Source organism: Corynebacterium sp. MSK004, assembly GCF_030232515.1.
GTDB lineage: Bacteria > Actinomycetota > Actinomycetes > Mycobacteriales > Mycobacteriaceae > Corynebacterium > Corynebacterium hesseae.
This window is the reverse complement of record NZ_JASPKB010000003.1, coordinates 169,746-224,672: the sequence shown is the minus strand read 5'-3', so window position 1 is coordinate 224,672 and position 54,927 is coordinate 169,746. Positions and strand designations below refer to the sequence as shown.

General features: G+C 60.1%; 60 protein-coding genes and 1 pseudogene (1 of these 61 cut by a window edge). 23 read left to right on the top strand and 38 right to left on the bottom strand.

From position 1 onward, the window contains the following. Nucleotides 1–509: the start of an aminotransferase class V-fold PLP-dependent enzyme gene (locus QP999_RS05220; protein ID WP_284847821.1), read on the bottom strand. Its footprint begins 703 nt before the window's first position; 509 of the gene's 1,212 nt are visible here — the first part of the coding sequence; the start codon lies at nucleotides 507–509; the stop codon falls past the left edge of the window. A gap of 196 nt (nucleotides 510–705) precedes the next feature. On the opposite strand from QP999_RS05220, the gene wzm reads away from it, so the two are divergent. Continuing rightward, the gene (wzm, locus tag QP999_RS05215; RefSeq protein WP_070533525.1) at nucleotides 706–1,557 is read left to right on the top strand and encodes a galactan export ABC transporter permease subunit Wzm/RfbD; all 852 of its coding nucleotides are present in this window, start codon (nucleotides 706–708) and stop codon (nucleotides 1,555–1,557) included. Between the two features lie 12 nt (nucleotides 1,558–1,569). Next, entirely contained in the window at nucleotides 1,570–2,367 is a 798-nt protein-coding gene (wzt, locus tag QP999_RS05210; protein WP_070520246.1) for a galactan export ABC transporter ATP-binding subunit Wzt/RfbE, read from the top strand. Here wzt and QP999_RS05205 read toward each other — a convergent pair. Together QP999_RS05205 and QP999_RS05200 are read right to left on the bottom strand one after the other, a co-directional pair. Beyond that, nucleotides 2,364–3,254 carry a Fic family protein gene (locus QP999_RS05205; RefSeq protein ID WP_250223957.1) on the bottom strand — a complete coding sequence of 297 codons (891 nt, stop codon included), beginning with the start codon at nucleotides 3,252–3,254 and terminating at the stop codon, nucleotides 2,364–2,366. The genes wzt and QP999_RS05205 overlap by 4 nt on opposite strands. A 63-nt stretch (nucleotides 3,255–3,317) precedes the next feature. Continuing rightward, a complete protein-coding gene (locus QP999_RS05200) occupies nucleotides 3,318–3,923 on the bottom strand; it encodes a GNAT family N-acetyltransferase (RefSeq protein WP_070533439.1) in 606 nt (201 codons plus the stop codon). Nucleotides 3,924–4,109: 186 nt separating this feature from the next. Between QP999_RS05200 and QP999_RS05195 the strand changes: the two genes are divergently transcribed. From QP999_RS05195 to glfT1, 3 genes are read left to right on the top strand one after another with little or no spacing between them, the layout of a single operon-like run. Further along, nucleotides 4,110–4,496: a hypothetical protein gene (locus QP999_RS05195; RefSeq protein ID WP_230307919.1), complete on the top strand. Its 387-nt coding sequence runs from the start codon at nucleotides 4,110–4,112 to the stop codon at nucleotides 4,494–4,496. Between the two features lie 46 nt (nucleotides 4,497–4,542). After that, nucleotides 4,543–5,103, top strand: coding sequence for a hypothetical protein (locus tag QP999_RS05190; protein ID WP_284847820.1), 561 nt, complete (start codon nucleotides 4,543–4,545; stop codon nucleotides 5,101–5,103). Between the two features lie 60 nt (nucleotides 5,104–5,163). Next, nucleotides 5,164–6,069: a galactofuranosyltransferase GlfT1 gene (gene glfT1, locus QP999_RS05185; protein ID WP_070561659.1), complete on the top strand. Its 906-nt coding sequence runs from the start codon at nucleotides 5,164–5,166 to the stop codon at nucleotides 6,067–6,069. Here glfT1 and QP999_RS05180 read toward each other — a convergent pair. From QP999_RS05180 to QP999_RS05165, 4 genes are read right to left on the bottom strand one after another with little or no spacing between them, the layout of a single operon-like run. After that, a complete protein-coding gene (locus tag QP999_RS05180) occupies nucleotides 6,066–6,521 on the bottom strand; it encodes a GtrA family protein (RefSeq protein ID WP_239248773.1) in 456 nt (151 codons plus the stop codon). The two genes, glfT1 and QP999_RS05180, sit on opposite strands and share 4 nt — an antisense overlap. A gap of 2 nt (nucleotides 6,522–6,523) precedes the next feature. Next, a complete protein-coding gene (locus tag QP999_RS05175) occupies nucleotides 6,524–6,913 on the bottom strand; it encodes a GtrA family protein (RefSeq protein WP_070520260.1) in 390 nt (129 codons plus the stop codon). A 32-nt stretch (nucleotides 6,914–6,945) separates the two neighbouring features. Then, on the bottom strand, nucleotides 6,946–7,812 hold the full coding sequence (locus QP999_RS05170) for a plasmid pRiA4b ORF-3 family protein (RefSeq protein WP_284847819.1): 867 nt from the start codon (nucleotides 7,810–7,812) through the stop codon (nucleotides 6,946–6,948). 20 nt (nucleotides 7,813–7,832) lie between these two features. Next, complete coding sequence (locus QP999_RS05165; RefSeq protein WP_070520265.1) at nucleotides 7,833–8,255, bottom strand: hypothetical protein; 423 nt, start codon at nucleotides 8,253–8,255, stop codon at nucleotides 7,833–7,835. A gap of 36 nt (nucleotides 8,256–8,291) precedes the next feature. Between QP999_RS05165 and QP999_RS05160 the strand changes: the two genes are divergently transcribed. The 5 genes from QP999_RS05160 to QP999_RS05140 all read left to right on the top strand — a co-directional run bounded on the left by QP999_RS05160 (nucleotide 8,292) and on the right by QP999_RS05140 (nucleotide 16,262). Next, nucleotides 8,292–8,570, top strand: a complete 279-nt coding sequence (locus QP999_RS05160) for a hypothetical protein (RefSeq protein ID WP_070520269.1) — start codon at nucleotides 8,292–8,294, stop codon at nucleotides 8,568–8,570. 148 nt (nucleotides 8,571–8,718) lie between these two features. After that, complete coding sequence (dprE1, locus tag QP999_RS05155; RefSeq protein ID WP_070561667.1) at nucleotides 8,719–10,122, top strand: decaprenylphosphoryl-beta-D-ribose oxidase; 1,404 nt, start codon at nucleotides 8,719–8,721, stop codon at nucleotides 10,120–10,122. 14 nt (nucleotides 10,123–10,136) lie between these two features. Beyond that, nucleotides 10,137–10,895, top strand: a complete 759-nt coding sequence (dprE2, locus tag QP999_RS05150; RefSeq protein WP_284847818.1) for a decaprenylphospho-beta-D-erythro-pentofuranosid-2-ulose 2-reductase — start codon at nucleotides 10,137–10,139, stop codon at nucleotides 10,893–10,895. A gap of 38 nt (nucleotides 10,896–10,933) precedes the next feature. Continuing rightward, the gene (locus QP999_RS05145) at nucleotides 10,934–12,886 is read left to right on the top strand and encodes a galactan 5-O-arabinofuranosyltransferase (protein ID WP_284847817.1); all 1,953 of its coding nucleotides are present in this window, start codon (nucleotides 10,934–10,936) and stop codon (nucleotides 12,884–12,886) included. 31 nt (nucleotides 12,887–12,917) lie between these two features. After that, entirely contained in the window at nucleotides 12,918–16,262 is a 3,345-nt protein-coding gene (locus QP999_RS05140) for an arabinosyltransferase domain-containing protein (RefSeq protein WP_070596266.1), read from the top strand. Between the two features lie 2 nt (nucleotides 16,263–16,264). Here QP999_RS05140 and QP999_RS05135 read toward each other — a convergent pair whose 3' ends face one another. Then, nucleotides 16,265–17,095: an alpha/beta hydrolase gene (locus QP999_RS05135; protein WP_144014647.1), complete on the bottom strand. Its 831-nt coding sequence runs from the start codon at nucleotides 17,093–17,095 to the stop codon at nucleotides 16,265–16,267. Nucleotides 17,096–17,109: 14 nt separating this feature from the next. Beyond that, nucleotides 17,110–19,026, bottom strand: coding sequence for a M13 family metallopeptidase (locus tag QP999_RS05130; RefSeq protein ID WP_284847816.1), 1,917 nt, complete (start codon nucleotides 19,024–19,026; stop codon nucleotides 17,110–17,112). 42 nt (nucleotides 19,027–19,068) lie between these two features. Between QP999_RS05130 and QP999_RS05125 the strand changes: the two genes are divergently transcribed. Beyond that, the gene (locus tag QP999_RS05125) at nucleotides 19,069–19,560 is read left to right on the top strand and encodes a hypothetical protein (protein ID WP_070520291.1); all 492 of its coding nucleotides are present in this window, start codon (nucleotides 19,069–19,071) and stop codon (nucleotides 19,558–19,560) included. Beyond that, nucleotides 19,557–20,399 (top strand): PrsW family intramembrane metalloprotease, encoded by an 843-nt coding sequence (locus QP999_RS05120; protein WP_070520294.1) that lies wholly within the window; start codon nucleotides 19,557–19,559, stop codon nucleotides 20,397–20,399. The genes QP999_RS05125 and QP999_RS05120 overlap by 4 nt, the downstream gene beginning before the upstream one ends. Before the next feature lies 1 nt (nucleotide 20,400). Here the strand turns inward: QP999_RS05120 and QP999_RS05115 are convergent, their stop codons facing one another. Further along, entirely contained in the window at nucleotides 20,401–21,003 is a 603-nt protein-coding gene (locus tag QP999_RS05115) for a zinc metalloprotease (protein WP_284847815.1), read from the bottom strand. A 101-nt stretch (nucleotides 21,004–21,104) separates the two neighbouring features. Beyond that, nucleotides 21,105–21,878 (bottom strand): hypothetical protein, encoded by a 774-nt coding sequence (locus tag QP999_RS05110; RefSeq protein WP_502870653.1) that lies wholly within the window; start codon nucleotides 21,876–21,878, stop codon nucleotides 21,105–21,107. A 265-nt stretch (nucleotides 21,879–22,143) separates the two neighbouring features. On the opposite strand from QP999_RS05110, the gene QP999_RS05105 reads away from it, so the two are divergent. Beyond that, nucleotides 22,144–23,463: an HNH endonuclease signature motif containing protein gene (locus QP999_RS05105; RefSeq protein WP_284847813.1), complete on the top strand. Its 1,320-nt coding sequence runs from the start codon at nucleotides 22,144–22,146 to the stop codon at nucleotides 23,461–23,463. 47 nt (nucleotides 23,464–23,510) lie between these two features. Here QP999_RS05105 and QP999_RS05100 read toward each other — a convergent pair whose 3' ends face one another. From QP999_RS05100 to QP999_RS05075, 6 genes are all read right to left on the bottom strand, one after another. After that, a complete protein-coding gene (locus QP999_RS05100) occupies nucleotides 23,511–23,810 on the bottom strand; it encodes an MGMT family protein (protein ID WP_070533466.1) in 300 nt (99 codons plus the stop codon). After that, nucleotides 23,782–24,486 carry a VOC family protein gene (locus tag QP999_RS05095; RefSeq protein WP_284847812.1) on the bottom strand — a complete coding sequence of 235 codons (705 nt, stop codon included), beginning with the start codon at nucleotides 24,484–24,486 and terminating at the stop codon, nucleotides 23,782–23,784. The genes QP999_RS05100 and QP999_RS05095 overlap by 29 nt, the downstream gene beginning before the upstream one ends. Then, on the bottom strand, nucleotides 24,486–24,764 hold the full coding sequence (locus QP999_RS05090) for an RNA-binding S4 domain-containing protein (protein WP_046648682.1): 279 nt from the start codon (nucleotides 24,762–24,764) through the stop codon (nucleotides 24,486–24,488). The genes QP999_RS05095 and QP999_RS05090 overlap by 1 nt, the downstream gene beginning before the upstream one ends. Nucleotides 24,765–24,783: 19 nt before the next feature. Then, nucleotides 24,784–25,431, bottom strand: coding sequence for a LysE family translocator (locus QP999_RS05085; protein WP_070708104.1), 648 nt, complete (start codon nucleotides 25,429–25,431; stop codon nucleotides 24,784–24,786). Nucleotides 25,432–25,511: 80 nt separating this feature from the next. Then, nucleotides 25,512–26,204, bottom strand: coding sequence for an SDR family oxidoreductase (locus tag QP999_RS05080; RefSeq protein ID WP_284847811.1), 693 nt, complete (start codon nucleotides 26,202–26,204; stop codon nucleotides 25,512–25,514). Nucleotides 26,205–26,209: 5 nt separating this feature from the next. Continuing rightward, entirely contained in the window at nucleotides 26,210–26,746 is a 537-nt protein-coding gene (locus tag QP999_RS05075) for an NADPH-dependent FMN reductase (protein WP_284847810.1), read from the bottom strand. Nucleotides 26,747–26,829: 83 nt separating this feature from the next. On the opposite strand from QP999_RS05075, the gene QP999_RS05070 reads away from it, so the two are divergent. The 3 genes from QP999_RS05070 to QP999_RS05060 are packed head-to-tail and all read left to right on the top strand — an operon-like array spanning nucleotide 26,830 to nucleotide 30,798. Next, nucleotides 26,830–27,972, top strand: a complete 1,143-nt coding sequence (locus QP999_RS05070) for a Fic family protein (protein WP_070520323.1) — start codon at nucleotides 26,830–26,832, stop codon at nucleotides 27,970–27,972. A gap of 23 nt (nucleotides 27,973–27,995) precedes the next feature. Next, complete coding sequence (locus QP999_RS05065; RefSeq protein WP_232770716.1) at nucleotides 27,996–28,610, top strand: sugar O-acetyltransferase; 615 nt, start codon at nucleotides 27,996–27,998, stop codon at nucleotides 28,608–28,610. After that, the gene (locus QP999_RS05060; protein WP_284847809.1) at nucleotides 28,603–30,798 is read left to right on the top strand and encodes an ATP-dependent RNA helicase; all 2,196 of its coding nucleotides are present in this window, start codon (nucleotides 28,603–28,605) and stop codon (nucleotides 30,796–30,798) included. Before QP999_RS05065 ends, QP999_RS05060 begins: the two co-directional genes overlap by 8 nt. Here the strand turns inward: QP999_RS05060 and QP999_RS05055 are convergent. Then, nucleotides 30,795–31,565: a TSUP family transporter gene (locus QP999_RS05055; protein WP_284847847.1), complete on the bottom strand. Its 771-nt coding sequence runs from the start codon at nucleotides 31,563–31,565 to the stop codon at nucleotides 30,795–30,797. The genes QP999_RS05060 and QP999_RS05055 overlap by 4 nt on opposite strands. 22 nt (nucleotides 31,566–31,587) lie before the next feature. Between QP999_RS05055 and QP999_RS05050 the strand changes: the two genes are divergently transcribed. Beyond that, on the top strand, nucleotides 31,588–32,640 hold the full coding sequence (locus QP999_RS05050; RefSeq protein ID WP_369816023.1) for an AbrB family transcriptional regulator: 1,053 nt from the start codon (nucleotides 31,588–31,590) through the stop codon (nucleotides 32,638–32,640). On the opposite strand, the gene QP999_RS05045 is transcribed toward QP999_RS05050, so the two are convergent. The 3 genes from QP999_RS05045 to QP999_RS05035 all read right to left on the bottom strand — a co-directional run bounded on the left by QP999_RS05045 (nucleotide 32,620) and on the right by QP999_RS05035 (nucleotide 36,278). Next, entirely contained in the window at nucleotides 32,620–33,870 is a 1,251-nt protein-coding gene (locus QP999_RS05045; protein WP_070533481.1) for an ATP-binding protein, read from the bottom strand. The genes QP999_RS05050 and QP999_RS05045 overlap by 21 nt on opposite strands. Nucleotides 33,871–33,976: 106 nt before the next feature. Then, complete coding sequence (locus QP999_RS05040) at nucleotides 33,977–35,638, bottom strand: DUF885 domain-containing protein (protein ID WP_144268834.1); 1,662 nt, start codon at nucleotides 35,636–35,638, stop codon at nucleotides 33,977–33,979. Between the two features lie 70 nt (nucleotides 35,639–35,708). Then, on the bottom strand, nucleotides 35,709–36,278 hold the full coding sequence (locus tag QP999_RS05035; RefSeq protein ID WP_284847808.1) for an LOG family protein: 570 nt from the start codon (nucleotides 36,276–36,278) through the stop codon (nucleotides 35,709–35,711). Nucleotides 36,279–36,376: 98 nt separating this feature from the next. Here QP999_RS05035 and QP999_RS05030 point away from each other — a divergent pair, with 98 nt between their 5' ends. Beyond that, a complete protein-coding gene (locus tag QP999_RS05030) occupies nucleotides 36,377–37,453 on the top strand; it encodes an ROK family protein (RefSeq protein ID WP_284847807.1) in 1,077 nt (358 codons plus the stop codon). Here the strand turns inward: QP999_RS05030 and QP999_RS05025 are convergent. The 6 genes from QP999_RS05025 to amn form a co-directional block, all read right to left on the bottom strand. Further along, nucleotides 37,450–38,028 carry an HAD-IA family hydrolase gene (locus QP999_RS05025; RefSeq protein ID WP_070533490.1) on the bottom strand — a complete coding sequence of 193 codons (579 nt, stop codon included), beginning with the start codon at nucleotides 38,026–38,028 and terminating at the stop codon, nucleotides 37,450–37,452. The two genes, QP999_RS05030 and QP999_RS05025, sit on opposite strands and share 4 nt — an antisense overlap. Next, nucleotides 37,961–38,356, bottom strand: coding sequence for a hypothetical protein (locus QP999_RS05020; protein WP_070525025.1), 396 nt, complete (start codon nucleotides 38,354–38,356; stop codon nucleotides 37,961–37,963). Before QP999_RS05020 ends, QP999_RS05025 begins: the two co-directional genes overlap by 68 nt. 63 nt (nucleotides 38,357–38,419) lie before the next feature. Next, entirely contained in the window at nucleotides 38,420–38,902 is a 483-nt protein-coding gene (locus QP999_RS05015) for a ferritin (protein WP_070520355.1), read from the bottom strand. A 112-nt stretch (nucleotides 38,903–39,014) separates the two neighbouring features. After that, a complete protein-coding gene (locus tag QP999_RS05010; protein ID WP_284847806.1) occupies nucleotides 39,015–40,463 on the bottom strand; it encodes a SulP family inorganic anion transporter in 1,449 nt (482 codons plus the stop codon). Then, nucleotides 40,463–40,978 (bottom strand): phosphoribosyltransferase, encoded by a 516-nt coding sequence (locus QP999_RS05005; RefSeq protein WP_070520361.1) that lies wholly within the window; start codon nucleotides 40,976–40,978, stop codon nucleotides 40,463–40,465. Before QP999_RS05005 ends, QP999_RS05010 begins: the two co-directional genes overlap by 1 nt. Nucleotides 40,979–41,031: 53 nt before the next feature. Then, nucleotides 41,032–42,435 (bottom strand): AMP nucleosidase, encoded by a 1,404-nt coding sequence (gene amn / locus QP999_RS05000; RefSeq protein WP_070520364.1) that lies wholly within the window; start codon nucleotides 42,433–42,435, stop codon nucleotides 41,032–41,034. A 168-nt stretch (nucleotides 42,436–42,603) separates the two neighbouring features. Between amn and QP999_RS04995 the strand changes: the two genes are divergently transcribed. Further along, complete coding sequence (locus QP999_RS04995; protein ID WP_284847805.1) at nucleotides 42,604–43,353, top strand: esterase/lipase family protein; 750 nt, start codon at nucleotides 42,604–42,606, stop codon at nucleotides 43,351–43,353. On the opposite strand, the gene QP999_RS04990 is transcribed toward QP999_RS04995, so the two are convergent. From QP999_RS04990 to bioB, 3 genes are read right to left on the bottom strand one after another with little or no spacing between them, the layout of a single operon-like run. Further along, nucleotides 43,350–44,273: a Sir2 family NAD-dependent protein deacetylase gene (locus QP999_RS04990; protein WP_070520370.1), complete on the bottom strand. Its 924-nt coding sequence runs from the start codon at nucleotides 44,271–44,273 to the stop codon at nucleotides 43,350–43,352. The two genes, QP999_RS04995 and QP999_RS04990, sit on opposite strands and share 4 nt — an antisense overlap. A gap of 11 nt (nucleotides 44,274–44,284) precedes the next feature. Continuing rightward, complete coding sequence (bsaP, locus tag QP999_RS04985; protein WP_070520374.1) at nucleotides 44,285–44,539, bottom strand: biotin synthase auxiliary protein BsaP; 255 nt, start codon at nucleotides 44,537–44,539, stop codon at nucleotides 44,285–44,287. Then, nucleotides 44,539–45,519, bottom strand: a complete 981-nt coding sequence (gene bioB / locus QP999_RS04980) for a biotin synthase BioB (RefSeq protein WP_070745377.1) — start codon at nucleotides 45,517–45,519, stop codon at nucleotides 44,539–44,541. Before bioB ends, bsaP begins: the two co-directional genes overlap by 1 nt. 78 nt (nucleotides 45,520–45,597) lie before the next feature. On the opposite strand from bioB, the gene QP999_RS04975 reads away from it, so the two are divergent. Both QP999_RS04975 and QP999_RS04970 read left to right on the top strand, forming a co-directional pair. Then, complete coding sequence (locus tag QP999_RS04975; protein WP_284847804.1) at nucleotides 45,598–46,920, top strand: M20/M25/M40 family metallo-hydrolase; 1,323 nt, start codon at nucleotides 45,598–45,600, stop codon at nucleotides 46,918–46,920. A gap of 35 nt (nucleotides 46,921–46,955) precedes the next feature. Further along, a complete protein-coding gene (locus tag QP999_RS04970; protein ID WP_369821999.1) occupies nucleotides 46,956–47,456 on the top strand; it encodes a hypothetical protein in 501 nt (166 codons plus the stop codon). Between the two features lie 4 nt (nucleotides 47,457–47,460). On the opposite strand, the gene QP999_RS04965 is transcribed toward QP999_RS04970, so the two are convergent. Continuing rightward, a complete protein-coding gene (locus QP999_RS04965) occupies nucleotides 47,461–47,757 on the bottom strand; it encodes a CHY zinc finger protein (protein WP_083299197.1) in 297 nt (98 codons plus the stop codon). Continuing rightward, nucleotides 47,757–48,584 carry an esterase/lipase family protein gene (locus QP999_RS04960; RefSeq protein ID WP_070533500.1) on the bottom strand — a complete coding sequence of 276 codons (828 nt, stop codon included), beginning with the start codon at nucleotides 48,582–48,584 and terminating at the stop codon, nucleotides 47,757–47,759. Before QP999_RS04960 ends, QP999_RS04965 begins: the two co-directional genes overlap by 1 nt. Nucleotides 48,585–48,688: 104 nt before the next feature. On the opposite strand from QP999_RS04960, the gene QP999_RS04955 reads away from it, so the two are divergent. Continuing rightward, entirely contained in the window at nucleotides 48,689–49,207 is a 519-nt protein-coding gene (locus QP999_RS04955) for a hypothetical protein (RefSeq protein ID WP_070533502.1), read from the top strand. A 2-nt stretch (nucleotides 49,208–49,209) separates the two neighbouring features. Here QP999_RS04955 and QP999_RS04950 read toward each other — a convergent pair whose 3' ends face one another. The 4 genes from QP999_RS04950 to QP999_RS04935 form a co-directional block, all read right to left on the bottom strand. Further along, complete coding sequence (locus tag QP999_RS04950) at nucleotides 49,210–49,623, bottom strand: hypothetical protein (protein ID WP_284847803.1); 414 nt, start codon at nucleotides 49,621–49,623, stop codon at nucleotides 49,210–49,212. Between the two features lie 48 nt (nucleotides 49,624–49,671). Beyond that, nucleotides 49,672–50,388 carry an ASCH domain-containing protein gene (locus tag QP999_RS04945; RefSeq protein ID WP_143334509.1) on the bottom strand — a complete coding sequence of 239 codons (717 nt, stop codon included), beginning with the start codon at nucleotides 50,386–50,388 and terminating at the stop codon, nucleotides 49,672–49,674. Between the two features lie 449 nt (nucleotides 50,389–50,837). After that, complete coding sequence (locus tag QP999_RS04940; protein WP_143335494.1) at nucleotides 50,838–51,269, bottom strand: MepB family protein; 432 nt, start codon at nucleotides 51,267–51,269, stop codon at nucleotides 50,838–50,840. Between the two features lie 133 nt (nucleotides 51,270–51,402). Then, a complete protein-coding gene (locus tag QP999_RS04935; RefSeq protein ID WP_143335493.1) occupies nucleotides 51,403–51,915 on the bottom strand; it encodes a GyrI-like domain-containing protein in 513 nt (170 codons plus the stop codon). Between the two features lie 392 nt (nucleotides 51,916–52,307). On the opposite strand from QP999_RS04935, the pseudogene QP999_RS04930 reads away from it, so the two are divergent. Next, nucleotides 52,308–52,394 (top strand): annotated as a pseudogene (locus QP999_RS04930) (exonuclease domain-containing protein); the annotation flags it as partial. 117 nt (nucleotides 52,395–52,511) lie between these two features. On the opposite strand, the gene QP999_RS04925 reads toward QP999_RS04930, so the two are convergent. Together QP999_RS04925 and QP999_RS04920 are read right to left on the bottom strand one after the other, a co-directional pair. After that, entirely contained in the window at nucleotides 52,512–53,993 is a 1,482-nt protein-coding gene (locus tag QP999_RS04925) for a multicopper oxidase family protein (RefSeq protein ID WP_144676043.1), read from the bottom strand. A gap of 71 nt (nucleotides 53,994–54,064) precedes the next feature. Then, nucleotides 54,065–54,640 (bottom strand): CueP family metal-binding protein, encoded by a 576-nt coding sequence (locus tag QP999_RS04920; RefSeq protein ID WP_284847846.1) that lies wholly within the window; start codon nucleotides 54,638–54,640, stop codon nucleotides 54,065–54,067. Nucleotides 54,641–54,927: the final 287 nt, after the last annotated feature.

Below are 54,927 nucleotides of genomic sequence, written 5' to 3'. Positions count from 1 at the left end.
GCGACGAATCGCGTCGAGCCATCAACCAGATCGGCGTACTGGAAGGCTGGGAGTTCGCCCGTACCCAAATCCGGCTGCGCCCACCGAATATCAGCGCCCACGTGCTCAAACGCGCGTGTCATCTCCGGCGAATCAAAGCGGGAGAGCACCACCGAAGACTGGCGGCGCAGCAGCGGGCGCAGTGCAACGCCCAAGGACTGGTAGAGCACCGGCAGGGATGGGCCCAGGATGACCCGTTCCGCCGTGGCACCTGTGAGATCCGCCACCGCCCGGCGCGCAGAGGCATACATGTCTGCCGCGTTAAGCTCCCCCGGATCGTTGTGCGCCGAGTGCGCACCCACGGCGTCCTCCAGCGGCTTCACCGTGGCGGACATGCGGAAAGAACGGGCGACGCCAGAGGCCACGCGCTCCGCAATCTGCGGCGCGGCATGCGCGTTCAGGTAGGTCCAACCATCGGACAGACCAGTGTAAAGACCTCGCACGCTGGCGACGTCATACTGTTCCGTCATGCTTCAACCCTTCCTCCTGCTGCGGATGAACGCCCCCTACTCTATACGCCCCACCTGAATCTTTCCTAACCCTCGGTTTTCCCAGCTCGCCCGTGTTTTCCCAGGTTACGGGCGTGTGTGTAGGTGTTTGTGGGACGTGCGCGCTAGGGTGAAGGGCGTGCAAGACAAGAAAAACCTGCGTGACGACGTCGCCCGCATGACCTCCGCGCCTGCACCCGGCGAGGAGCCGGCCTCGCGTTCCATGACCATGTCGGCGGCCTTCGCCGATCTCCTGCAAGGCGCTCGCCAGCGCGAGCTGTGGTTCAAGCTGGGCATCCAAGACATCAAGCAGCGCTACCGCCGCTCGGTGCTGGGTCCGTTCTGGATCACCATCGCGACCGGTGTCATGGCCGCGGCGCTTGGCCTGCTGTACTCCATGCTCTTCCAGATCCCCGTGGCGGAGTTCCTGCCCCACGTGACCGTGGGCCTGATTATGTGGAACTTCATTTCGGGCGCCATCAAAGAAGGCTCGACGGTCTTCATCGACAACGAGGGCTTAATCAAACAGCTGCCCGCGCCACTGTCGGTGCACGTCTACCGCCTGGTCTGGCGGCAAACCCTCTTCTTGGGCCACAACCTCATCATCTGGCTGTTGCTCATTCTTATCTTCCCGCGCCACTTGGGCTGGGAGTTCTTCCTGTTCATCCCTGCGCTAGGACTCTTCCTGGTCAACGGCGTGTGGGTTGCCATGTTCTTCGGCATCATTGCCACCCGCTTCCGTGACGTTGCCCCGCTGCTGGAGGCTCTAACCCAGCTGCTCTTCTACGTCACGCCGATCGTGTGGATGACCAACACCCTGAAGGATCAGGGTGGTGCCGTGGCCAGCCGCGCACGCATCGCTGAGATCAACCCGCTGTATCACTACATGGAGATCATCCGCGCCCCCATGATTGGCGAGCCCGTCGCCGGTTATCACTGGCTCATCGTCATCGCCTGCACCGTCGCCGGCCTGCTCATCGCCGGCCTGGCCATGCGCCAGTGGCGCTTCCGCGTCTCCTACTGGGTCTAGAAAGGATCGTCCATGGTTTCCATTGATACGTATAACGCTTGCGTGGACTTTCCCATCTTTGATGCCAAGTCCCGCTCTCTCAAGAAGGCGATGCTCTCCACGGCCGGTGGCTCCATTGGCAAGAATGACCAGAACGTGGTCATGGTGGAAGCGCTCAAGGACATCAACCTCCACCTGCGTGAGGGCGATCGCGTCGGCCTCGTTGGCCACAACGGCGCGGGCAAAACAACCTTGCTGCGCCTGCTCTCCGGTATCTACGAGCCCACCCGCGGCGCCGCCAACGTGCGCGGGCGCGTGGCTCCCGTCTTTGACCTCGGCGTGGGCATGGACCCGGAGGTTTCCGGCTACGACAACATCATCATTCGCGGCCTCTTCTTGGGCCAGACCATCAAGCAGATGAAGGCCAAGATGGATGAGATTGCGGAATTCTCTGAGCTGGGTGATTACCTCTCCATGCCGTTGCGCACCTATTCCACCGGTATGCGCGTGCGCCTAGCACTGGGCGTGGTGACCTCCATTGAGCCGGAGATCCTGCTTCTCGACGAAGGCATCGGCGCCGTCGACGCCGCCTTCATGGCCAAGGCCCGCGTCCGTCTTCAGGACCTGGTGAAGCGCTCCGGCATCCTGGTCTTTGCCTCCCACTCCAACGACTTCCTGGCGCAGCTGTGTGATACCGCCCTGTGGATCGACCACGGCCAGATTCGCTCGGTGGGCGAGGTCTCCGAGGTCGTCGGCGAGTACGAAGGCCCTGAGGTGGGCCAGTACGTGCGGGATTTGCGCAAGCGCTTCGACAACGAGGAGAACGCCTAGCCACGGCCTTTGTTGTCACTGCCATACTGCGCATCAATCATCCACGTTCCGCGCTGCCGGAAGGCCGGGATGGTACCCCGCGCCGCCTTATTGGCGGCCGCGGAACCAGAAACGCCATTAGCCTTTGCCCATTCCGATAGGCGAATCACCTTCGGCGCGGTCATGAGCGTTATGCGCTTGTGTAGGGACTCGATGAGTTGCCGCGCGATGAGCGTGCTCAGCGCAGAGAAGTCCCCACTAACTGGGTAGCCACGGAACACAGGGTAATAGTGGCGCTCTTTTCCCTTGTTCGGAATGATGATGGGCGGTGCCCCTAGCTCCAAGAGCTGTTGATTGATAATGACGCGCCCGATGCGCCCATTGCCGTCTGAAAAAGGATGAATGGTTTCAAATTCCGCATGAAACCGCGCGATTCGGTCAACAAAGAAGCTAGTGTCCTCGTAGTATTCGGCAATGGCTGTGTCCACCAGCCTGTCCACGTATTCAGGGTTGGCTCCCATATGAGCGCCCACGCGAACCCACTCCCCCCTTCGACGAAAGCGTCCCGCCCAGTCGTCATTGATGCCGCGAAGCAATATGCCATGCAGTCGCAGAATGAGGTTTGCATCGAGCTTACCGACGCCCCGAATAAGTTCCTCAGTCACGTCCGCCAGGTTTTTGGCCTCAAAGACTTCCCGTAAATCGTGCGCTCTGGCGGTGAACCCCGCCAAGATGTTCTCGGTGTCCTCCAAAGTCAGCGTGGAATTCTCAATGGCGTTCGAGTTATACACCGACTCCGCCACCTCTGCGCGTGCTATCTCCGCAATGGCCTCGGAGTTGTCCTCCCGCAACGCTGCATATTGGTCAAGAAGAGCGTCAATTTTTGAGATGGTCCGCGCGTTAAGCATGCCAATATTGTACAAGTATCCGTGAAAACGAGTCGATACTCTCCTATTTTCACGAATGATTCGTCATACTGCGAAGTTTGCTCCCAAAAGCTCGCGCAGTTCCTCACTCATCCCGGCCACAATCACTTCCGGCCCCGGCTGGTAATCTTCTTTGCTCAGCACGGCCTTATTGCCTTCGATGGTGTACCCCAGCTTGCGTGATACAGCCTGGGACGCCTCATTGCCCGGCTCCCATTCGGAGCGCAACGTGCGCGCACCCAAGTAATCAAAACAAAAGACCGCAGCGGCGTGGCGAACCTGCGTACCTATCCCGCGGCCCTGAAGGCGGTGGTAGATCCACGAGCCAGTTTCGACCTCATGGTTATCGGGAAAACTCTTCGCCCGCAGATCCACAGAACCAATGACTTCACCATCAAGGTGCACACCGAAGTCCAGCGACCATTCTTCCGGGGACATCTGCGCACGGTGCGCCCACCGGAAACTCGGATCAGGCTTCTGCTTCAACCACGGAAACGTGTAATCCGGTAGCGGCTCACCAAAAATCTCGGCGGCAGTGACACCATGAATCGCAGCGATGTCGTTATCACGCAGCACCCGCAGGGTCAGGTCACCCACGTGGATGGAAACTCGAAAGGGAGCCCACATTTCTTCAACGCTTCGTACGGTCATAAGGTCACTCTACTGTGTGCGGAACTCGTCAATGGGCCCATGCGCTGGAAGAATGCATACCCCTGTATGGGTGAATCACGATAGATACTTTTTCTATTTGCTCTTTTTCTTAGTTCCTTTCAAGCTAAAATTGTCGCGAGCCTGAATCACAGGCACTGTTCTCTCTTAACTCTAAGGAGCCCTATCATGAAGCGTATCGCCGCCGGCGTTGTTGCCGCTGCTACCGCACTGTCCCTGTCCACTGGTGTTGCCTCTGCTGCCGGTGACCCGAATGCTCAGAATGGTTCTTCCAACGACTCCTACACTACTGGCTACATTGTCGGAAGCATCGTGAAAGAAGCAGCTGGTCAGGACGGCATGACTTCCTCCGTAGAGGAGATCGCTGAGAACAGCAAGGCTGACGGAAACCGCTCGCCACTATTCAGTTCCTTCAAGTCTGACGCGGCGAACGGCTGGAAGCTAGGCACCACTTTCGACATTCTTTGGGGAACCGGCGTTGCAGTAGCCGTCCTCGGCGCTGCTTACACCGCAGTTCAGAACGGTCTCATCCCGGGCGTTTCCCTTCCGTTCTAATCTGAACGCATCAAGCTTTTAGCTTTGAAGTTCTAGCTCCAGTCCTTTGAGGGCTGGAGCTTTTCCATATCGCATACTTTTTAGCCTTCACTTCTTTATCATTTTCTTTACTTTCGCTACCTCTACCTTTCTTCCAAGGAGTACCTCCATAAAGCGTTTCACCGCCGCTGCCGTTGCCGCCGCCACTGCACTGTCCCTGTCCATCGCCCCGGCTACTGCTGCTGAGAAGGGTTCTTCTGAGGTCTCCGAGGCTGAGGTCTTTGGCTACATCCTGAAGCAAGGGGCTAAGGAACTCGTCGGCGGTGACGGCTTCGCCTCCTCCGTGGATTACGGCATTGAGAAGGGCGCTGAAGCTATCAGCAGCAAAGGCAGCAGCGAGGGCAGCAGCACTCCTGAGGAAATCAAAGAAGGACTTGAGACTGCCGGCTCCGCCAAGGACGTGGCCATGTCTTCCCTGAAGAATGACACCGCCAAGGAATACCCGGTGGGCACCACCGCTGAGATCCTCGTTGGCACCTCCATCGCCGCGATTGTGCTGGGCCTCATTGCTGGTGTTGTCAATGCTGTGAACTCCGGTCTCATCAAGATTCCGGGCTTCAACGCCTAAACCTCGGCCACCTCCATGTCACGCACCTGAGCGCCACATGCGGGTGGCACAATAGAACCCATGACTGCCACCCTGTCCCAGGCCGGAACAACGGCCGCTGTGATCGTCACCCACCAGCGCGTGGAGCTGCTACGCGCCTCCCTTGAGCAGGTGGTGAACCAGACGCACCCGGTGCAATGGGTCATCGTGGTGGATAACGGTGCGGAAGCAGCAGTGAAGGAGCTCCTCCACGAACTGGCCGGTGAGCGCGGCGTCTACGTGCCTTCCGAGACCAACCTTGGCGGCGCAGGCGGCTTCGCGCTGGGCTTCCTTACGGCATTGGCCCTCGGCGCGGATGCGGTGTGGTGCGCGGATGATGATGGCCGCCCCGCCGACCATCACGTGCTGGAGGAGCTCTACCGTGTGGCGGAAAACAACGCACTCCACGAAGTCTCCCCCGCCGTGTGCAACATCAACGAGCCCGCCAAACTGGCCTTCCCTCTGCGCCAGGGCCTGGTGTGGCGGCGCTACATGAGCGAGTTGGAGGGTGACTTCCTCCCCGGCATCGCCTCCCTATTCAACGGCGCGCTCATCTCCGCAGAAGCCATGGAAATCATCGGCGTTCCAGACTACCGCCTGTTCATCCGCGGCGATGAGGTGGAGTACCACCGCCGCCTAGTCAACTCAGGCCTAAACTTCGGCACCGCGCTGACCACGAGCTACCTGCACCCGGATGGCTCCGATGAGTTCAAGCCCATCCTCGGCGGCAAAATGCACACGCAGTACCCGGAGGGCGAGTTCAAGCGCTTCTTCACCTACCGCAACCGCGGCTACCTGTTGTGGCAGCGCGGCATGCGCAAGCTGCTGCCGCAAGAATTCGCGCGTTTCGGCTGGTTCTTCATCGTGCAACAGCATGACGTGAAGGGCTTTATGGAGTGGCTGCGCCTGCACAACCGCGGACGCAAGGAAGACTTCCGCCGGCCCTAAACCTCAAAGGACTTGCGCGTGCTGCGGAAGATCACCCACCGCTGCACAAAGAAGTTGATAAGCGTTGCCGTGCCCTGGGCAATCACGAAAGCGACCGCCAGCGCCCAGGACGAAGGCCAGTCCAGCGTGTGATCAAAGAAGGGGAAAGCCCAGCGATACAGCACAATGTTGATCGCATAGGTCATGGCGTAGGTGGCAAACACGGCAGCAAAGCGGCGCTTCGATGCCCGCGCGTTGAAGGTCCACCGCCGGTTCAATAAATAAGCCACCAAGGTGCCGGCGGCAAAGCCAACGGTCCGCGAGGCCACATCGCCGAACATACCTAAACCAATTTGAAAGAGCCAGGTCAGGGAGACGTCGATAAGCGCGGCAATGGCTCCCGTGATTGCAAACTTCGCGCCCTGCGCCTGCAGGGAATTCGACCGTGAGAGGCGTTCGGCGCGACCAGCCATGGTTACTTTCCTTTGAAGATGAAGGCGCGCTGAATGGCGAAGTTGGTCACCGTGGCAACGCCTTGTGCGATGACGAAGGCGATGGTGTCCTTGACCGCGCCTTCAAAGCCCAAGCTGATCAGCGGGGCGTTGAGCACCCAATACAGGAAATTCTGTACTGCAAAGGTGGACAGGTACAGCAAGCCCACGGCACCGGCGGTGCGGCCGGAAACCTGGGCACCAAAAGTCCACCGGGCATTGGCCACGTAGGCGGCGATGGTGCCGAAGACCCAGCCAATCGCCTTCGCCAGGGAACGATGCAAACCCAAATAAGTAAGGAAGAGGGTCAGGCCATAATCAATCGCCGCGGTGAAAACACCAACGGACACGAAGCGCACGAGTTGGGTCTTCATGCTAGAGGTAGGTTCAGTCACGGCGAAATACTCTACCCGCGGATAAGGGCGCGGTAAATGTCCAGGCGGTCCACGGGCGCGACGGCATCTTCGCCATAGGCGCCGAGGGATGACAAAACCTTAAGCGACGCCGAGCACAGCTCCCGAATCGCCGAACCGCGTAATTCCTCACCGTCATCGTCGACCCAACCCAGCGCCGCCATGGCGGTCTCTACGACGGAATCAGTCAACTCGCGCCCGCCCATGCAGGACAGTGCCAGAGCCATGGACCAGAAAGCATCCTTGCCCTCATTCGTCACCTCGCGCGGCAAGGTGCGCAGCTGGCGGAACGCCTGAGCATCAATGCTTACCTCACGCTTCAGGTCCAGTGCTTGGAGGAGCGGAACGAAGTCGTAGAGACGGGTTCTCTCAATCAGCGCGCGGACGGGACTAATAACAAGATCCAACACCTCATCGATGGTTTCCTGGCCCGTTAGCTCCGCATTCACGGCGGTGAGATCAAAGGGGGTCTGGAAAGAGCCGGAACCGCCCACGCACAGGGCCTCCGGCGTCCCGCTATCGCGCGGGTAGGTCCCCACCACAATGATTTCGAAATCCCACAGCCCCCAGGCGTAATCAACCTGCTCGCCTTCGCGGCTCAAGAATTCGCGCACGGTGTGGCTCGGATCGATGCGCTGGCCGCGGGCATCTGTGTGCTCAAAGAAGTGCCACGGTGAATCCTCTTGCGGCAGCCCGAAGCAGATTTCAAGAATGTGGTGGAGCTCTTCCAACGTGAGCGCGTCAGAGAAACCGATCTGGCGGTGAACCTCTGCTTCTGCGCGAACATTGGATACCTGGCACAGGAGGGTTTCACCACGATTGGCGCGGACCTGCGCCAAATCTGTGACCTGTGAGCTCATGTGCCCCACCATACGCATTTTTAGTTACGCGCGGTGAGCTCGCGTGCTTCAAGCTCGCTAAGGATGAGGACGATGGCAGCACTAATTCCGCCCCATACCGTCCAGGGTTTTGCCGCCCCACGGCGGCGAATAAACCGGACCACGCTTTGCTCAGTCTTCACAGTGATCCATCCACCCAGCACAAGAATGGCGAAGGCAACTGGGATGGCCCACACGGGAACGTCGGGGGTCTCCGGCTCCGGGCGGTCCTCATGGCTCTCTGCATTAGTGATAGCCACGAGCGCGCCGAATCCGAGGAAGGACAGCACGTAGGCGAAAACGAGCGCAGTCTTATTCTTGATCCAGTCAGGGAACGCGGTCATGATGCCCACGGCCGCAGCTTGGGTGATGCGTCCGGCAAGGGTGTCATCCAGCGCATAATTGTCTTGCTTGGGAGAAGTCATACCGCCCCACTTTAGGCGGGCGGTAGGCTACCGTGCATGTACTCCTCCAAAAAAGAGCACCTCACCCCGGCCCAGCGAGCAGCGCAAGATGAGCGCGCCGAGGAAGACAAGCGCCACGGCCACTATCTGGCCACTGAACACACCTCGCTGCCGCTCAATGGTTTCATGACGCGGCTCATCGCCGAGGAACTCCCCATCCTCGATTCCGTCTCAAGGGCAAGAGTCTACGAGATCCTCCGTGAGTATGACGGCCCGGAGATCACCTCCCAGGAAGAGCTGCCGGAAGAGATCCGCGAGATTATGGATCTGTACTAATTCCGAACTAAAACCACATAACCGGACAGTACAAATGTTCCGTTTACTTGGCTTTTGTACCTAATCTCACGTTTTCACTCACGCCACAGGCACTGTCACCTAGGTAGGGTAGAGAACCGACCCATCACATCGAATCAAAGAGTAAGAGATGGAACTGCATACTACTGAGAAGTCCCTCCACGGTTGGGGCCGCACGGCGGCGACAACCGCCCACGTTTTGTCCACCCCAGACGTCGACGTCATCAAGACTGCCGTCGCCCAGGTGGCTGAGGACAACGCTGATAAGCCCGCCCACCTGCGCCGCGGCGTCATCGCCCGCGGTATGGGCCGTTCCTACGGTGACCCCGCGCAAAACGCCGGTGGCCTCGTCATCGACATGCAACCCCTCAACAAGATCCACTCCATCGATCCGGAGTCGGGCATTGTCGACGTCGACGGTGGCGTCACCCTTGACCAGCTCATGAAGGCCGCTCTGCCCTACGGCCTGTGGGTTCCTGTCCTGCCGGGTACCCGCCAGGTCACCATCGGCGGCGCTATCGGCCCGGACATCCACGGCAAGAACCACCACTCCGCCGGTTCCTTTGGTAACCACGTCACCTCCATGGAGCTGCTCGTCGCCGACGGCCGCGTCCTCCACCTGGAACCGGAAGGTGAGAACAGCGAACTGTTCTGGGCCACCGTCGGCGGCATGGGCCTGACCGGCATCATCCTGCGCGCGCAGATCAAGATGACCAAGACGGAAACCGCCTACTTCATCGCGGATACCGACCGCACCGATAACCTCGATGAGACCGTGGCCTTCCACTCCGATGGCTCGGAGCACAACTACACGTACTCCTCCGCGTGGTTCGACGTCATCTCCCCGGAGCCGAAGCTGGGCCGCTCCACCATTTCGCGCGGCTCTTTGGCCACCTTGGAGCAGCTCGAGGAGCTTGCCCCGAAGCTGGCGAAGGACCCGCTGAAGTTCAATGCTCCGCAGCTGATGACGGTTCCGGATATCTTCCCGAACTTCACCATGAACAAGCTCTCCCTCATGGCTATCGGTGAGGCTTACTACCTCATGGGCGCCCCGGCGCGTAACCAGGTCAAGAACCTCACGCAGTTCTACCAGCCGCTGGATCTCATCGGCGAGTGGAACCGTGGCTACGGTTCCAACGGCTTCCTGCAGTACCAGTTCGTGGTGCCGACCGACGCCGTCGAGCCCTTCAAGGAGATCATCCGGGACATGCAGCGCTCCGGACACTACTCCGCGCTCAACGTGTTCAAGCTCTTCGGCCCCGGCAACAAGGCCCCGCTGTCCTACCCGATGCCAGGCTGGAATGTCTGCGTGGACTTCCCCATCAAGCCGGGCCTGGGCGCCTTCCTCGACGATCTGGATAAGCGCGTCATGGAATTCGGCGGCCGCCTCTACCTGGCCAAGGAGTCCCGCACCTCGGCGGAGAACTTCCACAAGATGTACCCGGGCCTCGAGGGCTGGCTCAAGACCCGCAACGACATCGACCCGACCGGCGTCTTCGCTTCCGATATGTCCCGCCGCCTCGAGCTGCACTAGAAAGGAATCACCTCATGCTGAATGCAGTAGGCCAAGCACAACACATCCTCCTTCTCGGCGGCACCTCCGAAATCGGCCTGGGCATCGTCGAAGAATTCCTCGAGCGCGGCCCGGCCAAGGTCACCCTCGCGGCACGCGCCGACTCCCCGCGCATCGCGGATGCCCGAGCCACCATCGAGTCCCGCGGCGGCGACGTCGAGGTCATCGACTTTGACGCGACTGACTTCGAGGGCCACGGGGACGTCGTCAAGCGCGCCTTTGAGCGCGGCGACGTCGACGTCGCCATCATCGCCTTCGGCACCCTCGGTGACCAGGAAGAACTGTGGCAGGACCAGGCCAAGGCGGTCGCCTCCGCCCAGACCAACTACACCGCACCGGTCTCCCTCGGCGTCTTGCTCGGCCAGAAGCTCAAGGAGCAGGGCCACGGCACCATCGTGGCGATCTCCTCCGTCGCCGGCATGCGCGTGCGCCGCTCCAACTTTGTCTACGGCGCCTCCAAGGCCGGCGTGGACGGCTTCTTCATTAACCTCGGTGAGGCCCTGCGCGGCTCCGGCGCCAACGTGCTCGTGGTCCGCCCGGGCCAGGTCCGCACCAAGATGTCGGCGGAAGCCGGCGAAGCGCCACTGACCGTCAACGTCTCCGACGTGGCCAAGGCCACCGTCAAAGCGGTCCTGGACGGCAAGCAGTCCATCTTCGTGCACCCGCTGTTTGAGTACGTGTCCTTGGGATTCAAGTTCATCCCGCAGGCGATCTTCCGGAAGCTGCCTTTCTAAAGTTCCGCTATGTCCACGGCGTGTGGGAAACTACTTACATGACTGAGTCTCCCACCATGTCGTCTCCCGCCGTGTCCCCCACCATGGAATATGACGTCGACCGCCTATCGCGTCGCGCCACCCTCGTGGGTATCGCCGCCGCCGCTCTAGGTGGCGGCCTTGTCACGCTTCTTGGCTTCTTTGCCTTTAAGACGGTCTCCCTCCCGGCGTTCAGTACGTCGATGGTGACCCGTGCGCTGAGCACCGCGGGAACTGCGCTCACCGTCCTCCTGGTGGGCGTGTTATGCGTGTGGTGGGTCATTTGCAGCTCGCCGCGACCCCGGTGGCGGACGTGGCTCACCACCGCCCTGTGCTACATCTCCCCTGCGCTGCTAACGCTAACCAGCATCGGCCTGCCCCTTTCGGCCTCGCGCCTCTGGCTCGACGGCGTCCAGGTCGATCAGGTGTTCCGCACCCAGTTCCTCACCCGCGTCACGGAAGCCAGCTCCTATGCGGACATGAACTACGAAGGCCTGCCCACCTTCTACCCGTTGGGCTGGTTCTGGTTGGGTGGGCGGCTGGCCAACATCCTCAACATGCCCGGCTGGGAGGTCTACCAACCCTGGAGCCTCATCTCCCTGGCCGTGGCCGGGTGCATCCTGGTTCCTCTGTGGCAGCGGCTTGCCGGTTCCCTACCTGTGGCCACCGCCATTGCCTTGACCACCACAGCGGTGACCCTGACCATCGGCGCTGAAGAACCGTATTCCGCGGTCATCGCAATGGGCGTACCAGCGGTAGCTGTCCTGTGTTCACACGCCTTCTACGGCTCCTCGTGGTTCTCCGCCGCCGCAATCGCCATCTACCTCGGAATCTCCGCCTGCTTCTACACGCTGTACACGGGAGCCGTGGCGCTTACCATCGTCAGCCTCATTGCACTCGTTACGTGCGTGGGCGACCGTAGGTGGACTCCCCTCGTGCGCCTCGCCGCCATCGCGGCCGGATCCCTGGCCATCGCCGCGATTGCTTGGGCACCATATCTGCACGCCGTCCTGCACGCCACCGCCCCGCTAGAATCCACCGCGCAGCACTACCTGCCGGAGGAAGGCACCCAAATCCCGGCGCCCTTCCTCTCCTTGTCCGTCATCGGCGCCCTCAGCCTTATTGGCCTGATCTACCTCATCTTGCGCGTCGATGAGCCCGAAATCCGAGCTATGGGCACCGCGCTCGTCGGCACCTACCTGTGGACTTTGGCTTCCATGGTCATGACTCTTGCCGGCAGCACGCTGTTGGGCTTCCGCCTGGAGCTGATGGTCGCGGTGCTCTTCGCCACGGCGGGCATTCTCGCGCTGGCCGACGTCCGCCTCATGGGCCTGCCCACGCTCTACCCGGCGGGCATTACTGAGACCATCAGCAAGCGCGTGACCCTGGTCTTTGCCATCATCATGGGGCTGGGCGGTATTTACTATGCGCAGCAAATCCCCGCGACGAACGTGACCGCCTTGGATCACGCTTATACCGATACCGACGGCTACGGGGAGCGCGCGGACCGCTACACCAGCGATTCTTCCGCTAATTACGGAAAGATCCGCGAATTCATCGACGCCCAGGGCTACGCGGCCAACGACACCGTCGTCCTCACGGACGAAAAGCTCTTCATGGCCTACAACCCCTACTACGGGTTTAACGCCTTCACCAGCAACTATGCCAACCCGTTGGGAGAGTTCAGCACCCGTAACCTGCAGATTGAAGAGTGGGCTTCCAATTCCTGGGACCAGACTCCGAAGGAATTCTCGCATTCCCTCGAGTCCTCACCGTGGCGCGGCCCAGACGTGCTCATCTTCCGCGGGGACATCAAGGAACCCGGGGATGGCTACAAGACGCACTTGGCAGAAGACATTTACCCCAATCAGCCCAACGTGCGCTACCGCGCGGTGTTCTTCAACCCGGAGGTCTTTGAAGAGGGCTGGACCACTAAACAGATTGGCCCCTTCGTCGTCGCGGCCAGATCTTAATAAGCCATGGCGGTGACGTAGACTGATCGCCGTGTCAGATCGGAATACCTCTTCACTGCGAGCACCGCAGTCCCTGCGGCTCACCGCCATCATCGCTGGATTCATCGGTTTCCTGTGCTTTGTGGCCACACCGCTGCTGCCGGTGAACCAAACCCAATCTTCCTTCGATTGGCCCCAGCAGGACTCCCTGCAGTCCATCAACGCCCCGCTCATCTCGGTGGCGCCGGAGGAGATCGATGCAGAGATCCCTCTGAAGGCCGTCGATAAGCTGCGCGATGGCCAGGACCTGCTTTACGGCACCGTGCCCCCGGAGTCCAAGAAGGCCTCCAACCGCGGCATGTTTGTCCGCGCCGGCGAGGATGGTCTCTCGGTGACCAGCCTCGATGAGGTCATTTTCTCTCTCACGGCCGAGCAGGTGGCGAAGCTGCCTGAGGACTCCACGCTCCGCATCCAATCCACCGGTGACGGCACCACCGTCTCCTTGGGCAAGCACAAAGAGACCTCCGAGGAGGATCTCCGCCCTCAGGTCACCGGCGTTTATACCGAGATCGACGATTCCCCGGAAGCCCTCGCCGAGCTTGGCGACGACCTCCGCATCCACGTGGAGATCAACTCTCGGTTCACCTCCTCCCCGACACCGCTCAAGCTCATCGCCATGTGGCTGGGCCTGGCCATGGTGGTGATCAGTCTGGTCTGCCTGTGGCGAATCGACCGCCTCGATGGCAAACGCCGTGGCTTCATGCCCGAAACCTGGAAGCAGATCCGCCCGCTCGATGGCGTCGTGGCGGCTGTTCTCGGCTGGTGGTACATCTTCGGTGCTAATACCTCCGATGATGGCTTCATCCTCACCATGGGACGCGTTTCCGATCACGCGACCTATATGGCGAACTACTACCGCTGGTACGGCGTCCCCGAGGCCCCGTTCGGCGCGCCGTACTACGACCTCGTGGCATGGCTGGCGCAATTCTCCAGCGCGTCCATCATCGTGCGCCTGCCTGCGCTTATCTCAGCGCTCATCATCTGGTTTATCTTGTCGCGCGAGATGCTTCCGCGCTTCGGCGCTCGCGTCAACGAGCGCCGCCTGGCGCACTGGACCGCCGCGTTCATGTTCCTGGCTTTCTGGCTGCCCTATAACAACGGCATCCGCCCCGAGCCCATCGTGGCCCTCGGCGTCATGCTGACGTGGGCCTCTTTCGAGCGCGCCATCTCCACCCAGCGCCTCCTTCCGGCAGCGGTGGGCACCATCATCGCCACCATCACCCTGGCCGCTGGCCCCACCGGCCTCACCGCAGTGGGCATCTTCCTGGTCTGCCTGCCCGCCCTGTTCCGCATCATGGGTAAGCGCGCTCCCCAGATCGGCTGGACAGCTCTCATCGCCCCGTTCCTTGCCTGTGGCACCGCTGTCATGGTCGCTGCCTTCGGGGACCAAACGCTAGCGTCGGTCCTCGAATCCACTCGCGTGCGTTCCGCGGTCGGCCCGTCCCTGCCGTGGTACTCGGAGTTCGTGCGCTACTCCACGCTCTTCGAGCCCTCCGTGGACGGCTCCCTGACGCGCCGCTTTGCAATGTTCACCATGCTCTTCTGCTTGGCGCTCATCATCTATGCCTTCATCAAGGACCACCGCGTCGTCGGTGCGGAGGCAGATCCCACCAAGCGCCTGCTGGCCATCATGGCGCTCTCGGCCTTCTTCCTCATGTTCACGCCGACGAAGTGGACGCACCACTTCGGCATTTACGCCGGTGTCGCCGGCGTCATCGCCGCGCTCGGCTCGGTAGTTCTTTCCCAGATTGCCATGCGCTCCCCGCGTGCCCGGACCTTCTCCATCGCCGCGGTGATCTTCCTCCTGGCCATCTCCCTGGGCGGCTGGAACGCCTGGTGGTACGTATCCTCCTTCGGCATCCCGTGGTGGGACCGCACCGTGCAGTTCAAGGGCATCGAGGCCAACACCGTGGTGCTGGCCATCGCCATGGTGGTCCTGGCGATTGGCCTCTACCAGTCCCTGGTTCACAGCTATCGCAAGAACAAGGCCGAAACCGCCGGCACCCTCGAGGAATTCGAGGCCGCCAATGCCGCCAAGGTCTCGCGCTGGGCGGGTGTCATGTCCGCACCGATTGCGGCGGCCTGCATTATCATCGTGGCCTTCTCGTGTGCCTCCTTTGCCAAGGGCTACGTGGCCCAGGCGGATTCCTACTCCGTGGGCAAGGGCAACCTGACTTCCCTGCGCGGCGATACCTGCTCGCTGGCGGATTCCACCATGGTGGAGACCAACACCAATGAATCCTTCCTCACTCCGGTCGAGGGCGAATTCCAGGACTCGCTCGTTGACAAGAAGGAGGACAACTTCGGTTTCGGCCCCAATATGATCAAGGAAGATATTGAGCCGGAGAACCTCAACTCGGCGTCGGTAGGCGCTATTGCCAACACCACCGGTGAGGACTCGGCGACGTCCAATGAACAGAAGGATCTCACCGAATCCGAGGAAAAGGCAACCGAGGTCACCGACTCCTCCGCCGGCGGCGTGCGCGGAACCCTGGGTGTCAACGGCTCCGAGATGCACCTGCCGTTCAACTTGGATTACCGGAAGGTCCCGGTCATGGGCTCCTACGATGAATCGCAGCGCTCGACCGCCACCATCACCACCCAGTGGTACAACTTGCCGGAACCTGGCGAAAACACCCCCGTCCTCTCGGTCGCTGCCGCCGGCAAGATTTACCACCACGACGTCAACGGAGTGGAGCAGGAGGGCACCGAGCTCACCTTGGAGTACGGAACACTCAAGGATGGCAAGGTCACCAACAAGGGTGAGGCCGAGCTTTCCGACGTCGGCGCGACCCCCAAATGGCGCAACCTCCGCATTGCTCTAGACGAGCTCCCAGAGGAGGCCAACGTTGTGCGCCTCGTCGCGGTCGATGATTCCACCGATGAGGACGATTGGATGGCGTTTACACCGCCGCGCGTCCCGGAGCTTGCCACCATCAACTCCCAGTTCGATTCCTCTACCCCGGCGCTCCTCGACTGGTCCGTGGCCCTGCAGTTCCCCTGCCAGCGCACCTTCGACCACTACGCCGGCGTGACCGAGATCCCGCAGTTCCGCATTCTTCCCGACGCCGCCGCACAAACCTCCCTCACGGACTTCCAGTCCTTCTCCGGTGGTGGTGCGCTGGCAACCGCGGAGGCAGTGAACTACTCCTATGAGATCCCGAGCTACCTCAACAACGATTGGGCGCGCGACTGGGGCTCCATTGAAAAGTATGAGCTGCGCACCAACTCCCGCGGCGAGGCCCCGCTCGAGGCAGATATCGACCAGGAAATCATCCAGCGCTCCGGCCTGTGGAAGAACTCCGAGATGAAGATTCGCCCCGAGGGCGAACAGTAGAACTACAGGAATTCGGCCGAATCTTTAATGCGCTGCCGCGCCACGGCCGGGGTCGAAATACGGTGCATGGACACGTACTCCGCAGTCTGTGCACCGGGGACCTCCACGCGCTCAGCAATCTCATCCTGCGCCGCGGTCTGGACCAAGATGTCAGAATACAGCCCCGGCAGCTTCTCAACATCGAGGACGTAGTCACCGCGGATCTCCTCCGGCAGCTTGGCCAGCGCACCGAAGTCGGGGAAGGTGAGGAGGAGGGCGTCGGCAGGCACCAGCGCTGCGAGCGCCCCACCGGAGGAATATCCCCACACCGTCACGCGCTCGGCACCATGCTCGCGCGCATAATCGACGGCCGCCTGAACCGACTGAACCATCTCCGCCACGGTGTGCTCCGGCGCCAACGGATAATCGACATCAATGATCGTCGTGCCCGACAACTGCGCTGCGGCAGCAACTTCGGGCCGCCATTGCATTTCTAGCGCCTTGCCGTCACCGCGCCACCAGCCGCCGGAGTGCAGCGACACCGCCCAGCGACCATTCGGCTCGGACGGCCTAAAGATCGCTCCAACCTCAGAGTCTTCAACGCTCACGCCTTCCGTAAAAACGGTGCCGGGCAGCGAGTGATCCACCGCGGATCCCAGCACCATCATGGAGGCCTGCACGATACGGTCCGGCAGCAGCGCGCAATAGCGGTCCGCCTCCGGCGAACCTCCACCGGCCCACGGCGGGCGGAAGTCCGGCAGCGGGTAGTGCACCTCCATGTAGGAGGAGAGCTGCTCGAGCTGTTGTTCCGGACTTAGTTGGCGATCAGTACCACCGATATTCCACTCACTCATGGCCCCCAAGGGTACTACCAGATGGTGACGCGCTCCTCCGGTGCTAGACCACCCTCGACGTCAAAAGCCTCGTAGAATTCATCGATGTTTTCGGCGATGATGTTGCAACGGAACTCCGCCGGCGAGTGCGGATCAATGGCCAGGTACTGCGTGGCCATCTCCGGGCGGATGGCAGTGCGCCACACGCGCGCCCACGCCAGGAAGAAACGCTGCAGACCGGTGTACTCGTGTTCTGCCAATTCCGGCTCAGCGCCCTCTGCCTCAAAGGGCGCGACCTGGCCGTTGATGTCCAAGCCCTTGTCGGCGCAGTAGTTCTTGTAGGCCACCACAGCAATCCCCAGTCCACCCAGGTCACCGATGTTCTCACCCAGGGTGAAACTGCCGTTGACGCCTGCGGAATCGGTGCCTTCCAGCACCTTCGGCACCTGCCCTTGGAACTGGTCCACCAGCTTCGCGGTCAGCTTCTCGAAGGCCGCACGGTCCTCCTCCGTCCACCAGGAATTGAGGTTGCCCTGGCCGTCGTACTGCGAGCCCTGATCATCAAAACCGTGGCCGATCTCGTGACCAATCACCGCGCCGATGGCGCCAAAGTTCTCCGCCGCGTCCGCGTCCGGGTTGTAGAAGGGCGGGCGCAAAATAGCCGCCGGGAAGGTGATGTCGTTGACCACCGGATTATAAAAAGCATTGACCGTCTGCGGGGTGGAGAACCATTCATCGCGGTCGGCCGGCTTGCCAATCTTGGCCAATTCATAATCGTGATTCCACGCGTTACCCGCGCGCACATTGGCCACCAGGTCCGCACCCTTGGGTGAAAACTCCAAGTCGGAATAGTCACGCCAGGTATCCGGATACCCAATCTTGGCCTTGAACTGCGAGAGCTTCTCCAGCGCGCGCTCGCGGGTAGCCGGGGTCATCCACTCCAGCTGCGAAATCCTCTCGCGGTAAGCGGCGGTAAGGTACTCCACGAGCTCATCCATCTCGGACTTCGAAGACGGTGGGAAGTGCTTGTCCACGAAGACCTTGCCAATCTCCTGTCCCACCATGTTTTCCGCTAGGCCCACGGCGCGCTTCCAGCGGTCACGCTGCTCTGTCGCGCCAGAGAGCTTGGTTCCGTAGAACTCGAAGTTCTTCTTACCGATCTCCTCGGTGAGGTAAGGCGTGCGCGATAGCAGAATGTGCCACGTTGCCCACAGCTGCCAATCCGCCATGCGGCCGGCGGTAAACAGGCCTTCCAGGTGCTCAAAATACGACGGCATCATGGCTACCGCGCGGTGCTCCGGCAGTCCCCCACCATTCAGGATGGCGCGGGTGATGCTGGGCAGCTTGGCGACGTCCACCGGGTTATACGTCTTCACCGCATCACGCGAGGCCACCACATCCCAATGCCCTGCAGCAATTTCCTTTTCCAGATTCACGATGCGGGTAGCTGCAACCTCCGCCCCCAAGCCGAAGAGGCGAGCCGGATCCAGGAATCCAAGCATCGCTGCGACGTGCTTCTCGTAGGCCTCAAGCGTCTCCGCGTGGGCTTCCTCGCGGTAATAAGCCTCATCTGGAAGGCCCAGGCCGGACTGGATAATGTAGGCCACTGCCTCCTCGGAGCCGGAGTCCTTTTCTACCCAGAAGGTAACCGGGGCGCCGACGCCCTCGCGCTCCAGCACGCCCAGGTTGTGCGCCAGCTCTTCCGGGTCCGCCGCCACCAGCTTGTCCAAATCTTCGGCCAAAGGCGCCGTTCCCGCAGCGTTCACTCCCTCAACGTCCATGTGGGAGGAATACACGATCCCCGGACGGCCTTCGTCTTCCTTAACGATGTCATGGACGAGTTCCTCGGCTTCGTCGCGAAGCGCGTGAAAAGTCCCGTCAACACCGCGGTCATCGGGAATAACGTGGGACTCAATCCAGGGGCCATTAACAAACTGATACAGATCCTTCATGCACTTCACTCTATGTCAGATGTACCCGTTAGTGTGGTGTGCATGACTTCTTATCGTTTCCCGCCAGCGAAGATGACGGGGCCGTTTTTCGCTGTGCTTGGGGTGACCCTCCTCGTGCTCGGCACGCCCGCCGTCCTCAGCTTGGCGCTGCCGGACCACGATCCTGAAACCGAGCCTGTTGTCCTCGACGATCCTGAGTGGCGTCAGCCTATCGACGGCGTCGAATGCAGCGTGAACTACGATTCCGTGGCCAACCAGGCGTGGGATTGCGGCGATACCTTGGTCGAGGCCTACCTCACCTCTGATGTCGACGATGACGAGCTGGCCCTGCGCCGAGCTGTGCGCGCCACGACCTTCGGGTCGATGCCGAAAGAAGAAGTAGAAAACCAAGACGGCATCCTCGTACTGCGAACGTATACATACATCCCGGTCGTTGCCTTTAGCGTGGCCAAGGACGATCTCAACTACGAGCTCGTCTTTTCAGACGGAAACCCAGAAGAAATCGCCGATCAGTTTATGGAGGCCTTCAAGTGAGCAAGATCTTCCGCGTGGCGCTGTGGGTCATCATTGGTATCTGCCTGCCTGCAGCTCTGATCAACCTGTTAGGTGCTTTCCTCGTTGCCCCGCTGCCGGGCCTAATAAGCCTGCTGATCGGCTTTGCTTTCTTGGCGCTGGGGCTGTATCTGTGGCACCTCAGCCCGATGTGGGCGCGACCTGCCAAGGGATGGGCCACAGCCAGCGTGCTGTGGGGAGCCGGCACCGCGGTGTCTTTGGCGCTCCTATCAGCACTTCCGTTCAGCTCCCTCACCAAGGGCGTGGGATGGGAAGAATCCATGATGTCATGGTCCGGAGCTTATCCGGAGGAGTTCGCCAAGGCGCTGGGCGTGGTTTTTGTATTACTCAGTTTCCGCCAGCTCAACCGCCCTTGGCATGGTTTCATCGTTGGCGCGCTTGTGGGCTGGGGTTTCGAGGTCTTTGAGAACGTCCTCTACGCTTCTCTCGGCGCCGTCATGCACCCGACGTCTGATTGGATTGGCATGCTGCAGATGTGGGGGCTCCGCCTTGTGGCGGGCCCAGGCCTACACATGTCACTGACGGCCATCGCAGGCTTTGGCATCGGCTGGGCCATTTACGCCGCCCACAAAACGTGGTGGTGGCGCCTCGGAGTGGGCGTGGGCGCGCTTTTTGTTTCCTTCTGTCTCCACTTCGCGTGGAACTACATGTGGGATGAGACATGGCAGCTGGTCACGCAGTACATCGTGGTCGCGCTCATTCTCTACCCCATCGTCATCACCCTGGGGCTTCGCGCCCACCGCCTAGCCAAGGCGGACGATACCTACTCGCACTCGCCCGGCTCAGCCAGCCTGCGCTGAATTAGTCAAACTGCCCCTGCAGGACAGCCACGGCGTCAAGCGGGGTCACATGATAGGAAATGGGGTTCTGGTTTGCACCGGCCATGAGGGCGTGGGCGCAGGAGTGGCCCGCTCCCATCATGTGGCCGAGCTCGTGAGCGATGGTTCCCTGAAGCGCCTCTGGGTATTGAGCGGTGGCCGCCTTGATGAAGAGCATCCCGTGGTCCGGGTAGGCCGTACCCTGGACGTAACCATTCGGCTCCGGCTTATAGATGATGGCGATGGTGTCATCATCGGCCTCGGACGGCGCTACTTCCTTCAGAGAAGCCTTACCGTCGAGAGCATCGTTCCACTCAGCTACGGCGGCATCGAGCTGCTCGCGGTAGGGGAAGTCATCCGCCACCTTGTACTTAAGCACGCCGCTCTTGAAGTAGGAAGGAACGGAATCAGCATCGTGCAGAATCGACGGATCCGGAACCGGCTTTCCTTCGTTTGCCAACTTGGTGATGGAGGTGCATGTAGCAGGGGAAATGAGCGAACGAGTTTGGTCGCTCTTCGCCGAAGCTGACGGGGCAACGGTCAAAGCTACAACAGCAATGGCCGCGATGGACAGGGCCTTACGCATAGGGAAATACCTTTCGGGTTAGTAACCGCTTATTTGATAGCCGAGAATATATTAATTTCTCAGTTTCTGCAAAGGTAAAACTTAGCTAAACCCGTGGCCAATCAGCACACGTGCGATGAACTAGGCACAGCGCGCTTCAGCTCCGCACACGCCCTATCGCGCAGGTCCTGAGGGGGCGTCGGCAAGCTCGGCGCTTGCGGCTGTACCTCCACCGCACCGAGCACATCTGCGGTGAGATCCGCGGGAGATCCATAGGTATTTGCCGCCACACTATACCCAGGACCGAAAGAGGCGCTCGCATGCACCTGCCGGTCATCTGACCACCCAAATTTCGTTCCGATAATGCCTGGAATCCGCGCGGTGCCGAAGTCCTGACGATATCCGTCGGATGCCACAGGCGCTGCCGTCGCCATACCTTTCATGAGCGGTGCAGCAACTGGGTCGCCAGATATCACCCCAATAAAGCGAGCGAGATCCTCCGTCGACGTCGTGGTATTGCCCCAGTAACCGTTGTGATGGGTCTCCCCCAAGCGATATTCCCCGATGATGGAAGGTATGGCCTGCGGATACTTCCGCTCCAGATCGCTAGCGGTGCCATCCTCAGAGAAGCGAACCATGTTTTCCACCCGCGCTTTATCCTCCGGCGCGCCATATTTCAGGACCCACATTCCTAGGTACAGCTTCGCGAGGGATAGCGCAGGACGAGACTCGTGGCCATTTCCAGTGGAAACCGAGTTTCCGTCGGCATAGCGCACGGTCATTTGAGTGCGTGGCGGAACCTTTCCAGGATCAAAGGTCAGGGCCTGAGCGGAGGGCGCAGCGACGGTCGCTAGCGCAAGACCAGCAATAAGGGAGCGGAATTTAAGCACTTTCATAGATTAACTCAAGCCACAGCTTCAACAGGTTTGATTGGGGCATAAACGTCGCTGCCCTAGGGATTCAGCGCACACTCTTCCCCACGCTAGGGTCCGAACATTCATTTTATTAGCTTCTTTCCCAATAAGGCTCTCCCAACGAAGCTCAAAGCGGCGGAAGGCTGGGCAAATGCAATATCAGTAGGAACATGCGCCTCTCTAATCACAACTTTCCGCCAGGGTATAGACTTTCCAAACGGTACAGAATAAACTCATTTTTCGAAAAGTGATTCGGACAGTGGGGGTTCGGTCCTTCTCAATATCTCTAACAAAAGAGGGGGTTGAATTGTCTTCCGCTACAGAAACCGTTGTTTCCTATTTTTCTCATTCCAATCCGAATGACCCGGTCTGCATGAGAGGTAAAGCCATACGCCAAGCAGACTACGAGTTTTGGTCTAGCGTCCTTCCTGCCTTGGACGAGGACTCAGATACAGCGTGCATGCGCCTTGGGCTAAAGACCGGCAAAGCGGCCGGGGCGGTTGCTCGCATAATCATGGGGATTTACCGCTTGAAAGAGCTACCCCAGCTCAAGGCCCTGCAAGATGCAGATTTTATGCTTGATTTACCTGCCTTGATTGCCATCGACCAGGTCATGGCTAAACTCGGCCAACCTTCCACTGAGGTAGTGGCCGCCATTGACGCTGCGCTGGCCCGTTGGCTTACACCTACGAAGCCAAATCAGGTATTTCCCACCACGTCGCAGATTCGTCGCCGCATGCGTGACCTTGTCAAGGTCCATGATGACTCCATCGCAGTGGAGGATAAACGCACAAAGAATCGATATTCCATCCTCACCCGTGACCAACGCGCCACCATAGAACTAGAGGTGGATAGCAGCGTTGGAATCATCATCCATGAGGCCATTAAGGCAGCTGCTGAAAAGCATGAAGTCTCGATGGCAGAAGCACTAATCCTTTTAACGACTGGAAAGGTAGAACCAGAAGCTGCCCGAGTAGTGCTCCACACTTATCAAGCGAGTGATGTCGAAGACGCGCCAGTATATGTAGAAGGGCACGGCTGGCAGGTAGAGAATATCCCAGCACAAGCCGTAACGAAAAGGGACTTGAGCACCAAGCCAGAAGCCACTAATGGCTACGGACCAGCCACGTTGGTTCGCAAATATGTTGAAGGGCGCGATGGCACCTGCCGTGCGGCTGGCTGCGGAATGCCGGCGTGGCTGTGTCAGTTAGACCACCGTATTAACTACGCCGATGGTGGGCCAACGCATCCGGACAACATGGTGGCGTTGTGCCAGCATCACCACAACATGAAGACCGATGGGCGGGCGTTCTATTTTTTGGACCCCGATACCGGGGATGTGGTCTGGCTCTTTGAGGATGGAACCTGGGCAATCACGGAACCTTCCGGGCCACTAGCACCAAAGAACAAGCGCTGGGCGCGAAGCGTTGCGCAAGATATTGAAGGTTACCGCGCTAGGAAGCACCGGGAAGCTCAGGAGCTGAAAGCCGAGCTAGACCAAGAACAGCAAGCAAACAAAAATAAGAAGACCGCTTATGGCAAGGGAGATGAAGAAATCCCCTTCTAGATAACTAGGTTCGTCGCTTAAAACGACGAACCACATTGGCGCTCGGCTTAGAGGAGGTAATTGAGGTCCGCCGCATCCAGCCCACATTCAGCGAGCACCACACTGTCGCCGCGGTGTGGAATGCCTTCGGCATCCCAATGGGCTTGGGCAGCGGAGGTGTGCGCGCGGCCGGTACTGTTGACCACACGCCACCAGGGCAGATCTTCGCTTTTCGCCATCACCCAGCCCACATAGCGCGCCCCGACCCCTACGACTTTGGCGATCTCTCCGTAGGTGGAGACGTTGCCAGGCGGAATGCGGAGAACGACCTCCGTAACCCTAGAGCTCGACGGGTTCTTCAGGGGCATCCTCGACCTCGCACAAGGTAAGCGTCGCACCCGTGGAATCCTCAATCAGGCACAATCGGCCGAATGGTGAATCGTGGGGTTCGCGAATGATCTTTCCGCCGTTATCAATCACGGCCTTCGCTGCTTGCTCGATATCCCGCACACCCAAGTATGTTTGCCAGAAACTCGGCAAACCTTCCGCATGCCAGAACCCAGCGAAGGCAGCGCCTTCTTCCTCCGCAACCGCATAATGCTCATCACCACGGATTTCCCAATCGAAGAGCTCACCATAAAAGTCCAGCGCTGAGTGAAAATCCTCCGAGACCGTCAGCTCGTGCCACACCGGGGTGCCAGGCTCACCGCCGGCGACGAAGCGGTCGAGCTCCGGCTGCGTCAAGCCAAACATGGCACCGGACTTGTCGAGTACGAGCGCCAGCGGGGCACCTAAAGCGAGGATTTTTCCGCCGAGTTGTTCTACTCGGGCGCAATCGGCTTCCAAGTCGCGGGAGAGGAAATAGGTAGCCCAGGTGTCCTGGCCCGGAACAATTTCTGCAATCGGCAGACCTTGAAGACGGGCGATGCCATCTTCGAATTCCCAGCCCAGCACGGCCGAGTAAAACTTCTCGGAGGCCTTCACATCAGAACTGGCCAGAGTAATCCAGTAGGGCATTCCTACTTCAGCTTCAAAAGCGGGCATTAAAGGTTCCTCCACTTCTCCGGGTCGAAGTCATCATCGGCGGTAGCCTCATCAAAATAATCGTCGTCGTCTTCGACGACGCGGGCGCAAGTGTCGGAGACGCAGATGACGTCGCCAAGCGCCAGCGTTGCTCCGCGCTGCTTAGTTACTTCCCCATTGACGGTGACCTGACCCTGCTCGATGAGTTCTTTGGCCTCACCCCCGGTCGCGACCAAGGAAGCCAGTTTGAGGAACTGACCGAGCTTAATTGATTCTCCCTTAATTGAGACTTCTAGCATGTTGACCAGCATACCCAGCTCAAAGCGCAAGAATTCCCTCTGCCAGAATGATGACGCCAAGCAGGGCAAACACGACTCCGCTGAAGATATCTACCCCGGCGGAGTTCTTTGCCATCCACTTCGCCACCGCACGGGTGCACAACGCAACGCCGACAAAAATAATGAGGCTTTCAATAATCAGCACAGAACCAACCGTGGCATTCGCGCTCAAGCCCATGCCCGGATCGATGAAGTTGGCGAAGATAGCGCCGAAGAAGATGAGCACCTTGGGATTAGAAAGATCGCTGACCAGGCCCATGCGGTACGCCGTACCGAGTTTGATGATGCCGTCCGGGGTGAACCCGCGCGGTTGAGGATTCATGGTTGCTGGAGCACGACGCTCTTTAATGCCGCTGCTTATTGCAGAAAATGCCATCCATAGCAGATAGCTACCGCCGGCAATCTGCAGCGCCACAAGGATTTCAGGATGGGCCGAAATCAGCGCGGTAAGCCCCGCCAGCGAAGCAACGGTCCATATCATCAAGCCAGTCGTGCTACCTATTGCGGCCCACACCGCTGCACGCGTGGAACGCGCACCCAAACGAATAATCTGAACCACATCTGGCCCCGGCGAAGCCATCGCCGCGAACCACACACCCATCAAGGCCACTATGGCGCTGAAAGCCACCTAACACCCCCATACTCACATGCGTTTTCACTAACACATGCCACTATAAGAGGCGTCTCACCTGCAGCGAAACAGGTAAATTAGCTTTGCGTACGCGGCTTAATAGTCATGGTGTCAATGTTGACGTGCTCCGGCAGGGACGCCACCCAACGCACTGCCTCAGCGATGTCTTCTGCGGTGAGGTTGAGCTCGCCGTCATAAACTTGTGCGGCACGTTTGGCGTCACCCCGAAAACGATTGAGGGAAAACTCTTCTGTGGCTACACGGCCTGGGTCGAGTTCGGTAACGCGAACGCCGTGCTCCTCAATACGCAGTGCACGAGAAATCACGCGGACGCCATGCTTGGCGGCGTTGTAACCGGAACCGCCCTCGTAGACGTTCCACCCAGCCACGGAGCCCATGTTGATAATGAGCCCGCCTCGCAGCTTCGGCATGAGTGCCTGGATCATGCGAACGGTGCCAAGGACGTTGACCTCATACATCCACTGCCAATCCTCGATGGTGGTCTCCACGAGGGGCTCCAGGCCCTTCGCGCCACCGGCGTTGTTGACCAAGAGGTCAACGCGGTCGAGGTGGGAAACGAATTCGGCTACGGATTCGTCCGAAGTGACGTCGAGGGCATAGGCCTCGCCGCCGATGTCGTTCGCGAGGGCCTCAAGGCGCTCGACGCGCCGCGCGCCGACGACGACACGCCAGCCGTCAGCCGCCAACGCTCTTGCCGACGCCTCCCCAATCCCCGAAGACGCTCCTGTAACGACTGCTACTTTTTCCATGCGCCCTAGGATAGGGCTTCTTCCAGCTCGGCGCAGATGTTTTCGACGATCCCGCTCTTGAAATCAGCCGGGGTGAAGGTGCCATCCTTCATGTCGGTATTCAGCGAGATATCCAACTGGGTGCGCAGCTGCGGCATAGAGAAGTTCGCCATGATGAGGCGCCACGCCTCTACCACGCGGATGCCGCCGCTGAAGCTGTAGCCCACGTAAGCAATCGGCTTGGCCACCCACTCGGCACCGAGGGAATCGACGGCGTTCTTGAACGCGCCCGGCACGGAATGGTTGTACTCCGGGGTGACGAAGATAAAGGCATCGCAGGAATCGATAGCATCGGACCAGGCCTGCACATTCGGGTCCTCGTAGTTTTTGTTTGCCGCCATAGGAATGACGGAGGTGGTGAGGATCGGGACATCGAAAGCCTTGAGGTCAATGAGCTCGTAGTCCACGTCGCGGCCCTGAGCGAGGTCGGTGACCCACTGGGCGATGGCCAGCCCGGCGCGGTCGTCGCGGGTAGAGCCGAGGATGATGCCGATTTTCGCCATAAGGATGCCTTTCATGATTTTGTTAACGCGTCAACGTCTGAGGGTACGCCGATATGTCGACGCAATCGACAAGTCACCCAGATATGTCGAAAATTCTAGAAAAAATCGACATATCCGCTCAACATGTCTATTCTTTTACCATGCCAACCTATAGCCCGGACACCCCCTACAATGGGCTTCCGCCCCTCCCACCAGCAGAAGTGGTGGAAACCGTTCCCGTGCTTAAGGCCATCATCGATGCTAAGGAAAAACTGGCTGAACTGCGTACGGCCTGCCAGCTCATTCCCAACCCGGAGATCATCACCTCAACGATTCCACTGCGTGAGGCTCGTGCTTCCTCCGAGATTGAGAACATCGTCACCACTAATGACGAGCTCTTCCGTGCGGCGTGGCACGTCGATGCTGAGCCGACTCCTGCCACCAAGGAGGCTCTTCGCTATAACGCCGCGCTCCACGCTGGACTTTCCTCGCTATCGCAGCGACCTCTATCCGAGAAGACGGCAAAAATCGTATGCAGCACCCTTCTAGATACTCAGGCCGAGGTGCGTTCACTTCCGGGCACATTTATCGGTAACCCTGTAACGAAGGAGCGGCTCTACACCCCACCTGAAGGAAAGGAGATTATCGAGGGCCATCTCGCAGCGTGGGAGGACTATATATATTGCAGCCACGACGTTGATTCCCTCGTAAAAATGGCACTGCTTCACTATCAATTTGAAGCAATCCATCCTTTCTACGATGGCAATGGGCGCACTGGACGAATCCTTAACGTCCTCTACCTCATTCAAGAAGATCTTCTTGAGCTGCCGGTTTTATACCTGTCCGGGTATATCGTCGACAACAAAGCAGACTACTATCGCTATCTCAACGCTGTTACAGCCAAGGGAGCATGGCAAGACTGGCTTCTCTTTATGATCCGCGGCGTTCACGCAGCGGCTGCCGACGCCTCCTCAATGATTACCCAGCTTCGGGCTATCCAGGAAAACACTGCGCAACGAATACGTTCTGCGGGCGTGATTAACCATCCCCTCGAGATGGCCGAGCTCATTCTTATCAAGCCCTATGTACGCATTACTGACGTGGTAGAGATGGGCTTCGTCAAACGCCAAACTGCCAGCGCGTGGCTGGCACATCTCGTAGATTTAGGAATCCTCGAAGAAATCCAACAAGGCCGCTCCAAGGTTTTCCTTCACCGTGCCGCTCTCGATGTTCTGACTCGAGACTAAGACGAGGGAATAGGATGGCTGACATGCATCACCCAGACGAAGGATCCTTTGAGCGCATGACCAGCGGGCAGTGGTTCATGCCCGGTGTCAACGAGGAGGTCAGCGCCGAACATCGACGCGGCTTCCTGCTGGTCAAGGAGCTCAATGAGCTGCACAACACCAACCCAGAGCGCGCGAAGGAGATCTTGCGAGAGCTGCTTTCGCCCGAGTCCGAGGTTCCCGGGCTGCACGTCCCGCTCAACTTGGAGTGTGGCTGCAATGTGACCATCGGAAAGGGCGTCTTCATCAACTTTGGTGCGACGATCCTGGCGCAGGCGCCTGTAACCCTCGGAAATCACGTCATGATCGGTCCGAACTGCTCGCTTATTACCGTGGGGCATCCTGTCAACGATCATGAGATGCGGGCAGAAGGTTGGGAGATTGCGAAGCCTATCAGCGTCGGCGATAACACGTGGTTTGGTGCCAATGTCACTGTGTTGCCGGGCGTGACAATCGGCAAGAACTGCGTCGTGGGAGCGGGCACGCTGGTGACTAAGGATATCCCGGATAACTCGCTGGTCTTGGGCTCACCGGGACGTGTGGTGCGCAAGCTGGAGGACAACGAAGATAGGTGGGAGCGCCAGGATCTCGATGTTTGATCTCAAGGCGATCGGCAAAGGACTCCCCGTCCTAGAGACTATTGATTCGCTTCCTTCCGAAGGCCACGTCGTCGTCCAGGCCCCGCCCGGCACGGGTAAGACCACGCTCGTTCCGCCGGCACTGGCTAACCAAGTGGAGGGCAAGGTTCTCGTCACCGCGCCGCGCCGAGTAGCTGTGCGTGCGGCGGCAAACCGCCTTCAAGAGTTGTCAGGCCAGCGCATCGGCTATGCGGTGCGCGGTGATTCCCGCAAAGGTCAGGACGTCGAGTTTGTTACCCCCGGCGTGCTGTTGCGCCGACTGCTGCGGGATCCGGAACTCACTGGTGTTGATGCCGTAGCCATCGACGAGGTGCATGAACGCCAGCTCGATACCGATCTGGTGCTGGGCATGTGCTTGGAGTTGGCGCAGCTCCGCGATGATTTCCGGGTCATTGCCATGTCCGCGACTGTCGACGCCTCCCGCTTCTCCCAGCTCATGGGAGGGGCACCGATCCATTCCACTGAGGCAGTGACGTACCCGCTCGACATTTCCTATGAACCGATTCCGGGACGTGCCGCGGGCGATCGGGAGTTTTGGAAAGGCGTGGCCAAGGTTGCCGCGCGGCAGCACGAGTCCACTCTGGTCTTTGTGCCGGGTGTGCGCGAGGTCAACCTGGTGTGTGATGCCTTGAGCGGCCACAACGTTTTCCCGCTCCACGGCCGCCAAACGACGCAGGAGCAGGACGCGGCGCTGTATACGCGAGAACAGCGCATCGTGGTGGCGACGTCTATTGCGGAGTCCTCGCTGACCGTGCCGGGCGTGCGCACCGTCATCGATGCCGGTTTGTCCCGCGTGCCCAAGCGGGATGCGCAGCGCGGGATGAGTGGGTTGGTGACGGTGTCGACGTCGAAAAGCAGCGCCGATCAGCGCGCTGGACGTGCCGGGCGTGAGGCGCCGGGTACCGTCGTCCGTTGCTATTCGCAGGAGGATTACCAGCACTTTTCTCCGCACGTGATTCCAGAAATCCTTTCCGCGGACCTCACGCAGGCGGCGCTGTTCATGGACTGTTGGGGCGCGGGACCGGACTTCCCCTTGCTTGATCAACCGCCGAAGGCTGCGCTTGCCGACGCCCACCGCACCCTAGATCTGCTTCATGCCACTGAAGAGTTGGCGCTTTTGCCGGTGCACCCGCGATGGGGCGCGGCACTGTTGAAGTACGGTGCGGGGGCAGCACGCACGATTGCTCGTCTGGATGATTCGGACCCGAAGCGGCTTGCCCGCTTGGTGCCCAACAACGGGCCGGTGGACCCAGGCGTGGTGGTCGCTAGCGCCTTCCCGGAGTTCGTGGCTAAGCGCGTGGCTGACAAGGAGTACTTGTTAGCGAGCGGTACCCGCGCGCGGCTACTCAACGGTGAACAGGGAGCTGACTGGTTGGCGGTGGCTGAGGTCTCGTTGGCGCAATCCGGTAACGCCATCATTCGTGAAGCAGTGCCCATCGCGGAAAAGGATGCGCTCAGCATTATCGGCGTGACCGAAGAGACGCGAGCGTTTCTCGACGGCTCCAAGGTCCGCGGCGTGCGCGTGCGTGCGGCAGGTGCCATCGTGTTGTCGGAGACGCCCGTGAAGGTCTCTGGCGATGAGGCGGTGGAGGCACTGCGTAAGTCCGGACAGGGCTTAAGCTTGTTCCACTTCAGCGAGAAGGCCCAGAACCTGCGGGAACGTCTGCGGCATCTGTATCGGGCCTACGGAGAGCCCTGGCCAGATATCGACAATGCCAACCTTGAGTGGCTGGATCCGGAGCTGCATGAGTTGGCGATTGGCGGGCGCCCAGACATGTATCCGGCGCTGCAACGATTGCTGCCGTGGCCCGAAGCCAGCCGCTTGGACGAGCTCGCGCCGGAACGTTTGCCGGTGCCGTCCGGGCGTGATGCAAGGATTGATTGGTCCGGCGAGCGCCCGGTGGTCTCCATCAAGTTGCAGGAGTGTTTTGGTTTGGAGGAGTCCCCCGAATACTGCGGCCACCGCGTGCAATTCCATCTACTGTCTCCCGCCGGGCGGCCGCTTGCTGTGACCGATGACTTGGCCAGCTTCTGGTCCGGGCCCTATGCCGGGGTGCGCGCCGACATGCGCGGGCGCTACCCCAAACACCCGTGGCCCGAGGACCCGTGGAATGCGGTGGCCACCGCAAAGACGAAGAACAGGTTTTAACCCCACTGCTGCCAGGCTAGGTACATGCTCATCACCACGACGAGGGTGAGGAGTGCATAGCGGATGAGCTTGGTGCCGCCGCCGAGGACGGTTCGCGCGCCCAGCTGCGCGCCGAGGATATTTGCTGCTGCGAGAACTAAGGCCAGGCCCCATACCACGTGCCCGCCCAGAATGAAGGCGATGAGCGCGCCAACGTTGGTGCACGTGTTGACCACCTTGGACATCGCGGCGGAAGTAAGGAAGTTCTGGGAGAAGATGGCTGTAAATGCCATGATGAGGAACATGCCGGTGCCGGGGCCAAAGATGCCGTCGTAGAAGGCAATGGCCGCCACGGCGGCTAACCCGGCCCACGTGCGCCAGCCGCCGCGGATACCGTCTCCTTCGCCACTGCCGAAGCTTGGACGGAAAGCCACGAAGGTACCCACCGCCACCATGAGCACAATGATGACTGGGCGCATGATGTCTTTGTCGATGAGCGCGACCGCCGTGGCGCCGAGGCTGGAGCATACAAGGGCGATAAGACCCATACGGATGAGCTCGCCCTTCGGCGGGCGGACTTTCCTGACGAGCGTAATGGCCGCGGACGCTGTGCCAGATACCGCCGCCACCTTGTTTGTGGCTAGGGCGGCGGCGGGAGCAAGCTGCGGTGCCACCGCCATGATGAGCGGAATAAGGACGAGGCCGCCGCCACCAATAACGGCGTCGATCCATCCGGCCACGGCAGCTCCAATAGTGAGAATCGCCCAACCACTCAATCCAAAGCCCATGACCATCATTAAACTCGATTGCATGTCTGTGCGTGCAAGGTGGGCCATCGTTGCCCCGGGATCTGTTGCTCTCGGGGCAGTATTCAGCTACCTGCACGTGCCCGCCGCCTGGATTCTGGGCGCCATCGTGGTCTCCGGCGCCATGGCACTGACGACGGGCAAGGAGCTTTCCGTCAACGATCGCTTCTATGCTGTCGCTCGCGGTTTCATCGGAATGATGGCGGGGATACCGCTGACCCTTGTGCCTGCCTCCACGCTCATTGGCTTTGTGCCGGCTGCGGTGACGATGTCCCTCATCACCGTGCTTATCGGTGTCGCTGGCGGTGTTCTGCTACACCGCTCACAGCCGAAGGATATTTCCTGGGAGACGGGCATTTTATCCATGCTGCCCGGCGGAGCCTCGCTCATGCCCGCGCTGGCTAGCGAGCTGGGTGCGGACTACCGCTACGTGGCGCTGACGCAATATCTGCGCCTTCTGGCGGTGTCGGTATCGCTCCCTTTGGTGGTTTCTTTGTTAGATGCTCCTGCGGGCGAAGGCGTCGACATGAGCGTTGACGGCGAGGTCACGTGGTGGATTGTGCTGCTGACCCTCGCTATCGCCGTGGTTGGTGAGAAGCTAGGCAAGCTCGTGCGTTTGCCTGCGGCTGCGGTGCTAGGTCCGCTCATCTTGACGGTGCTGGTCGCGCAGATTATCCCAGCCGGCCACACCTTAGAGCCGCTCTACGTGTTCAAGATCATGGCATTCATGTCCATCGGCTGGGTCTGTGGTGGCGGGCTGTCGGTACCGGCACTGCGGGCCTTCGCCAAGCAGCTACCGGCGACGATCCTCTTCATCATTGTCGTGATCGGCGTGTGCGCGCTGACCGCCCTGCCGTTGACCGCGTGGCTAAACATCACCTACTTTGAGGCTTACCTCGCCACCTCGCCCGGCGCGCTGGAGACGGTTCTCGCGCTGTCCGCAGAAGGAGGGGCGGGTCCCGCCGTGGTGGCCGTGCAGATTATCCGGCTCATCATCGTGCTGGTCATCGCCGGCTACCTGCCGCAGATTCTGGGGCTATTCCGCAAGCGCCGCTAGTGGTACCACCCAGACCCCATCCGGACGTTGGAAAGCTGGACCGCTGGGAATCACAACTATCAGCGCTGCTGGAGGCGAAGAAAGCTTAGCGGCTACGTGCTTAAGGTGTGCTGCCGCTGCATCGACCTCGTTGTGCGAAAGTTTCGCCTCAAATCCCACCCACGAACCATCTCGAAGCTCCACTACTGCATCAATTTCTTCGCGCCCCTTCATATCCCTCAGGTGGAATACTCCGCGCGCACGCAGTGCCTGCGCATAGACGCGCAGATCGTGCACAAGTTGCGCCTCGAAGAGGATGCCTAATGTCTCTAAATCCCCAAGCAGTTTATCTGGACCCGTTCCCAACAAAGCAGCAGCCAAACCGGGATCGGCAAGCTGGCGTTTAGGCATTTGGACCATGGAAGTCTTCGACCTCGTACGCGGTGACCAAGCTGGTTGATCCTCAATAAGGAAGAGGCGCGTAGCAAAATCGTGAATGACGTTCACAGTTTCTGCGGCTGGTGTCGAGGTAGCGCTGCTGAGTTCTCCTATGCGTTTACGAATCGCTGCAGCGGTGGCCGGCTGGGCAACTAGTCCGGCATAGGCATGAAGGAAAGACTGGAAACGGCGCGGATCGCGGCGCGGTCCGCCAAGCTCCGGATAATCGTGCTCGCTCATCTCCGTGAGGTAGGATTCCATCCCTTCCTGCGCGTCGAGCGGATCAAGGTCAAAGAACTCCGGAAAACCACCAGCAACGATCCATCGGGCATAATCCGCCACGGTGGCGTCCGTCCCGGCTGTAGGCTCTTGATTGCCAGCAATGATGGCGCCCAGTGATACCCGCTCAGCAGCAAGTTCTCGCTCTGCCAAACTCAACGTGCGCAATTGAATAGAACGAATACGGCCTGCGCCCGAATGCCTGGTGGCATCGTCATTGGGCGTGGAGGAGCCTGTAAGGAGAAACTGTCCTTTCTCCGGTGAGTCATCAACTGCATGGCGCACTTCATTCCAGATAGCAGGGACAACCTGCCACTCATCAATAAGCCGCGGCCGCGCCCCTTGAAGCCCCAAAGCCGGTTGCATGCGCGCAAGGTTTGCTTCTGGGGAGTCACGGTCAAGTTGAATGACGGACTTTGCGAATTGGCGTGCTGTTGATGTTTTCCCACTTGCACGGGGGCCTTTGAGGAAGAGGGCTCCCGAAACACGGAGCCCTCTCTCGACTTCTGCATCAACGATTCGGGGCAGGTACATACCATGCATGTTAGCTCGACAAGTGGATAAATCACAGAGTCACTAGTGGATAAATCCAAGAGTGAGGTGTGGATAAATCCAAGAGTCTAAGAAGCGACCTGGGGTTTTAGTCCAGAATTGTCTCGCGCAGGATCGACATCGGCACAGAGCCTAGGGCCAATGCCTGGGAGTGGAAATCGCGTACGTCCATGCCCTGCTCCACCGCAGCGTCGCGGGTTTGCTGCCACAGGCGCTGGCCCAAGGCATAGGAGGGAGCCTGACCCGGCCAGCCCAGGTAGCGGGTGACCTCGAAGGAGAGGTTGGCATCATCCATCGCGGTGTTCTCACGCATGAAGGTCTTAACGTGGGACTTATCCCAGACACCGGACGTGTTGCAATCCGGCAAAGGCTTACCCAAGTGGAGTCCGATGTCCACCACGACGCGGGCGGCGCGGAAACGTTGGGCGTCGAGAAGCCCCATGCGGAAACCTGGGTCATCCATGTAACCCAGCTCCGCCATGAGTGCCTCAGCGTACAGAGCCCAGCCTTCACCATGGCCAGAGTTCCAGGTCACCGCGCGGCGCCACAGATTGAGGTCAGGCTGGGTCAGCGCGGCACCAATCTGCAGGTGGTGGCCCGGCGCGCCCTCATGGTGGACGGTGGTTAGTTCCTGCCAGGTGTGGAAAAGCTCCTGACCAGCCGGTACGGACCACCACATGCGGCCGGGGCGGGAGAAGTCATCCGACGGCGAGGTGTAGAAGATACCGCCGGTGCCGGCCGGGTCGATGCAGCACTCGATTTCTTTAACGGCCTCCGGGATATCGAAGGCGGTTCCGTCGAGGTCCTTAATGACGCGATCCGCGGTGGACTGCATCCACTCCACCAGCGCGTCGGTGCCGTGGAGCTGGTAGCGCTCCTCCTCGTTGAGCTTGCGCATCGCGGCGCGGACCGTCACGTCGGAGCCATAGAGCTCGTGGGCGATCTTTTCTTGTTCCGCCTTGATGGAACGCACCTGATCCAGGCCCCACTCATAGGCCTCATCGAGGTCCACGGCATCCCCGACGAAAAGCCTGGAGAAGCGCTCGTAGCGCTCCCGGCCCACTGCGTCCTGGGACGGAGCCTGCGGTTGCAGCTCGTTGGAAAGCCAATCGGCGAATTCGCCGAAGGCTTCCTTGGCCGCGTCCACCTCGGGGCCCTCCACACCAAGGTCCTCGAGCATGGAGCCGGCGTCGGCAAGCCGCTCACTCTGCACGAATACTTCCGAGATCTGGCGTTGGGGCGCCACCATGCCACGCGACGCCGCCTCGGTGAGGGACTCCTTGTACCCGCTGAGGGATGCCGGCACCTTCGACAGGCGCGAGCGCAGGGCGTCGAGCTGTTCCGGAGTGTCCTTCGGCATGAGCATCAGGGTGTCGCGGATGGTCTGCACCGGCGAAGCAATGTTATTAAGACAACGGATGTCCTCACCAGCATGGTGCAGGTCAAGATCCAGGCAGAGACGGTCGCGCAGGACGGCGGCGGTGACGTAGTCCACCTCGTCGAAATCGTCGTCATCGTCAGATTCGTCGGTGGTGTCATCGAGTGCATCGAGATCCGCCATCATCTCACGGGTGCGATCCGCCACGGAGGAGTAGTACTCCGGGGAGAAATCCTCCAGCTCCCCATCGAAGCCGGGGATTCCCCACGCGGTGGCATCGGTGGGCGTGAGCTGCGCGAGGTCGTGGACGAAGTTATCGCACGACGCGTCCAGCAGCGAAGGCTGGCGCTCTGCGTTCTGGTCAAAACTCATAAGGGCGAAGTCTAACGAAGAACCGGGGGTTTGGGCCAACCCGGCGCCGCCTTATTTACCAGGTTGTTAGCTAATTGTTGCTCCACTTGCTACCCGGGCTCACCCAGGATGCGAATTCGTTCAGCACTTCAGCTGGATCGGCATTGACCACGAGCGCATCGAGGAAGCGTTTTTGGACAAACCCCTCCTGCACCATTGCGGAGTACATTCTTCTAAACGGCTGCCAGTAGCCGTTCACGTCTACGAGTCCCACCGGGCCATCGATGTTGCCCAACTGCTGCAAGGTGAGGACCTCGGTGAGCTCCTCCAGGGTCCCCACGCCACCCGGCAGGCACACGAAGGCATCGGCGAGCTCCTCCATGCGCGTCTTGCGCTGGGCCATGGTATCGACCACCTCGAGCTGGGTTACCCGCTGGTGGGAAAGCTCGTAATCGACGAGCTGGCGCGGGATTACTCCAATGACGGTTCCGCCGGCGGCAAGGCAGGAGTCCGCAACGATACCCATCAGGCCTACGTCACCACCGCCATAGACCAGGGTGAGGTTTCGGCGCGCGAGCTCCTCCCCCAAATGGTGCGCGGCGTGGCTATAGGCCTCAGAGTTTCCGGCGGCGGAGCCGCAGTACACAGCAACAGAATCCATGGGTATCACTCTATCGCAGGCGCATTTCTAGACCATGATGTCTACTGAATCCTAATTTCTATTAGACAATGCGGTCTGGTGAATTTATACTTGACGCCATGATTAAATCCGGTCCCGTGTTCACGCGCCCCCGCACCCCAGCGGCGAAGTGCCTCCACATCATTCGACTCAACCCCGTTGTCACCCGCAGTGAGCTTGTCGAAGCCACGGGACTCTCCCAGCCCACAATCACCCGCGCCACCGCCGCGCTTTTGGGTGCTGGACTGATCCGCCAGCGCACGGATTTGACGCAGTCCCGCGGTCGCGGGCGCCCCACAGTGCCCTTGGAGGTAGCGGATAATGACTGGATGCTGGCCGGCATTGCCGTCGGTACCGCCTTTACCCACATCGCCTTCTTTGACACGCAGGGACGCACACTCCGCAAGGAAGACGTGGCTACACCGGTTTCTCGCCTGAGCGCGAGTGACGTCATCGAGCACATCATCGCTGGCGTTAATCGCCTCATGGCCGGCCTGGATCGCCGCTTGGTGTCAGTCGGCGTGACCACCTCCGGCAGCGTCAACGAGGCCGGGCGCATCACCGCCCACAACCTGGGGTGGGACGAAATGGACATCGCCAGCCGCCTGGAGTATCAGTTCGGCGTTCCGGTAGTTGTGTCTTCCGTCATCCCGGCGATCCTCGGCTCAGAGACGCAGTCGACGGAGATGGGAGCGGAGAAGCCCGTCATGGTGCTCTACGCGGATGACTCCGTCGGTGCTGCGCTCACAGTCGGCGATGAGATCGTGCAGCTCGACATCGATGACCCTGACTCTCTCGCTACGCAGGCGGTGCTCGATGTGACAGGTGAGGAGTCTTTCCCAGACGTGGTTGCGAACGCTGACGATGAGACGCGAGCGCTTCTCGACGACCGCGCACGCTCCCTCGGCGCCACCGCCGCTGAGCTTTTGGCTGAGCATAAACCGGACACCCTCGTGGTAGCCGGCGGCGCCTTCTCAGATGATCCGGCAGCGCCGAAGCTCTTTGCTTCCGCTGTACGCCAGGCCACCGACCACCCAGTGGAGCTGCGCATGGTTCCCTCGCACACCGAGATTGTTCGCGCCTGCACCCGCGCTGTGGCGCTGGATCCTCTGCTGCGGGTGCCGCTCGATCTCGGCCGCGAGGCCAAAGCTGCCTAGAAGGGGATTGAAGTAATTCCCGTAAAAAGGTGGGCCTTGAGCCCAAGGTGCTGAGCACCGGCGACGAAGTCCGGCCGATCGTCGAAGAAGTGGGTGTCCTTGGCCTGGGCCCCGAGGGCATCCACGGCCACGAGGTAGGCTTCCGGATCCGGCTTGGCCACCCCGATATCGCAGCTCAGCGTCACGGCGGCGCATTCTTCCAGCCAAGGCTGCGTCTGGCGGATCCTGGTTCCCAATGCCGCTGGCACATTCGCCAGGATGCCAACACTATGGCCCTGGCCAATAAACCCTAGGACCGCACGAACCATTTCTTCGTCGGCTACCAGCAGGTGCTCGGTATCCAATTCGATGGCGTGACTGACATCAAAAGGAGCGAGACCGGCCAGCGCGCGAATGCGGCCCCAGTATTGCGCATCGCTCAGGTGCCCAGCGTCATATGCAGGGCGAAACTCCTCATAAAGAGACCAAAAGTGCTCTACATTGTCGGGACGGAGGTAATCCTCCAGCTCAGCGTTCCCGACGGGCGTAGCTGACCGCATGAGCACGCCGTAGAGGTCGAAGAGCAAAGTGGCCATGCGCCCAGTGTAGCCAGACCGCAAGAGCGCCAGTCAGCGTGCCCGCTACGAAGAGCGGAAGCGATAGTGTGCCATGCGCCCACAGCGTCGAGGTTGCCCCCACGAGGAATAGCCCGCCCACGCTAAACAGGGAGCGGCTCAGCGCCGTCGCCGCCGCGGCGGCGCACAATAAGAGGGCAAGCCCGGCAAACGGGCCGAGCATCACCGCGAGGGCGAAGAAAAAGGTTCCCAGAGCCATGTTGGTTGCCGCCAGCCACATGCCACCGACCAATGCAATCGCTAGCCCGGCAAGGGCACCGCAGATGAGCATGAGGCGCGTTGTAGTCATAAAAAAATTCTCCCACCAACCGCAGGGGGCCGTGGGAGAATCCGCGCAAACTATATGGCTTCGTTACCGTTGCGCCAGCGAGCCATCGACGCGCAGCAGGCCAGAACCGTCATTGCCCACCAGCTTGAGCTGGTCAATGATCTCAGACACGGAGGACTCTTCCTCAACCTGCTCCTCGAGGAACCAGTTGATGAGACCACGGGAATCCAGGTCCCCAGCCGCATCTGCGGTGCGGGCGATCTCTCGGATCTGCTCCGAGACCTTCTGCTCATGCGCGAGGGATGCCTCAAAAGCATCGAGCGGGGTGGCGGCCTTGACGGAGCCGACCTGGATATCCTCCAGCTCGACGCGGTAGCCGCGGTCCAACAGGTGCTCGGCGAACTTCTGTGCGTGCTCGCGCTCTTCCTCTGCCTGCTTGAAGAACCAATCGCGCATGCCTGGGAAGGACAGGTTGTCCATCTCGTAGGCCAGCTGAGTGTAAATCAGGGCTGCGCCGTGCTCATTATTGACCTGGGCGTTGAGGAGCGTTTGCAGTTTCTCATCCATAAGAGTTATTCCTTTCGTGTGTTGTTCCCACAATACAGAAAAAAATCGGGCGCGCTAGCAAGGTGATCTTAAGCAAACTCGCACGTCATAACACTTTTTCTGGTAGGTTTACCTAACCCAAATCTGAGATCCGCTGGTAACGCGCGAGGCTAACACCATCAAGGCCCCGGAATTCCACCGCTATTCCACGGCTTGCGTACTTGCTTTCCACAGCCTGGAGCACCGCCACGGTTGAGGCATCCCAAATATCGGCCTCTGAGAAATCCACGATGACCTTCTCCACCGGCAGGGTGTAATCGAAGGCGTAGACCAGATCGTTCGAGGAGGCGAAGAAGAGCTGGCCGCGCACAGTGTAGACGTTGCCCTCTAGCTCCACCGACACGAGGTGGGCGACGCGGCGTGCAAAGGCCACCGAGGCAGTGAGCACACCGAGGATCACACCGACCGCCAGGTTATTCGTGGCCAAGGTGCCAATCACCGTCACCAGCATGACGAGGGTTTCGCTCAGAGGCATGCGGTGAATCGTGCGCACCGAGCGCCAATCCACGGTGTGGAAGGACACCATAAACATGACCGCCACAAGAGCAGCCATGGGGATTTTCCCTACGGTGTCCCCCAACACGAGGATGAGGATAAGGAGGAAGACGCCGGCGAGGAACGTCGACAAGCGCGTGCGTGCCTGCGATTCCTTGACGTTAATCATGGTCTGGCCAATCATCGCGCACACGCCCATGCCGCCGATGGCAGCGGCGAGCATGTTGCCGATGCCCTGGCCCACGGATTCGCGCGTTTTATCGGAGTGGGTATCCGTGAGGTCGTCGACAAGCTTGGCGGTGAGCAGGGATTCCATGAGTCCGACGAGTGCCACGCCCAATGCATAAGGCAGGCAGAGGAGGAAGGTCTCGCGGCTAAACGGCACGTCTGGAATGACGAAACCGGGCAGGGAGGTCGGCAGCTCGCCCTGATCCGCGACGTCGGGAACCTGCCAGCCGAAAATCACAGTCAACATGGTGACAACCACAATCGCCACGAGGGGCGCGGGGATCACCGTGGTGATTCGCGGCCACACCACCATGATGACGAGGCCCAGAGCAACGAGAGGATAGACCAGCCACGGCACCTGCCACAGGTGACCCAGCTGCGCGGTGAACATGAGGATGCCCAGCGCGTTGACGAAACCCAGCATGACGCTGCGGGGGATGAAACGCATGAGCTTGGCGACGCCCAGCATTGCCATCACTACTTGCAGGATGCCCGCCATCCAGATGGTCAGGAGCACGTACTGCAGGCCATGCTCGTGGGCCAGGGGTGCGATGACCACGGCGACAGAGCCCGCCGCGGCGGAGATCATGGCTGGGCGCCCGCCAGTGATGGCGATGGACATCGCCATGATGACGGAGGCGAAGAGCCCCACCTTGGGGTCGAGCCCGGCGAGGATGGAGAAACTTAAGACTTCCGGGATGAGGGCCAGCGCAACAGCAAGCCCGCCAAACACCTCCTTGCGGAAGCGGGCGGGCGAGCTGAAGGCCGCGCGGAAAGAACCGGCGGAACGGTCAGACATTAGTGGCCGTCTTTGAAGGAACCATCGCGGGTGATGACCGGCAGGACGGACCACGCGAAGTTGATCCACTGGTCGGTCTTCTTCCACGAGAAGTCCGGCTCAAAAATGGTGGTCGGCTTGGTGTAGATGACGGCGGACTTGACCTCGGACGCGGTCTGCTCGAGCAGGTTGACCACGAGGTCGAGGGTCTTGCCGGAATCCGCTACGTCATCGACGACGAGGACCTTCTTGTCCTTGAGCGAATCCGTATCCAGCTGCGGGTTAAGGAGAATCGGCTCCGGCAGGGTCTCACCGATATCGGTGTAGAACTCCACGTTGATAGCGCCCATTTCTTTGACGCCGATGGCATAACCAATAGCGCCTGCAGGGATCAGGCCTCCGCGGGCCACGCCCACGATGAGATCCGGGAACCAGCCCGAATCCACGATTTGTTGCGAAAGGTAGCGGCTGGCCTCACCGAAGACCTCCCACGTCAGGTTCTCGCGTTCCGGGTTCCACCACTCCGGGGTGCTCATCGTCTAGGTCTCCTTCGCCAGATTGTGCATTTCCCTCAGTCTAATCATCTACCTCAGCGGAACGGAACCTCCGCCACCGTTCGGCGCAGTTTGCGGGTGCGCAGCCGCTCCGGATTCTCCGCCAAAGCCTCCACCGCGCGCACCGCACACATGACGTGGGCTTCCTTCGAGTTCGAGTAAAAGGCCTGCGCTTGGGCGGGAAGCTTGGGCACGGCGTGCAAAGGTAGATCGGACACCGACAGCAGAGTGCCATACGGGATGCGGTAGCGGTAGCCGTTGGCAGCGAGGGTGCAGGATTCCATGTCCACGGCCACCGCGGTGGAGTGGCGCAGCCATTCCCACAAGTCCCGGGAGGTGCGCCACTCCCAGTTGCGGTCATCGGTGGAGAGCACCGTGCCGGTGCGCATGAGCGAATTGTCTTTCCCATAGACCTCTTCGACGGCGGCCTCCAGCATGCGCTGGATTTCTGGAATGGCGGGAATCGGGTTGCTGGTGGTGACGGTGCCATCGAGGATGTGGTCCTCGCGCTGGTAGGCGTTGCCCAGGATGAGGTCGCCGATGCGCATGCGGCCATCGAGCCCTGCGCAGTGGCCGATCATGATCCAGGCCTCCGGGCGCAGCACCGCCAGGCAATCTGTGATGGTCTTGGCGTTAGAGGGGCCCACGCCAATGTTGATCATGGTGATGCCATCTCCGCCGGCGGTGATGAGATCAAAACGGGGCATCTGGTAGCGGGAGGTGAGGGTGAGCTCGTCGACGTCGAGAAGCACCGCGTCATTGGAGTGGATGGTCTCCCCCGTGGGCAGCACGAGCGCGGTGTAGCGTGAATCCTCACGTGAGAGTTCGCGCAGGCCGAACTTGACGAACTCGGTGGTGTGCATGGCGTAGTTGGTGAACAGGATGTACTTCTGCACGGTGTCCACCTCGATGCCGGTGTAGTGCTCGATGCGAGCACAGGCGATGTCGAAGCGCTGCGGGCCGAAGTGGAACAGCGGCTTTTCTTTCCCGTGAAAGGCCTTCCACGCGCCGTCAACGATCCCGTCATGAACCGCATCGAGGGTGGGCCGGGGTATATCGCCGCGGTCCTGGGGAATTTCTGTAATCCCCCGGATATATTCCGGCGGGATGCGCTCATCCGATTGACCGACGTAGATATCGCAGGGGTAGTTATTGGTGAGCCGCGTGAGCTGCTCCGTGAGGTAACTACGAATCAGCCATGGTTTTGATATCACTGCCGAGTAGCGGCCCTCTTGGTCCACGTAGCCGAAGGGCTCAGAGCGGTCGATGGGTGTCCATTGGCGGATATCCACGGTGATCTTCGGGTAGACCACGTGGCGGTAGGCGTCGTGGTCCCCCGAGGCGAGAGCGTGACGTGCCAGCTCGCAAGAACTGTCATAGAGCTCGCTGAGGCGGGAAATCGCTTCGTTGACGGAGTGGACATGCTGCAGGTCGGTCATGCTCGCGAGTGTATCCATGAAAGAAGCCCGCCGCGGTGAGGCGACGGGCTCTATCCCCATGACTAATCCGGTAACGCGTGCGGTGTGGAGCTCACCGCCCGGCCCGTATTAGGCAAGCCTTAGCTTAGTAAAAAAGTTGGAGGGGCGTCAAGGGTAAACTGCAATCCCATGACCACACTCCCCCTCGGTGCCCGCAGGCGGACGCGAGGCGTGTGCGAAGACGACTGGTCCGCGCGCCCCACCGCCGAACGACCCTGGCCGGTTATTTTGATCCACGGAACCTGCGACAGTAAAGGCGTCTGGCAAGTCCTCGCAGACATGCTCCGCGCCGCTGGCTGGGCCACCTTCGCCCCTGACTACGGGACCCGCGCCACCGCTCCCCTGCAGGAATCCGCCCGGCAGCTCGACGCCTACATCAACGCCGTCCTTGCCGTCACCGGCGCGGAAAAGGTGATCCTCGTGGGGCATTCCCAGGGCGGATTGCTGGCTCGCTATTGGATGCGCATGCACGACGGCGCGGAGTTTGTACGGCACGTTGTCTGCATCAGTGCGCCCAACCACGGCACGACCCAGGGCGGAATTGCCAGCCCCCTCTTCCGTGGCGAGCGCCAGGAAGAGGTCGTGCGCACGCTTATCGACGGCTGGTTTGGCCCCGCCGGCATGCAGCAAGTAGTCGGCAGCGAGGTCGTGGAGGCAACGAACCGCGACAGTGAGGTCGAACCCGGTGTGAGCTATACGTGCATCGCCACGCGCTCCGATGCCGTCGTGGTTCCACCCAACACCTGCTTCCTCAACGGCCCTCAGGTGCGCAACATTTACATCCAGGACATCGAGCGCCGCGCGATAATCCGCCACGAAGACATGCCCTTGGACAAGCGGGTATGCCACGTGGTGCTCGAAGAACTGGAGCAGCTTTAGAGTTCTAGCTCATCCAGGATCGCGTCGAAAGCCGGGCCCACCTGGGTGCGCCACAGGGTGTCGACGCGATCGTCGGCGCGTCCCGGCCCTCCATTGATGGTGGCCACGCGCTTGCCTTGTTTCTTGGCCTCCAGGACGAACCGAAAGCCGCTCATGACCGCCAACGAAGAACCGGCAACGAGCACCGAGTCCGCCGCGTTGACCATCGCATAGGCGGCGTCCTTTTTGTAGGTAGGCACTGGCTCACCGAAATAGACTACGTCTGGCTTCAGGCGCTGCGAGCCGCACTGCACGCAGCCGGGCATGACGAATTCTTCCACTGCTTCCTCGCTGAGGGCGACGTCGCCGTCGGGGTTCACGTCCGCTTTGTTGACTGCCCAGCGTTGGAGGAATTCCGGGTTGGCTGTGGCCGCGCGGGCGTCGTAGTCCGCGCGTGCTTCTTCGTACCCGCAGCTCAAGCACACGACGTGCTGCATATCCCCATGCAGGGCGATGAGGTTGCGCTGCCCAGCTTCCTCGTGCAGGCCATCAACGTTCTGCGTGACAACGCCCGTGAGAAGCCCGGCGCGCTCGAGCTCGACCAAAGCGTAGTGCGTGCGGTTGGGGTGTGCGGCCTGCATGACCCGCCAGCCCACAAAGGCGCGGGCCCAGTAGCGGTGGGAGGCCTGCGGGTCGTGCAGGAACTCCTGGTAGGTCATGGGGCGGTGCCGGCTGAGGGAGCCGTTCGGGCCGCGGTAATCCGGCACGCCTGATTCTGTAGATACACCTGCTCCCGTGAGGACCATGACGTTGCCGCGGCGTAGTTGCTCGGCGACGGCGTTCAACGCTTGTTGTGGAGGCGTCGGGGTCGCAATCTCTGAGACGACGCGGGAAATCGAGCGCAGCGCAGACCGATGGGCGTGGGCAACAGCGGGATCCATGGTGCCCCAGCTTACGGAAGTACCTCCTCATAGAGATAGTCCGAGTCGAGCTCGCCATGGCGCGAGCAGCGCGCGTTCCAGCCGTCCGGGCGCACCTGCACCACCATGCGGCGCCCGCACAGCTGGCAATAGCGCGGGACGTCCAGGCCGGCCGCGGCTGCCGGGTGCAGGGTGAATTCCTCGCTTAGTGGTTTCCCAGTGTTGGGGTGGAACAGCGGCTCCTCGCCGGCGAGTACGGCAGCGGCCAGCTCCGTCGAGCTGTTCATTAGAGCGCCTTGATGGGCAGGTCGATGCGGCCGAGCATGTCGACGTCCTTCTCGATCTGCTTGCCCAGCGTGGTCAGGTAGTTTCCGGCGATGATGGCGTTGATGCCGCCGAGGAGGCCCTTTTCGGTGCCGTCGTCACCGAGGGAGAGCTCGCGGCCGCCTGCAAAACGGAGGGTCACGGACGGCATGGCCAGGCGGAATGCGGCCACGGCGCGCAGCGCCTCACCGAGCGGGACCAGCGGGTAGTCCGCGAACGGGGTGCCCGGGCGGGGATCAAGGAAGTTCATCGGCACCTCGCAGGGCTCGATCTGGGCCAGCTGGTAAGCGAATTCGGCGCGGTCTTCTAGTGATTCGCCCATTCCGATGATGCCGCCGGAGCAGACTTCCATGCCGACTGCACGGACATTCTCGAGGGTCTCTTTGCGCTCCTCCCAGGTATGCGTGGTGACCACGTTGGGGAAGAAGGACTTGGAGGTCTCCAGGTTGTGGTTATAGCGCTGGGCGCCCATGTCCTTGAGGCGCTGCGCTTGCTCGCGGGTCAGGGTTCCGAGCGAGAGGGAGATCTCGATGTCCACTTCGTCGAGGATGGCCGGGATGGCTTCCGCAACCTGGGAGAGCAGGTTCTCGTCCGGGGCTTTCACAGCTGCCACGATGCAGAACTCCGTCGCACCCGTCTTGGCCGTCTTCTTGGCGGCCTCCACCAGCTCCGGGATGTTGAGGCGCGCGGCACGCACGGGGGACTCGAACAAACCAGACTGCGAGCAGAAGTGGCAATCCTCCGGGCAGCCGCCAGTTTTAATGGAGATGATGCCTTCCACGGACACGTCTGGGCCGCACCACTTGAGGCGGGTCTTGTGGGCGATGTCCGCGATCTCTTCCAGCTGCTCATCCGGGATCTGGAGGACCTGCAGTAGTTCTTCTTCGTTGAGGCCGATGCCCTGCTCCAGGGCCTTCTCGCGTGCGATGTCTACGATGCTCATGCGGGAAACATTACTTGAACACCGTTCAAGTTGTGGTAAATCTGCCGGTTTCATGTAGTCCGGGCTACCCTTTAGGCCATGGATTCCACGCTCTACGACGACACCCTCGCACTGCTTCAGCAGCTCATTCGCAATGCCTGCGTGAATGACCTCACTCCGGATTCCGGCCACGAGGTCCGCAACGCTGACACGTTGGAGCGATTTTTTGCAGGCACCCCGGTGGAGATTCAACGCTATGAATCACACCCCGGCCGCGTGACCATCGTGGTGACCGTTCCAGGTGACCCGGACAAGGAGCCGCTGACGCTCATGGGCCACACGGACGTCGTGCCCGTCGACGAGCCCAAGTGGACCAAGCCACCCTTCGACGCGGTCATCGAAGACGGCAAGCTCTACGGTCGCGGCGCGGTGGACATGCTCTTTATTACAGCGACGATGGCGGCGGTGACTCGCGATGTGGCTCAGCGCGGCAACCCCGGCGGCACCCTGGCCTTTGTCGGCATGGCGGACGAGGAGGCCCGCGGCGGTTTGGGCTCCATCTGGATGGATAAGCACCACCCGGAGGCCTACTCGGTGCGCAACTGTCTCTCGGAGACCGGCGGCAGCCACCTGCCCGGCGCGCTCGGCTTCAACGTGGGTGAGAAAGGTGCGGGCCAGCGCCGTCTGCACGTGCATGGCGATGCCGGCCATGGCTCGACGCCGTTTGGGAAGGACTTTGCCATCGTCAAAATCGGTGAGGTTGCTCGCCGCATCGCCGCCGCCGAGCCACCCGTAGCCACGGACGAGGTGTGGCAGGGATTCGTCAAGACCTTCCGCTTCGACCCCGCAACGGAGGCAGCGCTTCTCGATGGCTCCGCTGACGCCGCCGACTATGAAAAGTTCGGTAATTTGTCTGCCTACGCCCACGCTTTCTCGCACACGACGATTGCCCAAACCGTCCTGCGTGCGGGTGGTGCCATCAACGTACTGCCTTCCCACGCCTACCTAGAGATGGATATCCGCCCCTTCCCTGGCCAAACCCAGGAGGAGCTCGACGAGTTCCTGCGTGAGGCCCTCGGCGATATGGCCGACGAAGTAGAGATCGAGCACCTTATTACGGAGGACGCCACACAGTCCTCGACTGATACTGAGCTGTGGCGTTGCATTGAAGAGACCGCTCACAAATTTTTTCCGGATAAGGAAGTACTGCCGGTGCTGGCGACGGGTGGTTCCGACCTGCGCGTGGCCCGCCGTCGCGGCGGCAACGCCTATGGCTTCGCGCTGCATGCGGAGGATCGGGATATGGCCAGCGCAAACTCTCAGCTGCACAGCCACGATGAGCACCTCTACCTGGAAGACTTGAATTTGACTGTGAAGGCGTATTTTTCGCTGGTAAATCGTTTCTTAGGAAGCGAGCACTAACGCAAACGTGTAAAAGCTGTGGCACAATGTGGCGCATGAGAAATAAGCTTGTCCTCTGCTCCGTTGCTGCTGCCATCGGCCTGTCCGCCCCTACCGCATCCGCCGACATGGTGGATGACTACCTGGCCAAGGTTCCGGCCGGCCAGATTTCCTGTGAGCAAGCCACCAAGTACTACACCAATCCGTCTGACTACAACAGCAAAAAGTCCCAGGCGCTGGCTGCTGCCAACTTCCACCCGCGTGGTCCCGAGATCCGCGACGCCGTCGCCCGCGCCGACGAGGCCATCGCTCGCTGCGGCCTGAACGGTGGCGGCGGCAACACTGCTCCTGCTCAGAACACTGCACCAGCTAACAACACTGTCCCTGCCAACAACGGTGGTGGTGCCCCGGCAAATAACGGCAATAACGCCCCATCGAACAACGCTTTTCCGACCTTCCCGGTGACCATCGGCAACTTCACCTTCAACGTCCCGGACATTCTGGCGTACCTCAAGACCCTCGTCGAGGGCACCCCGCTGGCCCAGCTTTTGCCGTAGAAGACTAGCGGAAATACGTCCCCGCGTGCAGCGCACAGCCTGTATTGAAGGCATGCCCGCACGCGGGGCATTTATATGCTGAGTATTCGGCATAGGTCATTGTTCGGCCGCAGGCCCCGCACATGACGCAGAGCTGGTCTTTCGGCATGGGTCCGAATTCATGGTCGGTCAGCTCCGCGTGGCAGAGCGAACACGCGAACCATCCGCCGCAGGTGTGGCACTTGTTCGCAATGACGTCGACAAGCGTGTGCCAGTGACGGCACCGGCCGTCCGCATCGATGGCACCCTGGATGTGTGTCACTAACGCGTGAGCCCCCACAGAATCTGATCGTGCACGCGCGGGTCATGGGGTAGATTTCCATGTTCGACTGGGGCGGATTCCACATTGACCACGTCCGCGCCCGGAACAGCGCTCAGCTCCGAGGTCTGGTTCGGCGTCACGGTATTATCCGCCGGCGAATAGATGGACGTGTAAGTAACGCCGGGCGCGGTATCCGGAAGCTGGTTGAGATTCTCCATAAAATCCGAGCCCTCCAACTGCTCGATGCCAGCGCTGGTGCCGAGGAAATCAACCACATCGGGCGCGATCTTTGCGGCCGTCTTGAGGGGCGTTGCCCGCCCGCCCCACGTCGTCCCGTGGAAGTTCGCACCGATGGTGACCACGCGGTTCACTTCATCCGCTGAGCCGTAGAGTTGTGTGAAGGTCTTGGTGTGCAGGCCGCCCTGGGAGAAACCGACGAGGTTTACTTTGTTTGCTCCGGTGACCTCACGGATGTGTTCAATATGCCCGGCGATCTCGCGCCCGGAAGAATCTAGATCCGCAATCCCCTTCATGTAGTCGTAGGCGTTCTGGTACGCAATGTCCTCGGCGCCATAGTCGAAGGCCCACACGCACATCCCTTGGTCCTTGAGCTTCGGGATGAGATCGTTCCACTCGGCCGAGTTTGCCGAAGTACCGTGCAATAAAACAACGGGTTCAGTGACGGAACCCGTGGGCTTACAGTCAGGATCATTGATGCCGAGATCCTGCGCGGCGGAGGTCTCCATGGTCTGGGCATGAGCCGGAACGGGGGCGGCAGTGCCGAGGAGGATTGCAAGGAAAGCGCGCTGTAAAAAGCCGTTTTTCATGAGGCACCAGCTTATCCGCCGAGCCTGGCCAGCTACTGTGTGATTCCTGTGCGCAACTAGGGTACCCGTCACTACCATAGAGGTAGATAAACAAAGGACCTGAAATGAAGCGACTTCTCTGTATTGCCTCTGCGCTCTTTGTGCTCGGCGGCTGTTCCTCTCTCGACGTTGAATCCACCCCTGCGAGTGAGACGTCGTCAAGCACCAGCGTTACTGAAGACGCCCCACACCCCACCCTTCCCACTGCCGAGGAAAGCGCCGAAGATATCGGCGTGGATCAACCGCAAGAAGAAGTCATCGGCTTCACCGAGGCGCCCGGTGCGGCGCAACCTACTCCGATGGAGAAAGCCATCGAGTCCTGCGGTGATGTCTCGCTACACGAAACCGGAACGACATTCTTCAGCGATGGAACCTCTGGCTGGACACAGCAGTGTGCCGACGAAATGATGGCCGCAAATCCCCCAGTGCAAGAAGCTGCCGCTGTGTATGAAGCACCCGCCGTTGAAGAGAACTACGTTCACCCCGGCGCGTATTGCAACGGCGGAAGCGGGGTATCAAAGAGAGGTGTCCCGATGACGTGCGCCCCGGCATCGGACGGCAGGATGCGCTGGCAGAGCGCGTAACCTCATTCCGGCAGTTGCGGGCCTTTACCCCTCTTCCACAACGCAAAGGCGATGCCTCTGCGGATCAGTGCTGAAAGCCCTACGGGCAGGCAGCACAGGAGGGGCAAAGCAATGAGCATCTGGCCGATCCAGCCGAAGAGACCAAGAACTCCAATAACGACAGAAACGGCATCTAGGCGGAAATCTGTAATGTCCTTCCGCTGCATGGGCAGGGAAATAAGGTAGGCAATTCCCAGAAACACGAGTGCGGGAAGAACCACAAAGACCGCAAGGAAGCCGCTCTCAGCATCAGTTCCTTGCGTATCAACGAAAAAGACGGCCACCAGCAGCCCAACAAATGCGAACTCCACAAATGGTAACCGCAGCACAGGGAAATCTATAAGCCGCGGTGGCTGGGCGGAAGCGGGGCCGAACATACCGACAGTCTAGGCAAAACCCTTTCCCCGTCGTCTTTACCGAAGTAGTTAAGCCTTACGGAGCGTGAACTCTACGACGTCGACCTCATCATCCTCAGCTAATCCGGGATAGTGAGTATCGAGCGCTTCGTGGAGCTCAGCAAGAGAACCAAAGCCATCTCTTCGGGCTTGTTCCTCCGTCAAGGACCTCCGCTGGGTAGAGACGACAGAAGTGACTTCTGCGGGAATGGTGACAACCTCTCCGGATTCTTTCTCGAAGACAATCTGGGCGCTTCCTTCGTGGAAGGGGTCATCCACCCGAATGGTTTGTTGCTTTTCTCCGCTTCGAATTGATTCCTCGTAGCCTTCCCACATATAGATGCGTTGCTCTTTGTCCATGTCACGCCAGTTATATGCGAACGGTAAGAGCTCTTCCACGGTGAGTGCTTCAAGTCCATTGCTTCCGCGCACGATGCACCGGATAGACGGATCAGTATCAAATAGCACTTGGCGGCATTTTCCACAGGGCGAAAGCACCTGGCCAGTCGGACCGTGGACGGCGACTACCGCCCGGATGGGATCCTCGGGATGACTAGCAGCGTGGTTAGCTAAGGCCGAGATTTCACCACAGGGGCCACCGAGAAAATGGTATGCGTTCAAACCGAGCACGTGTTTGCCGGATTCAGTCAGGAGGGCTGCGGCTACGGTGTGATCTTCCCCGTCGTGGAAGCGCTGCGCATGGGTCGTGGCTACGGTCAGTAATTCTCGGAGTTCATTAGTAATCACCCTTCAAAGGTAGCTGTTACTGCCACAACTCCTAAGCCCAAGGGATCACAAATCTGTCGCTGTCATTCACGGTAAATAAGGGCGAAAAACTTCGATTCTCTGCCCGCTACAATTCCCCGAAGTTACCAATAACCCCGGCGATTTACTCCTACTCTCGTAGTGCAGGGATCGTTCCAGGGTTTTCGAAATACAAACTAGCATATCCATATGGAAATCCAAGCCCAGTCCTAGTACCGCTGTCCCGGTGGTTTTCATCTGCGCGAATGAGCAGGTACGCCGATCATCCATCACCAGAAACGCTCTACCTTTGGAATACTCACCTCACGAAGACCTATCTTGCTGACATCGAGCACCTGGAAGTACTCCTCCGAAATAGCATTCACAATGCCCTAACCGGAAGCTAGCTAATAAGAAACACTTCCTACCGCCAATCCGGGAGGAATAGGCGGTCAGAATTTTGTAAACGATGCCTGTTGCTGCTTTTGAGTCGTTAAAGCGTTGGAGTTCAGCCCCTCACACCATGGTGGATATACCCTAAATCCTCTCTTTCCTGGGGCTGCTCCGGAGGTAATACCGAGACGTTGTAAATCTTGATTGCTAAATTGAAACACACCTCGGTGATCTCCTTGAATCACAAAGACTAGGAGACCGTCGCCGCAGGAAGAATCTTCAAAAGGCACGGATTCCCCTTCATGGTTGCGTTGCCAGAATGCTACAAAGGCTCCCGGCTTAGAAGGCGTGGTGCGTGCTGTGCGAACATGCCAGGTTTTAGCTCCCAACTCGGCTATTCCCGATTCATAATTCGCATTATCACTTGTTTCATTGATGGTGCCCTCTAAATTAAAGGCCGCCATGAATTGGTAAAAGGAATCAAACTTCATTTTCTACGCGATGTATACAGCTACTTTCGTCCAGCTTTGAAGCTTAAGGAAAGTAACAGAGGGTAACAAGTTCGCCGCGCTATCTCGTACCTTATCGCATGCCGTAGAGGAAAAGGACTACCAAACGACGGGGTTAAGGCAGCTGTATAAGGAATTCGCTTTTCCCTGCAGCGACTTTCGACCTTCTAAACCGCTCGGCGATATAACCTTTCTGGGTCACTCCTTGCTCAGCAAGTATCGAAGGAAAATTCTCCCACATCTGCGCGATAGCCTTACGCGTATGATCCACCTCAATGACTAGTACATGAAGCGATGGGATTTGCATCACCCCGAAATCGCACAGGCTGTCTATGTCAATCGAACGCTTGCTATCTAGCAGACAAATGCGGTAGCGCAGGAGTTTCTCATCAACTGTGCGCGGATCGTCGAGGGCAAGACCGTAGATGGTGAAGTCGTTATCCCCAAAGCTACGGTAGGCAACTTTCTTAGTATGCTCCATTGCTTCTTTGTGCTGCGCAGTCCCGTAGGGGCCTTCAACCTCTAGATAGTATGTCGAGGTTGCTTGAAGCGTCCTGTCCATACCATGGGTGTATCCATGAAAAGTAACCATATTCATCAATTTAATTGAATTAAAATTTTCAAACATTTCCCAAGGATCGAACAATATTTAAACACGACGCAGGGAAAGTAAACGTGCACACTTGTCACGGCGTGCCGTATGGCGTGGGAAAACAACGTTTATGCCCGTTTATTCCGCCAGGGTAGGGAAACCACAGCACCAACAAGCAAGACGACAGTGACACCTACTAAATATGCTATGGAGCTCCAGGAGATACCCTCGCCACCAAAGAGGCCGTATCTAAGTGCTTCACTTATATGGACAGCCGGATTGGCCTCTCTCATAGCACTAAGGCAACCACACCCACGCCCGCTACGGAAGACCAACCACACTCACCCTGTGGACAACCCGCACGGGGCCAGTGTGGCTATCCACAAAAATCCACGTTGTTTGCAGTGTTCGATAGCGTTTAGGCGGGCATGTCGGTCTTTGCGGTCATTGATACCGAAACCACCGGTTTTAACAAGCGTTACGACCGCATCATTGAACTTGCTGCCGTGCGCGCTGACGCATACTTCAATCCCGTCGACTCCTGGCACACATTGCTCAACCCTGACACCAACGCCGTGTTCACTACTCGGGGGACACCCCGCCCACCTCGGCACTCAACCCTGCTGTGGGGGTTACTCGTAGCGAAGCGAGCTGAGCATCCCGGTTTCCATGTGATAGGCGTTATGGCAGTGAAATGCCCACTCCCCGGGGTTGTCAGCGATCAGGTCGGCGATCATGGTTTCACCGTGGCGGAGAAGGACGGTGTCCTTGCGTAGCCCGCCGCTGCCGGGCAGCGCCCACGTGTGACCGTGGATGTGCATGGGATGGGGCATCATGGTCCTGTTGCGCATGACCATCCGCAGGCGCTGGCCCGCCTGCACGGTCGCGGAGGAGGATTGGCCGTCGGTGAGAATGCTCCATTCATACGGCATCATCTGCCCGCCCAGGTCGATGCTGACTTCTCGGTCTGGTGTGTCCTCGGGCAGGAGTGCACGGTCTGCTGGCTTCAGGGAGGACAGAAGCAGTCCGGTGGACGACAACTCGGGGAAGTCGACATCGGGGTGAGGGGCCTGGCCGCCGGCGGTGCGGATGACGGCGAAGGCGCGGTCGTCTTTACCCACCGCCAAAGCCGTGAGCGGGAAGATGCCGTCGCCGAGGATGACCTCGACGTCGACACGCTCGCCCATCGACAGGTAGATCGATTCGGTCTCCCGGGGCTGGACGGGGAAGCCGTCGGTGTGGGTGACGGTCATGCGGTGACCACCGAGGGCCACCTTGAAGATGGTGTCACCGCCGGAGTTGATAAACCGCAGGCGGGCCTTGTCACCCGGGCGAGCCTCGAAGGTCCGGTGAGCACGGGGGATACGTCCGTTGATGAGGTAGTGCGGATACATCACATCGCCGGCATCCCCGCCCAGTACCCGGTCCGGGGTGCCGTGCATCATATGGCCGTGGCCTCCCATCCCCTTCTTCCCGTTATGGTCGCCCGAGCCCATTCCGGTGAGCTTGTCGAGCTCATCGTCGGGAGTGCCCTGAATGCCATCGACCCAGTCGTCGAGCACGATGGTCCACTCGACGTCCTGGTCCTCAGCGTCTTGCGGGTCACGGACGATCAGTGGGGCGTGGAGGCCGCGATCAAGCTGCAGGCCGGAGTGGGAATGGTAGAAGTAGGTGCCACCGTGGGGGACTTCAAAAACATAGGAGAAAGACTCGCCAGGTTCAATGGGGTCCTGGGTCATGCCGGGCACACCGTCGGCTGCGTTGTGGAGTGCGATGCCATGCCAGTGGATGGAGGTGCTCTCAGGCAGTTCATTGGTGATATCGACCTGGAGGACGTCGCCGACGGTGGCCTCAATGGCCGTATCCCCGGTGTCAGAGACGTATCCCCACGTCTTGGCTTCGATACCGCCGATATCCAGAGAGAGGGGCCGGGCGGTCAGTGTCCGGCGCACCGTCGGCTCACCGAGCGCAGTGGGGGTGGGAGTGGGGCGAAGAGAGGAACCTGGTGCCGAGGCAGCGGGTCCAGGGTCGCTGGTGCAGGCGGCCACGGCCCCGGTGCCGGCGAGGACGAGCCCGCCGAGCAGAAACTGTCGTCGGGGAAACGCGTTCATCATGATTTAACCTTCCTTGGTGCTAGATTTCAGTGACACGGGAGACAGGTGCAGGTGAGGACCCTGCTGAGCCATCACGTCAGGCGCAGGTCTGTGACGCAGGTGGCACCGTCGTCGGCGGTGGAAAACTCCGCGGTGCCGGTACGCCCCTGGTAGCTGACCTCAATCAGGCCGGTGGCATCATCGGGAAGCCAGAAGCCAATAAACCCGTTGTCGAAGGTGGTTGTCGCCTCGTCCACCAGCACCTCACCGGTCGCCTCATCGGTGATCGTGACCTGGATATCCTCATTGTCGAGTTCCCCCAGGCAGGTCGTGAGGCTGTGGTAGAAGCAGTCGTGGGTGGAGGTGAGATAGGGTGCGATCGAGACATACGTCTGATTGTCGGGAAGATCGACCACGACTTCCTGGTCATCGCTCGAGAGCAGCAGTTCATCGGCACGCACTGAGGCGATCAGATCCGTGGGACGCTCCGTGACCTTCTGCCGGTCGAGGTGATCAATGATCTCCACCGCGTCCATGCCGGCCAGGCCATGGGTAGTCAGGAATGTATCCTGGGACACCGTCCCGTCGGCGGTGGGTTCCGGGTCGGCGGCCGAACACCCCGTGAGGGCGAGGGCAAGGGCGGCGGCTGCGATCGCTGCTCGTTTCACGTCAATCTCCTTGGATCGTGGTAAGACCGTGAGAAGACACCGCCTCAAGGTCGATGCCATACCTTTATCTAGCACGGGTGCCTGACGGACAAGAAATCAAAACCCCTGCTCACAGCCTTATAACAGGGCGAAAAGGGGGCGAATTCGGTGGGCTGGGTCACCACCGGGACACCACCCCACAGCCGTGGGCGATGTCCTTCTACCCGCCCCGGGTATGCGGTGCAGGCAGTGAAATCCCTGGTGGCGCCTGCTGAACCGACCAGGGGAGGCGATGCCGCCGGCCCGGG

Coding starts and splice junctions, on each gene's coding strand:
- bsaP (WP_070520374.1), bottom strand. CDS start 44,539: ATGAACAGCTCGACGGAGCTGGCCGCTGCCGTACTCGCCGGCGAGGAG.
- QP999_RS04970 (WP_369821999.1), top strand. CDS start 46,956: ATGAGAAATAAGCTTGTCCTCTGCTCCGTTGCTGCTGCCATCGGCCTG.
- QP999_RS04990 (WP_070520370.1), bottom strand. CDS start 44,273: ATGGATCCCGCTGTTGCCCACGCCCATCGGTCTGCGCTGCGCTCGATT.
- QP999_RS05110 (WP_502870653.1), bottom strand. CDS start 21,878: ATGAAAGTGCTTAAATTCCGCTCCCTTATTGCTGGTCTTGCGCTAGCG.
- QP999_RS05060 (WP_284847809.1), top strand. CDS start 28,603: ATGTTTGATCTCAAGGCGATCGGCAAAGGACTCCCCGTCCTAGAGACT.
- dprE1 (WP_070561667.1), top strand. CDS start 8,719: ATGGAACTGCATACTACTGAGAAGTCCCTCCACGGTTGGGGCCGCACG.
- amn (WP_070520364.1), bottom strand. CDS start 42,435: ATGACCGACCTGCAGCATGTCCACTCCGTCAACGAAGCGATTTCCCGC.
- wzm (WP_070533525.1), top strand. CDS start 706: ATGACCTCCGCGCCTGCACCCGGCGAGGAGCCGGCCTCGCGTTCCATG.
- QP999_RS04935 (WP_143335493.1), bottom strand. CDS start 51,915: ATGTTTGAAAATTTTAATTCAATTAAATTGATGAATATGGTTACTTTT.
- QP999_RS04940 (WP_143335494.1), bottom strand. CDS start 51,269: ATGAAGTTTGATTCCTTTTACCAATTCATGGCGGCCTTTAATTTAGAG.
- QP999_RS04925 (WP_144676043.1), bottom strand. CDS start 53,993: ATGATGAACGCGTTTCCCCGACGACAGTTTCTGCTCGGCGGGCTCGTC.
- QP999_RS05130 (WP_284847816.1), bottom strand. CDS start 19,026: ATGAAGGATCTGTATCAGTTTGTTAATGGCCCCTGGATTGAGTCCCAC.
- QP999_RS05205 (WP_250223957.1), bottom strand. CDS start 3,254: ATGCTTAACGCGCGGACCATCTCAAAAATTGACGCTCTTCTTGACCAA.
- QP999_RS05160 (WP_070520269.1), top strand. CDS start 8,292: ATGTACTCCTCCAAAAAAGAGCACCTCACCCCGGCCCAGCGAGCAGCG.
- QP999_RS05135 (WP_144014647.1), bottom strand. CDS start 17,095: ATGAGTGAGTGGAATATCGGTGGTACTGATCGCCAACTAAGTCCGGAA.
- QP999_RS05090 (WP_046648682.1), bottom strand. CDS start 24,764: ATGCTAGAAGTCTCAATTAAGGGAGAATCAATTAAGCTCGGTCAGTTC.
- QP999_RS05070 (WP_070520323.1), top strand. CDS start 26,830: ATGTCGAAAATTCTAGAAAAAATCGACATATCCGCTCAACATGTCTAT.
- QP999_RS05095 (WP_284847812.1), bottom strand. CDS start 24,486: ATGCCCGCTTTTGAAGCTGAAGTAGGAATGCCCTACTGGATTACTCTG.
- wzt (WP_070520246.1), top strand. CDS start 1,570: ATGGTTTCCATTGATACGTATAACGCTTGCGTGGACTTTCCCATCTTT.
- QP999_RS05040 (WP_144268834.1), bottom strand. CDS start 35,638: ATGAGTTTTGACCAGAACGCAGAGCGCCAGCCTTCGCTGCTGGACGCG.
- QP999_RS05080 (WP_284847811.1), bottom strand. CDS start 26,204: ATGGAAAAAGTAGCAGTCGTTACAGGAGCGTCTTCGGGGATTGGGGAG.
- QP999_RS05200 (WP_070533439.1), bottom strand. CDS start 3,923: ATGACCGTACGAAGCGTTGAAGAAATGTGGGCTCCCTTTCGAGTTTCC.
- QP999_RS05045 (WP_070533481.1), bottom strand. CDS start 33,870: ATGTACCTGCCCCGAATCGTTGATGCAGAAGTCGAGAGAGGGCTCCGT.
- QP999_RS05165 (WP_070520265.1), bottom strand. CDS start 8,255: ATGACTTCTCCCAAGCAAGACAATTATGCGCTGGATGACACCCTTGCC.
- QP999_RS05015 (WP_070520355.1), bottom strand. CDS start 38,902: ATGGATGAGAAACTGCAAACGCTCCTCAACGCCCAGGTCAATAATGAG.
- QP999_RS05125 (WP_070520291.1), top strand. CDS start 19,069: ATGACTTCTTATCGTTTCCCGCCAGCGAAGATGACGGGGCCGTTTTTC.
- glfT1 (WP_070561659.1), top strand. CDS start 5,164: ATGACTGCCACCCTGTCCCAGGCCGGAACAACGGCCGCTGTGATCGTC.
- QP999_RS05175 (WP_070520260.1), bottom strand. CDS start 6,913: ATGAAGACCCAACTCGTGCGCTTCGTGTCCGTTGGTGTTTTCACCGCG.
- QP999_RS05195 (WP_230307919.1), top strand. CDS start 4,110: ATGAAGCGTATCGCCGCCGGCGTTGTTGCCGCTGCTACCGCACTGTCC.
- QP999_RS05005 (WP_070520361.1), bottom strand. CDS start 40,978: ATGAGCACCCCGGAGTGGTGGAACCCGGAACGCGAGAACCTGACGTGG.
- QP999_RS05100 (WP_070533466.1), bottom strand. CDS start 23,810: ATGCCCCTGAAGAACCCGTCGAGCTCTAGGGTTACGGAGGTCGTTCTC.
- QP999_RS05065 (WP_232770716.1), top strand. CDS start 27,996: ATGCATCACCCAGACGAAGGATCCTTTGAGCGCATGACCAGCGGGCAG.
- QP999_RS05025 (WP_070533490.1), bottom strand. CDS start 38,028: ATGGCCACTTTGCTCTTCGACCTCTACGGCGTGCTCATGCGGTCAGCT.
- QP999_RS05035 (WP_284847808.1), bottom strand. CDS start 36,278: ATGGATTCTGTTGCTGTGTACTGCGGCTCCGCCGCCGGAAACTCTGAG.
- QP999_RS04995 (WP_284847805.1), top strand. CDS start 42,604: ATGACCACACTCCCCCTCGGTGCCCGCAGGCGGACGCGAGGCGTGTGC.
- QP999_RS05030 (WP_284847807.1), top strand. CDS start 36,377: ATGATTAAATCCGGTCCCGTGTTCACGCGCCCCCGCACCCCAGCGGCG.
- QP999_RS04960 (WP_070533500.1), bottom strand. CDS start 48,584: ATGAAAAACGGCTTTTTACAGCGCGCTTTCCTTGCAATCCTCCTCGGC.
- QP999_RS05145 (WP_284847817.1), top strand. CDS start 10,934: ATGACTGAGTCTCCCACCATGTCGTCTCCCGCCGTGTCCCCCACCATG.
- QP999_RS05050 (WP_369816023.1), top strand. CDS start 31,588: ATGTCTGTGCGTGCAAGGTGGGCCATCGTTGCCCCGGGATCTGTTGCT.
- QP999_RS04950 (WP_284847803.1), bottom strand. CDS start 49,623: ATGTTCGGCCCCGCTTCCGCCCAGCCACCGCGGCTTATAGATTTCCCT.
- QP999_RS04955 (WP_070533502.1), top strand. CDS start 48,689: ATGAAGCGACTTCTCTGTATTGCCTCTGCGCTCTTTGTGCTCGGCGGC.
- QP999_RS05010 (WP_284847806.1), bottom strand. CDS start 40,463: ATGTCTGACCGTTCCGCCGGTTCTTTCCGCGCGGCCTTCAGCTCGCCC.
- dprE2 (WP_284847818.1), top strand. CDS start 10,137: ATGCTGAATGCAGTAGGCCAAGCACAACACATCCTCCTTCTCGGCGGC.
- bioB (WP_070745377.1), bottom strand. CDS start 45,519: ATGAGCATCGTAGACATCGCACGCGAGAAGGCCCTGGAGCAGGGCATC.
- QP999_RS05075 (WP_284847810.1), bottom strand. CDS start 26,746: ATGGCGAAAATCGGCATCATCCTCGGCTCTACCCGCGACGACCGCGCC.
- QP999_RS05055 (WP_284847847.1), bottom strand. CDS start 31,565: ATGGGCTTTGGATTGAGTGGTTGGGCGATTCTCACTATTGGAGCTGCC.
- QP999_RS05020 (WP_070525025.1), bottom strand. CDS start 38,356: ATGACTACAACGCGCCTCATGCTCATCTGCGGTGCCCTTGCCGGGCTA.
- QP999_RS05180 (WP_239248773.1), bottom strand. CDS start 6,521: ATGGCTGGTCGCGCCGAACGCCTCTCACGGTCGAATTCCCTGCAGGCG.
- QP999_RS05170 (WP_284847819.1), bottom strand. CDS start 7,812: ATGAGCTCACAGGTCACAGATTTGGCGCAGGTCCGCGCCAATCGTGGT.
- QP999_RS05115 (WP_284847815.1), bottom strand. CDS start 21,003: ATGCGTAAGGCCCTGTCCATCGCGGCCATTGCTGTTGTAGCTTTGACC.
- QP999_RS04975 (WP_284847804.1), top strand. CDS start 45,598: ATGGATTCCACGCTCTACGACGACACCCTCGCACTGCTTCAGCAGCTC.